The following is a 57273-nucleotide window of genomic DNA, read 5'->3' as shown; positions in this document are numbered from 1 at the left end:
ACGACCACGCGTGGCACTCGGGCCTGGGGATCGCGTTGCCCGACGTCGACGGCGTCAACTGCTGGGGCGGGCCGACGTACGTGCCGGGTGCGGGCTACCGCTGGCAGGACGACCACGGCGTCGCCACGGTCGAGTCCGGGTTCGGGTCCGTCGCGTCCGGGTCCGGGTCCGTCGCGTCCGGGTCCGGGTCCGTCGCGTCCGGGTCCGGGTCCGTCGCGTCCGGGTCTGGGTCCGTCGCGTCCGGGTCCGTCGCGTCTGCGTCCGGGTCCGTCGCGTCTGCGTCCGTGGAGTGCGGCGCGTCGGACCGGTCCCGGCTGCGGGTGGGGATCGTCTGGCGCGGCCCGGGCGGTGACCCGCTGCTCCACGAGGACCGCACCCTCGCCTGGGGTCCGGCGCTCGAGGGGTGGCAGGTCACGTGGACCTCGTCGTTCCGCGCAGCCGGTGGCCGACGGGTGGTGCTCGGCAGTCCGGGCAGCCACGGCCGCACCGGGGCCGGGTACGGCGGCTGGTTCCTGCGCTTCGCGCGCTGTACGGACGTCGTGGTCCGGACACCCGACGGCTCGGGCGAGGACCAGGTGCATGGGTCGATCACGCCCTGGGTGTCGTGGACCGGGTCCTTCGACGGCGGACGGGCGCACGTGCTCGTCGAGGCGCTGGACCACCGCGACCCGTGGTTCGTCCGGGTCGCCGAGTACCCGGCCGTCGGATCGGCCCTGGCCTGGGACTTCCCCACCGTCGTCGCACCGGACGAGCCGCTCGTGCGGTCCTTCCGCGTGACGGTGTCGGACGCCTGACGGTCTGCGGCTGTCCTTCGCGTAGCCTCGCGGTGTGTTCCTGATCTTCGGTACCCGTGGCACCGACACCCTGCTCACCGTGGTCCGCTTCGTCTGCGGGGTGTGCGGGGTCCTGGCGGCGCAGCGGGTGGTGCGGCGGACGACGAAGCTCAGCCTGTTCTTCGTGCCGCTGATCCCGCTCTCGCGGTCCCACCGCAACGAGTGCGTCAACTGCGGTGCCGTGACCAGCATCACCGCGGAGCAGGCCGACCGCGCCGTGGCCTGGTCGGGCGACCAGCCGCGCGCCTGACGTCGGCGGGCTGTCGTCCGTGCCGGTCCGCGGTGCAGCTCAGCGGGCGCCGTCGAGCGGGAGCGCGTCGCTCGTCGTCCGCAGCCCCTCCTGCCGGAGCTCGAGCTGGGTGACGGCCAGGGCGGCGAGGTCGCGGAGGTTCGCCAGGTCGGCCTCGGACGCCTCGCGCGCGCGGACGTCGAGCACGGCGAGCGTCCCCACCGCGGTGCCGTCGTGCCGGAGCAGGGGGACGCTCACGTAGAACCGGATGCCGAGCGGCCCGGTGACGAGCGGACTCTGCCGCATCTCCGGGTGCACCGAACCGTCCGGGATCACCACGGGCACCGGCACCGGCGCGAAGCCGCTGCGGAAGCTGATGTTCCGAGCCGCCTCGTCGACGCCCTCGGCGATCCACGACTGCGACCACTCGCGGTCCTCGTCGAGCACGTCGACCAGGGCGATCGGGGCGTCGAAGAGCCGCGCAGCCATCGCGACCGTGCGCTGCAGCGACTCCTCGGGCAGCGCGTCGAGGGTGGCCGGACGGGACCCAGCCGGGGCCGCGTCGCCCGGGGCGGCGGTCGACGGTGCAGCGGTCGCAGCGGTGTCGGTCCTGGTGCCCGGGGTCGCGGCGTCGCCTTCCGCGCTCTCGGTGATCACGACGTCCCGCAGCATCGCGACGAGCTGCGCGCCGAGGGGCCGGTCCGCCGGGTCCTGAGCCGTCATGGCGCGGAGCAGGTGCTTCCAGTGCTCCGGGAGCGGCTCGGGGACGACGGGGTCCCGCGACAACCGGGCGATGGCGGACTCGACGAGCGAACCCGGGAACTCGCGACGCCGTGTGAAGCACTGGAGCAGCACGAGGCCGAGCGAGTACACGTCGCTGGCGGGTCCGACGTCGCCGCCGCGGGCCTGCTCCGGGCTGAGGTACGCGGCGGTGCCGGTCGTGACGCCGTCCGCGGTGAGCCGTTCGACCCCGGCGGCGAGGGCGATCCCGAAGTCGGTCAGCCGGGCCCGAGCCCGCTCGGAGCCGGTGCCGTAGTCCACGAGCAGGATGTTCGAGGGCTTGATGTCGCGGTGCACGACGCCGTGCGGGTGGATGTACTCGAGCGCCTCGGCCATGTCGTAGCCGATCTCGGCGATGTGCTTCGCGGAGAGCGGCCCGACCTCGAGCCGGGCCTCCAGGTCCTGGCCGACGACGAGCGACATCACGAGGAAGCGTCGCGGACCGCTCCCGACGACGTCGACCACTCCCGCGTCGAGCAGTCCGACCAGACCGTGGTGCTCGAGCGCCGCGAGGACGCCGAGCTCGGCCTCCTGCCGTGCCAGGTCGACGGAGCCCGGGTGGAAGAGCTTCACCGCGACCGGACGGTGCAGCACCTCGTCGGTCGCGCGGTACACGACGGACATCCCGCCCCGCCCGATCTCCTGCTCGAGCCGGTAGCGCCCGTCGAGGAGCGGCGCCGCGTCGTCGTGTCCCATGGGTTCCTCGTCGTCCTGTCGGTGGGCAACGATGCATCTTCGCATCCCGTCGCGCGTGCGTGCGGGAAGGCACGTTCCCCGGATGCTCGACCATGTCGGACCCGCGCTACGGTGACATCGTGACCGACTCCACGACCCCGCAGAACCGACCGTCCGACGCCGAGTGGGAGGACCGGGTCGCCGCGCTCTGGGCGGACGAGAGCATGGACGACCAGGTCCGGATCGACCGGATGCAGGAGCTCGCCGCCGAGGCGCCCCACCCGGCCCTCGGCGCCTTCGAGCTCGGCGGAGCGCACGACTCCGGCGGTCGCGAGGCCGAGGCGCACGAGCACTACGCGGCGGCGACGGCCTCCGGGTTGGCGGACGTCGACCCGGACCGCGCCGCGCAGCTCGTGGTGCAGCACGCGTCGACGCTCCGGAACCTCGGTCGCACGGACGACGCGATCGCGATGCTGCGGGACGCTCCCCTGCACCCCGCGACGGGCGCGGCACCGCGCGTCTTCCTCGCACTCGCGCTGCACAGCGCGGGCCGGGTGGACGAGGCGCTGCGGGTCGCGATCGAGGCCGTCGAGCCGACGCTCCCCCGGTACAACCGGTCGGTCCGTGCGTACGCCGCCGCGCTCACCGATCCCGACCGGTCGCAGTAGCAGCGAGACCGAGACGGACGGGAGGCGCGGTGCCAGCTGGCACCGCGCCTCCCGTCCGTCAGGCCGTCGGTCCGCGCTCAGCGCGAGGCGGCCTTCTCGATCTTCTTGCGGAGCTTCGCGCGCTGCTTCCGCGCGTGCGGGTCGTTCCAGGCCTTGCGGATGGTCTCGGCGGTGGTCGTCTTCTTGACGACCGGACGGTTCGACCGGGAGCCGATCCAGATGCCGACCAGGGCGATGAGCCCGATGACGATGATGCGGTTGCGCATGCTGTTCTCCTTCTCGCGGTGTGGCGTGGCCCGGCAGGGTCAGCCGGTGATGCGCCGACGGCCGCCGACGCGGACGATCAGGCCGGCGACGAGTGCGCCGACGATCGGCGCCACGATGAACACCCAGAGCTGCGCGAGCGGCGTGGCCCCACCGTAGACCGCGGCCGCGATGGAGCGTGCGGGGTTCACCGAGGTGTTGCTCACCGGGATGCTCACCAGGTGGATGAGGGTCAGGGTCAGGCCGATGCCGATGGGGGCGAGGGCCTGGTACTCCTGCTTGGCGGTGATCGACAGGATCACGGCGAGGAACACCCCGGTGAGCACCGCCTCGGTCAGGAAGACCGAGCCGAGGCCGTAGCCGCCCGGGCTGGCGCTGCCGTACCCGTTCGACGCGAAGCCGGCGTCGTGTGCAGCCTGGAACGCGCCGGTCTTGCCGGACAGCACGAGCGCGATGATGCTCGTCGCGGCGAGACCGCCGAGGACCTGGGAGACGATGTACCCGGGGACGTGCTTCAGGTCGGTGCGTCCGGCGGCGAGGAGGCCGAGGGTGACGGCCGGGTTGAAGTGTCCACCGGAGATGTGCCCGACGGCGGCGATGCCGGCGACCAGCGTCAGACCGAACGCGAGGGCGACGCCGAGGAACCCGACGCCGGACTGGTTGTCGGTGTCGCTCGGGAAGTTCGCGGCGAAGAGTGCCGTCCCGACGCCGCCGAGCACCAGCAGGAACGTACCGAAGAACTCGGACAGGTAGCGGGCGAGCGGCGACCAGTCGGCAGCGTCTTCACGACGCTGCTCCGAGGTCGACGCGCTGACGGGTTCGTGGTTCCGTGCCATGGGGTGCCTCCTTCAGGCGTCTGCGGACGGGAGGCTCGGGTCGCCTCCCGGGATCGTCTGCGGCCGTGCAGGCGGCCGCTTCCGGGCATGGGACGGCCGGGGGACGTCGGGCGTCCCCCGGCCGGTGGTGGTGCTGGTGGTGCGGTGGTGTTGGTGGTCCCGTTACTGGACGCGGGTGGTGCGTGCCAGTGCGGTGCGGGTGCCGCCGGTGAGGTGGACCAGGACCGGGATCTGCCGGCCGAGGGTGTGGTCCAGGGTGGTCAGGGCGTGGTCGACGGCGTCGAGGACGGTGACCGCGTCCCCGCCGCGGCGGACGTGGACCTTGATCCGTGCCGCGCGGGTCTTCTTCACCAGGTACGTGTCGACCTTCGAGGTGACGATGTCGTGGACACCGGTGAGTTCGTGGTCGATGACGTCCCGGACGAGGGCGACGTTCACGGTGACCTGGTCGTCGCCGGAGCGTTCCCGGACGGCGACGCTGGTGCCGCCGCCGCCGCGGGTGAAGACCACGATCACCGCCAGGACGATGACCACCGCGCAGACGGCGGCGATGATCCACAGGGCGGTGTCGGGGACGGCGACCTTCGTCGGCAGGGTCACGACCTGCCCGAGGGCGTCGCGGACGGGTTGCAGGACACCGGCGCCGATGACCGCACCGACGATGATGCTGATCAGGCCGATCAGGAACAGCAGCACCCGGTTGAAACCGCGGTTGGTGGTGGTCATGCCAGGGTTCCCTTCTGTTCCACGGTGACCTTCACGGACCGGCCGTGCTTGCCGCCGAGCCGGCCGAGCCGGTCCTGCACGGCCTGCTCGACCCGGGTGCGGTCGACGGGGATGCCGGACAGGGGCACCACGTGCACCTCGGTGTGGTGGCCGCGGGCGGACGCGGAGGTGTTGGACTCCGGGACGCCTGCTGCCAGGGCGGCGGCGTTCGCTGCGGTGGAGGCCAGGATGCGGGTGTCTATCACGACCGCGCCGCGGTCCCGGTCGATCCCGGACCGGGGCTGCCGGCCCGGCTTCACCGCCAACACGATCAGGATGATGCCGAGGATCACCAGGACGACGGCGATGACCTCGGCGATGGTCGTGAACGCCGCGTCGGGCTGCAGGGCGGTGTCGGCGACGGTCTGCGGGTCCGCCAGCAGCGGGCGCTGCCCGATGGCCTTGAGGACCGCTTCGGTGCCGATCCACGCCGCGACCAACACGACGATGATCAGGGTGATGGCCAGGGCGGTGGACCGGGACCGGTGGATGCTGCGACGACGCAGCCGCTTCTCGAGCTGTTCAGTGCTCATGATGGCTCCTCCTACCGGACCCGGCCCTCGTGCTCACGCACGATCCCGGTCAGTTCGATGTGGGTCCGACCCACGTGACGTCCCGACAACTCGCCCACCCTGCGTCCCACGGCGTCGGCGGCCGCAGTGGCCGCCCCGACGATGTCGGCCTGTTCGCGCACGGGTCCCGTGACGTCGAGGGCGATGGACCCCCGGTCGTCGTCGAGTCCCACGCGCAGGCGCTTCGCGGGCACGCCGAGCTGTTCGGCTGCGGCGGCCCGCGCCAGCGCCGTGAGCGCTCGTGAGGTGATCTCGACGCGGCCCGGGACGGCAGTCGCGTCGACTCCTACCGGGCCGGCGCTCACCGGGAGCTCCGGCGTCCGGTCAGCACGTCGGTCAGGGCGCCACGGTCGATCTTGCCCGTCGTGATCGCGGCCACGAGGGCACCGATCAGACCGAACACGATCACCAGGACGAAGCCCCAGAACCCGAACTGCAGTGCCACGACGGCGAGGATGGCGCCGATCAGCGCGCCGACGAGTGTGTTACTCAACGCGGGACTCCTTCTTGTCGTCGTCGTTGTCGTCGTCGCCCTCGATGTGGACGTCCTGGACGGTCACGTTGACCTCGGTGACCTCCATGCCGACGATCTGCTGGAGCGACCGCGTCACGGCCTGGCGGACGCCGTCGGCGACCTGCTGCAGCGGAGCCGGGTACTCGGCGACGATCGTGATGTCCGCGGCGACCTGCTTCTCGCCGACCTCGACCTTGACGCCCTGGCCGTGGTCGCGCTGGCCGATGGCGTCGCGGATCGCGCCGATGGCACGGGCGGCGCCGTTGCCGAGCGAGTAGACGCCGTTGACCTCGCGGGCGGCGATGCCTGCGACCTTCGAGACGACGGTGTCGTCGATCGTGGTCTTGCCCGAGGTCGAGCCGGACGCGTGGGTGCCGGTCGAGCGGGTCGCGGCCGAGGTGGTCGCGGGGGTGGTCGTGGTGGTGTCAGCCATTGGTTGCTCCCTTCGAGTGCCCGCCGGGACTCGTTCCCAGCGGTTGCTGTTCACGGATGAGACGGGCTGCCACCGAGGTTCGTCACGTCCCCCGTTCCACATCGGGCGTTTCCCCAGGAAACGGGCGTCAGGGGCCGTTCTTGTACCCCGATCGGCGCTCCGGAAGCGCGTTGTGGTGCGCAACCGGACAGCGGCGGTGCGCTCCGGTCGGTTGACGCACACCGACGACGGACGGGAGGCGTGGCACCGGACCGGTGCCGTGCCTCCCGTCCGTCAGGATCGCGTCGTGCGTCGTGCGTCGTGCTTCGTGCTTCGTGCTTCGTTCGCCGGTCAGTGGATGCGGAGCTGCGCGACCATCGGGCAGAAGAAGGGGTCGCGGGCGCTGAGACCCACGCGGTTCAGGTAGCGCACGACGATGCCGTACGAGCGCAGCAGCGTGGTCTCGGTGTACGGCACGTCGAGGGTGTCGCAGTGGTCCCGCACCAGCAGACGGGCCTGCTTCAGGGCCGGACGCGGCATCGAGGGGAACAGGTGGTGCTCGACCTGGTAGTTGAGGCCGCCCATCAGGAACGACACCCACCACCCGCCGCGGATGTTGCGCGAGGTCCGGACCTGGCGCGAGAAGAAGTCGACCTTCGCGTCGTGCGCGATCGTCGGCATGCCCTTGTGGTTCGGGGCGAACGAGGCGCCCATCATCACGCCGAAGACGGCGAGCTGCACCCCGAGGAACGCGCATGCCATGCCGAACGGCAGGAACCAGAAGACCACCGTGAGGTAGATGCCGAAGCGGGCGAGGAGCAGGACGCCCTCGAGCCAGCGGTGCCGGACGTCCGCCTTCGTGCCGGTGCCCGTCAGGATCGAGGTCACGGCGTACCGGTGCAGGTTGACGCCCTCGAGCGTCAGCAGCGGGAAGAACAGCCACCCCTGGAAGCGCAGGAACGTCCGCATCAGCGGGCCCTTCGCCGCCGCAGCGTCCTCGGGCAGGAACCGGATGCCGTCGGGGGCGATGTCCGGGTCCTTCCCGACGGTGTTCGGGTTGCCGTGGTGGCGGGTGTGCTTGTTCATCCACCACGAGTAGCTCAGGCCGACCAGGAACGTGCCGAGCCACCGCCCGGCGTGGTCGTTCCACTTCTGCGAAGCGAACACCTGACGGTGCGCGGCCTCGTGCGACAGGAACGCGAACTGTGTGAAGATGACGCCGAGCGCCCCGGCCACGATCAACTGGAACCACGAGTCACCGAGGAACGCGAACGCGACCCAGGCCAGCGCGAGTCCCGCGACCAGGCTGCCGAACAGGGACCAGTAGAAGCCGGTGCGGCGGCGGAGCAGGCCGCGCTCCTTCACCTGCGCCAGCAGGGCGGAGTAGGTCGACGTGCCGTTGCGGCTGCCCGGACCGGGACGGGTCCGCGTGAAACCGGGGGCGAGCGGGGTGGTCGTCATCGAGGACCGACCTTCTGTGGTGAGCGATCCTTCGACCGGTCCGGAGAGTTCACGCATCCGCGCTTCCGAGGACCGTAGGTCACGGAACCGGGAGAACGCCTGGACGGCGCGTGACCATCCGGGGAACGCACGGCCTGGCGGACGGGAGGCGCGGGGCGGCCCCGCCACGGACCTCGCGTCCGCTGGACCCAGACCGCGGCGTCAGGTGCGCGCTTCGGTCCGGACCGGCTTCAGGCGGTCCGGCGCGTCGGTGGCGGGTGTCCACTCGCAGGTGAAGGTCCCGCGGTAGCCGAACAGGAACCCGAACACGCGGTTGTGCACCTCGAGGTCGACGTGGAACGCCTGGTCCTCGTCCGACCACCACTCGTGCAGGGTGGCGCGTCCGCTCAGGAGCATCGGGAACCGGAACGAGACCGGTCCCTCGTGGAACCGCTGCGCATCGGAGGTCAGCACGAGACCGCCACGCTCGTCCACCGCGAGGTCGAGGTCGACCGCCAGGTGCTGGTGCGACCCGAGGTAGTCGAGCACCCGGCCGTCGACGAGCACCATCGTCGCGTCGAAGCGCGCGGTCCGGCCGGGCCTGGTCGTGTACGTCCGGACGAACGTCACGGTCTCGCGGCCGAGTGCGTCGCGGTACGGGTAGTTCTCGATCGTGAACGGGACGTCCTCGCCCACGTCGGGCACGAGGATGTTCCGGAGCCGTCCGATCTGCAGGAAGGGCACGGTCCACCACGGACCGCGCCGGATCGAGGACATGACCCCGCGTCCGGTGCAGGCCTCGCCGGCGTCGAGACCCACGCCGAAGCGTCGCCGCATCATCGGGTGGAGTCGTTGGAAGTCGGCGCCGAGCGCCTCCTCGAACACGGACGTCATCGGTCGCCCCTCGGGTCGGGCAGCGTCGCCAGCGTGGCCGGGGCGTCGTGCAGGTGGTCGGTCCGCCGGGTACCGCCGGCGGGTGCGCGGAGCGTCCTGGAGGCTCGTGGCCGGTCCCGACGCCACGGCTGCAGGACCGAGGTGAGCGGCCAGGCCTCCGGTGCGGGTCCGCCTTCGAGCCAGATCCGGAGGCGGTCGAAGCTCCACGCGGTCGCCCAGCCGAGGAGCGGTCGGACCACCACGTCCAGCGGCCCCCACCCGCTGTCGTAGTCGTAGCCGGTGATGAACCGGGTTCGTCCGTCGTCGGTCGGGACGTAGCGCCAGTAGCCGCGGCCGGCGCGGATCGGCGAGAGGCGGTCGACGGTGCCGAAGCGGAGCGCCGACGTCCGGGACCCGTCCGGGCGTCGGCGCTCCCCGATGCTCACGCCGGTGCCGTGCACGTCGTGCAGCGGCGAGCGTCGGACGTAGCGGAAGTGGGTCGGTGCGCCGTCCTCGGCACCCTCGGGCACGATCTCCGAGAACCGGACGTCCCAGCGGACGTGCTGCTCGGGGTCCTGCGTCGCGGCCCAGACGCGCTCGAGGTCGGCGTCGATGACGATCTCGACGTAGATGCCCCTGGTCCCCATGTGCCGACAGTAGCGCCTGCGCGGCGGCGACCGGCGTCGTTCCGCCGACGCGCTGTCGCGGCTGCGCCGGGGCGGGACGATCAGCTGTTCCAGGCGTCCAGCAGCGCGCGCTCCAGGTCGGTGCGGTCCGCTCCTCGCTCCTCCCCGTCGCGGAGCGGCTCGGCCGTCAGCTGCCCGTCGTGGAGCGTCAGGTCCGTCGTGCCGCCGGTGCCGCGGTCGGCGAGACGGACGTGCAGCCCGCTGCCCTCCGGCAGGACCGGTCGCACGGCCGCGACGAACGCCGGGACCTGGCCCGCGTCGGACAGCGTCGCCGCGACGGACTGGTTCGTGCTGAACTGCTCCGACGACGCCGGGAGGAACGCCCGCAGCGCCGTGCCGATCTGGATCGAGGCACTGAGCATCGCCGGGGAACCGTTCACCGACAGCCGGTTCGTGTCGTCCGCAGCGTCCCGGTCAGCGCCGTCGGCCCCGTTCGTGGTGTCGGCCTTCGGTCCGACCCGGATCGACGTCACCGGGTCGGCCGGAGCAGCGGCGGCGAGCGCCGTCGCCGTCGCGAGGACCGCGTCCGGGTCGGCGACCGTCACATCGACCCGGGTCGGCGTGAGCGACACCGCGGTGACGCCCGGCCGGACGGCGACCGCCGCGAGTCGGTCCGCCTCGGCGTAGTCGTCGGCGTCGGGCAGGTCGTCGTCACCCCGGGGCTCGTCCTTCGTGACGATGCCGCCGTCCACGATGACCTGCGCGTCCGGCGCTGCCTGCTGCGCGATCGCGGTCGCGTCCCTGACGTCGTCGAGGTCCGCCAGGTGCATCAGGAGCCGGCCCGGCGTGACGGAGGCACGGGTCACCTCGTGCGCGGCGCGCACCCGCTCGTACGCTGCGATCTCCGGCGTCGGGTCGCCGACGGTGTCGTCGGTGCCGGCGACGTCGTTCGCGATCCGCAGGTCCGGCGTCTGGTACGAGGGGAGGTCGTCCGGCTGGTCCGCCGACCAGGACGCCGTCGTCGAGGCCGTGTCCCAGCCCGGGATCGACGAAGCGGCTCCCCGGACGGCATCCCAGGCTGACACCAGGTCGTCGGCATCGCGGGCGGTGAGCGCGATGCGGCCTCCACCGGTGCCGGAGGCGGACGGGGCGTCCACGTCGCCACCGAGCCAGCGGTCGTCGCCGCGGAGCCGATCGACGACGGCGAGCAGTCGGTCGTTCTCGGACGCGCGTGCCCTGAGGGAGAACCGGAACCCGTCGGCCTCCATCGAGCCGCTGTAGGTCGTGCCGGGACCGGACTCGTCGTGGATCCACCGTCCGACCTCGTGGGTCACACGCCGGAGGTCGGCGTCGGACAGGTCGTCGTCGGCGGTCACCCTGACGGACACCTCTCCGGCGAAGGGCAGGTTGTTCGTACCCGAGCCGCGCACGGACTGCACGCCGTCGAGCACCGACAGCTCGCGCTCTGCCTTCTCGGCGCCCGCACTGCCCGCGTTGACGTGCGCCGAGCAGCCGGTCAGCAGCAGGACCGCGGTCAGCGTGGTGGCCGTGAGCGCGGTCGACCGCGTGCGTCGTCTCCCCCAGAGCATGGCGGGAGCGTAACGCAGCAACCTGCACCACCTGAGGCTGAACGCGACGAAGCCCCGACGAGGCAATGGCTTCGTCGGGGCTCCGTTCGGTTCGGTCGGGCTGACAGGATTTGAACCTGCGACCCCTTGACCCCCAGTCAAGTGCGCTACCAAGCTGCGCCACAGCCCGCGAGCTCCGAGGAGCTCGGAACCCCACCGGGGCTCCACCACCCGCGTCCGACCGGAGCGCGAGCAGCCCGTCAAGCATAGCGGACGCCGGACCCTGCTCGCGCCACGGCGCGTCGCCGCCGCGACCGGAGAGCGGTGGACCCGGTCGGTAGGCCCAGTCGGTCAGCCCCGCGGCGAGTGCGCCGGCGGCTGCACCACGTCCCGCTCCGCCGCCAACCACGGCAGCACGAGCCCCACCAGCAACCCGCCGAGGCCGTCCGCCGCCAGGTCACCGATCGTGTCGTCGTAGCCGACGTAGATCTTCGAGTCGACGAAGTTGTGCCCGAGCCACTCGCACATCTCCCACACCGCCCCGATGGCGAGCCCGAGGGTGAACACCAGCAGCGACACAGATATCCGCCCTGCATCCGGGGCGTGTGGTACGAGCCGCAGGTCCGCGGCGATCACGGCGAGCAGCGCCGCGAGCAGCCCGGTGAGCACGACGTGGACGAGCTTGTCCCAGAGGAACACCGACGTGTACCACTCGAGTGCGCTCGACCACCCGGCGACGAGCACGAGCACGCAGACCGCCAGGTCGAACGCCGGACGGAGCCCGAGCATCCGCGGAAGCACCACCCCGAACAGCGCGAGCGACATCACCGCGAACGACGTGCTCCCCCACCCGATCGTGGCGACGGGGATGCTGAGGAGCGTCAGGACCCGCACCACGTCGGCGGGCAGGAAGCGCCGGCGCAGGAACGTCAGCCCGAGTGAGCGCATCACGAGTCCCACCGCACGACCGCGTGCACGGCCGCGTGGTCGGACGGCCACACCCCGCCCGGCCGCCGCACGTTCACGGCGACCCGCTCGACGACGGCGTCCTCGGTCACGAGCACCCCGTCGATCCGCCGGCCGCCGACATGCGGCGCCCGGTAGTGCGGGTACGTCCCGTACGCCTCCCCCACCTGCCTGGAGGCGCTCCCCCAGCTGTCGACGACCCCCGCCTCCGCCAGGGCTCGCCAGGGCGCCGACCCGGCCGGGCAGTTCCAGTCGGCCATCACGACGGCCGGCAGCCCGCGCTCGCGGACGATGCGTCCGAGCAGCTGGGCTCCGCGCAGCCGCGCCCACGGCGAGACGACGTCGAGGTGCGTCGCGACGGCCAGGAACTGCTGCCCCGTGCCGCGGTCCGCGACGACGGCCCCGACCGCGTGCCGCGGGAAGGCCGTCGCCCACGCCCGCGAGCCCGGACGTGACGGCGTGCGGGACAACGCCCAGGTGCGCCGTTCGACGACGTCGAGGCGCTCGCGGTCGAGGAAGAGCCCGGTCGCCTCGCCACCGCCACGTGCTCCGCGACCGACGACCACGGGTTCCCAGCGCGACCCGAGACGGGCGGTGAGATCCGCGGTCTGGGTGGGGAGTGCCTCCTGGACGGCCAGCACCGTCGGTTCCTCGCTGGTGACGAGCGCGACGACGGCGTCGCGGCGGCGTTCCCACGCGTCGGGGTGACCGGCTGCGTGCGGCACCCGGCGTCTGAGGTTGAGGGTCGCGCAGTGCACCTCCGGGGCGACCACCGCCCCGATCGTCGGGTGGTCGTCCGGCGCAGCTGGCATGCACCCTGTCTACGAGACGACACCTGTTGCGCTCACAGGGTGTCGTGACGACCCCTCGTAGGGTGGCTCGGATGCGTTCCGCCCGTCCCATCCGTGTCCTGCTCGCGCTGTCGGTCTCCGGGCTCCTGCTCGGTGCCGCCGGCTGCACCACCCACGACGACGCGCCGACGGTCGCGCAACTGACGCGGTCCTCCGCCGACTCGGTCGCCGTGGCGGCCCAGCGGGACCCCTCGGCACGCTCCGTCGCCGTCAGCCGAGCACTGTTCGCGTCCGCTCCCGGTGCGGTCGTGGTGTCGGCGTCCGACGCGGACGCGCTACGTGACGCGGCGAGCGCCGCTCGAGCCGCCCACGTGCCGCTGCTGCTGGCGGACGACGACGGCGCTCCGACGGCGTCACCGACCGGCGGGACGAGCGGCGGCGGCGACCGGGTGGCCGCCGAGCTCCGTCGGCTCGGCGCCGACTGGTACCAGGCCGAGGGCGACGTGTCGGTCGACACCGACGTCCCCGAGCGGCACGCGCCGGAGCGGGGCGACGCACCCGAGGCGAGCGGGGCCTCCCGGACGGCGACCGTGGTCGTGGCGGACCGTCGGGCGGACGCCGCGGCCGTGGCGACGGCGGAGGCCGCCGGTGCCCGTGTGGTCACGATGCCGGACGGCGTGACCGACCCAGCTGCCGCCCCGGACGTCGTGTCCGCACTGCACGACCGCGCGGAGCACCCGACCGTGCTCGTCGGGTCGGCGTTCGGTGACCTGCCCGACCCCGACTGGACGGTGCGGGCGGCGGCGAGCGGGTGGCAGCTGCCGCACGGTGGACAGCGGCCGTTCGACGGGCACCGGTACGTCGCGCTGTACGGGGCGCCCGGTGCGCCCGTGCTCGGGGTGCTCGGCGAGCAGGACCCGGCGGCGACCGTGCGCCGGGCCGAGGGGATGGCGGCGGAGTACGACGGGCTCGGCGACGAGCCGGTGACGCCCGCGATGGAGGTCATCGCGACCGTCGCCGCCGGTGACGCCGGAGCCGACGGCGACTACTCGACCGAGCTGCCGGTGTCGACGCTCGAGCCCTACGTCGACGCGGCGACCGATGCCGGGATGCCGGTCGTCCTCGACCTGCAGCCGGGGCGGTCGGACTTCCTGTCGCAGGCGAAGCGGTACGAGTCGCTGCTGGCGAAGCCGAACGTGTGGCTCGCGCTCGACCCGGAGTGGCGGCTGACCGCGGACCAGGTGCCCCTGAAGCAGATCGGGAGCGTCTCGGCGTCCGAGGTGAACCAGGTCTCGTCGTGGCTCGCCGACCTGGTGCGGACGAAGGGGCTGCCGCCGAAGGCGTTCGTGCTGCACCAGTTCCGGCTGTCGATGATCCAGGACCGCTCGTCGCTCGAGTCGCACCCGGAGCTCGACGTGCTCATCCACGTCGACGGGCAGGGCTCGCAGCCGGACAAGCAGGCGACGTGGAAGGCGCTGCACCAGGGCGCATCGGAGGGGGTGCACTGGGGCTGGAAGAACTTCTTCGACGAGGACACGCCGATGCTGTCGCCGGAGCAGACCATGGCGGACGTGCAGCCGACGCCGTCGTTGATCACGTACCAGTAGGGGCGTCGGGTCGGGTCCTGTCGCGTCGCGTCGCGTCGCGGGTTCTCCACAGCCTGGAGGGGCGGGGCGCGTTCCGTCGGCGGCTGCTGACAGCATGGGGGCATGTCTGGTCTCGGTGTCGGTTCGTCCGTCGGCTCGCCTGCCCCCGCGGCGGCTCCGCCGTCCGCCGAGATCGCTGCGGAGGCACAGGCGGCCCTGGCCGCCCTGACCGGCCGTCCAGACGCGGTCTTCCACCCCGGCCAGCTCGAGGCGATCTCGGCCCTCGTCGAGCACCGGCAGCGCGCCCTCGTGGTGCAGCGCACCGGGTGGGGCAAGTCGGCCGTGTACTTCCTCGCGACCCTGCTGCTGCGCCGTCGCGGGGGCGGCCCGACCGTGCTCGTGTCGCCCTTGCTCGCCCTGATGCGCGACCAGGTCGCCGCGGCTGCACGGGCCGGGGTCCGCGCGGTGTCGATCAACTCGGCGAACGCGCACGAGTGGGCGGACACGCAGGCGGCCCTGGCGCGGGACGAGGTCGACGTGCTCCTCGTCTCCCCCGAGCGCCTCAACAACCCGCGGTTCCGCGACGAGCAGCTGCCGACGCTGATCGCCCGGATGGGCATGCTCGTGGTGGACGAGGCACACTGCATCTCCGACTGGGGGCACGACTTCCGCCCGGACTACCGACGGCTCGCCGAGCTCATCCGCTCGCTCCCCCAGGGCGTCCCCGTGCTCGCGACGACCGCGACCGCGAACGAGCGCGTGGTGAAGGACGTCGCCGAGCAGCTCACCGCCGGCCCGGACGCCCCGGTCTTCACCATCCGCGGGTCCCTGGCGCGGGCGTCGCTCCGGCTCGGTGTCCTGACCCTGCCGGACGCCCGGCAGCGCCTCGGCTGGTTGCTCGCCCACCTGGGCGACCTGCCCGGCAGCGGCATCATCTACACGCTGACCGTGTCCGGGGCCGAGGACATCGCCCGACTCCTGCGCGAGAACGGGTACGCCGTGCGCGCCTACACCGGGCGGACCGACACCGAGGAGCGCGAGCAGCTCGAGCAGCAGCTCAAGGGCAACGAACTCAAGGCGCTCGTGGCGACGAGCGCGCTCGGAATGGGGTTCGACAAGCCGGACCTCGGGTTCGTCGTGCACGTCGGTGCCCCCTCGTCGCCCGTCGCCTACTACCAGCAGATCGGCCGCGCCGGGCGTGCGACCGACAACGCCGACGTCCTGCTGCTGCCCGGGCGCGAGGACCGCGAGATCTGGCAGTACTTCGCGAGCGCGTCGATGCCGACCGAGGCCCGCGCCTCCGCCGTGCTCGGTGCGCTCTCCACCGACTCCGCGATGTCCACCGTGGCACTCGAGGGGCTCGTCGACATCAAGCGCTCGACCCTCGAGCTGCTGCTCAAGGTGCTCGACGTCGACGGCGCCGTCCGTCGGGTCGCCGGCGGCTGGGTGTCGACCGGGCAGCCGTGGCAGTACGACGCCGCGCGGTACGAGCGGGTCGCCGCGGCGCGCGAGGCCGAGGCCGCGTCGATGCTCGCCTACGAGTCCACCTCGGCGTGCCGCATGCAGCTGCTGCAGCAGGACCTCGACGACCCGTCCGCGGAGCCCTGCGGGCGCTGCGACAACTGCGCGGGCGTCTGGTACCCGACGTCGGTGTCGGACTCGGACGCCTCGGGTGCCGCCGCCGCGCTCGACAAGGTGGGCGTCGAGATCGCCCCACGCGCACAGTGGCCGTCCGGCATGAGCGCGCTCGGTGTGCCCGTGAAGGGGAAGATCCCGGCCGGGGAGCTCGTCGAGCCGGGTCGGGCCGTCGCCCGACTCACCGACCTCGGCTGGGGTGGGCCGCTCCGCGCGCTCTTCTCGACCACGACGCCGGACGGCCCCGTCTCACGCGAACTGGTCGACGGGTGCATCCGTGCTTTGAAGGACTGGCCCTGGGCCGAGCGTCCGACCGGGGTCGTGGCGATGTCGTCGCGGTCGCGACCGGAGCTCGTCGGCTCGTTGGCACAGGCGCTGGCGTCGATCGGGCGGCTGCAGTTCCTCGGGACGCTCGGGCGGAGCGGCGGGGAGCCTCGCGGGGACGGTGCGACGAACAGCGCCTACCGGCTGTCAGGGGTGTGGGACACCTTCGTGGTGGATCCGGCGCTCGCTACGGCGCTGGAGTCGCAGCAGGGCCCGGTGCTGCTCGTGGACGACCTGGTGGACAGCCGGTGGACGATGACCGTCGCCGGACGGGAGCTCCGGCGTGCGGGGGTTTCGGCCGTGCTGCCGTTCGCGCTCGCGACGGTGGCCTGACGACGGCGGTCGGTCGGGCCCTGGTCCGGAGGGTTCGGCGGGTCCGGCTCGTGGTTCGGGGTGCTCCCGCACAACCGGAAGCACGTGGCGCCAGAGACTTCCGTGGTGCGACGTGTTCCCGGTTGTGCGGGCGACGGAGCGTGCCGACTCCGACGTGAGACCGACCCGCGTGCTCCGCTCGGCTCAGGCGGCGCCGATCGCGTCCAACTCGCGGATCGCCTCGGCCGGCAGGGTGATGCCCGCTCCCTCGACGTTCTGCCGCAGGTGCTCGACGGACGACGTGCCGGGGATGAGCAGGATGTTGTCCGAGCGCTGGAGCAGCCACGCGAGGGCGACCGACAGGCGCGACTCCCCCAGCCGCTCCGCCACCTCGTCGAGCGCCTCCGACTGGATGGGCGAGAACCCGCCGAGCGGGAAGTACGGCACGTACGCGATGCCCTCGGCTGCCGTGAGGTCGACGAGGTCGTCGTCCCCACGCTGCGCCACGTTGTACATGTTCTGCACGCACACCACAGGCGCGATCCGGAGGGCCTCGACGAGCTGCGCGCCCGTCACCGTCGACAGTCCGAGGTGCCGGATCTTGCCCTGCTGCTGCAGTTCGGCGAGCGCCTCGAACTGCGGGGCGATGCTGCCCGGTTCGGGGGCATCGAAGCCGCCGACACGGAGGTTGACGACGTCGAGCTGCTCGAGACCGAGCCGGTCGAGGTTCGCGTGCACGTCCTCGACGAGCTGCTCGGGCTTCCGCGCAGGCGGCCACTGCCCCTTGTCGTTCCGGCGCGACCCGACCTTCGTGACGATGTGGACCTGCTCCGGGTACGGGTGCAAGGCTTCGCGGATGATCTCGTTCGTGACGTGCGGGCCGTAGAAGTCCGCCGTGTCGATGTGGGTGATGCCGAGCTCGACCGCCGTGCGCAGCACTCGGACGGCCTCGTCACGATCGGCCGGTGGACCGAAGACGTGCGGACCGGCGAGCTGCATCGCGCCGTAGCCGAAGCGGGTGACCTCGAGGTCGCCGAGGTCGTAGGTGCCACCGGGGAGGCTGTTCGTCGTCATGGTTCGACCTTGCTCCCGATCACTGCGGTGTGCCTGGCCCTGGTTGTCCCCTGGTCCGCGAGCCCCCGGTCGGTGTGCCTCGCGGCGCGTCGACGGGCCAGGTTCCGATCTGTTCGTCGAGGGATCGGCGGCCGAAGGTTGCCTGGTAGCCGATCTTCTCGCTGAGCTGCGGGTTCGACGGGAAGCCGACGTCCCGCCATCCCGAGTCCCGGGCGATGCGACCGATCTCGAGTTGCGGCTCGGTCCTGATCCGCAGGACGACGCCTGCGTCGGGCGTGTGTCCGCGGGTGGACCAGGCCAGGGGAAGGACCGCGTCGATCAGCTCTGCCACGTCCTCCTCCGAGCGCCCTGCTGCGGGGGCCGAAATGTCCACGGCGATCCGGTAGTGCGCCGAGAGGCCGTCCGTGGTCTTCTCCTCGTCGACCGTCGCAGTCGACACGTTGGGCAGGGCGTTGATGTTGGCTGCGACCGCCTCGCGCGAAGCAACCACTTCAGCGTCCGGGCCAGACGCCGAGCACCCGCTGACCGCGGGGATGAGCGACAGCAGGACGCCCGCCGCGATTAGCCTCCGCACAAGCTCACCCTGCACTGCATCGCCGTCGGTGCGGCAGCGCCCGGAGGACTCCGGTCATTGCCGACTCGCTGATCGTTGCGTTCGTGGACTCCGCTTCAAGGGTCAACATGACCGAACCGTGTTCGATTTCGTCATGTCGAGCCCACGCTGCCATCGCGCGATGGCTCTTCGAAGTCAGCAATTTGAACGGGTACTCAATCCGGCGGCCTTCCTGGCCATTCGCCCAGCGTCCGGCTCGCATCCCGAAAACTCAAGACAAATAGAGCCGGGTTCGGCTTACCTACGGTAACGAAATCCCAGCCCTTCTTTTTGAGAGCGAGTCCGTAGTTGACCTGCGGATATGTCTCGATGGTCACAGAGATGCCGCCCTCAGGCTTCTTGGAACCGACTGCCCAGGCGACTCGCGCTACTTGTTCCGCAAGGTGAGTGGGACTCCCGTTACCCGGTTCAGCTTCTACACGCACCCGCAGCACAGTCTGAGATGAAAGCGTCTGCTGCAATTCCGTGTACGTAAAAGCGGCGGATTGCACGCCAGGAATGGCTCGAAGGCGATCTTCACCCGCCTGAAAACTCGCGCCCTGCACTGCGCTGATGCAGCCCGCCATCGAGAGCAAAACGACCCCCGCAAGCGCGAGACTAGCGCCTAGTCGCATGATAATTCCGAACAGTGATTGGCGCACCTAGTGCCTGCCTGAGGCCTCGTCCCGCCGAGGGCAGTGTGGACGCACCGCTCAAAGCACCAGCCGCGCGATCCTCGATATCGCCGGCACCCCCCCCCTTCACACCAGACCGTGTATACAACGCACTTGGATGGATATGAACGGCAACACTCAAGTTGACGACAGATCAATACTCACGAGGAACGCCGAAGCTGTCGGGCAAGGCGAAGCACGGCGAGCCGGAATCGATGTCAATGACGGTACCGCCCTCCTGGGCGGTGACAAGGAGTTGCACGCCTTCAGCGTCGAGCAATTGATTGCGAGTCTTTCCAGTCGACGTTTTGTCCGTCGAAACGTCGAAACCTTCAGACGCTGCACTGCGCGCCAACAGTTCCCTCGCGTCGTCGCCAACTACGTTCGGCTTGAGCTGGACGCGAACATTGCCCGACCACTGGTACTCGCCCCCACCACATCGCAGAAAGGTGCCTGTGTCGAGTTGGCGCACTCCTTCCACGTCACCCTCCGGCAGGAGCCTTACGGCACGATTCTCCGCATCTTGCGTCAAGGCTTTCACCGCCTCAAGACGTTGTTGAGGGTCTTCCGGCAGGTCACTTTTCATTGCACATCCACTCAGGAGAACAGCCAAGGCGAGAAGGGAAAAGGTCTTGCCGATCATCGGGGAGCACCGGCTTCATTGATGAAGTCACGCATATCGTTCAGCAACGTCAGATTCCCCGGGGCGGTCGATGCGGCCAAGTTGTGCGACTCGATACCGCCGGCCGCTGCAAGAAGTGGATTCACGAGACCGTTACCTGGGAAGCTCTTCCAAGTGAGCGGGGCATCATAGTAATCTTCATGCGCAAAGCCCACTTCGCGCGGGTTACGGCCGCTCCAAACAGCCCCATGCTCACCAACTCGGATGTCTTGAGCAAATTGCAGTATGTCATCGTAGGAAAAATCTCGGTATTCCGTGGTCGGTGAGGGCGTCCAGTCTGCGGGAGCGCCTGCACCCGACAGTGAAACGACCTTGTCGTAGTGCGCACCTAATGCTTCAGACACCGTTATGTTCGCTACTCCCCAACTATGGCCGATTGCCACGGATTGCCGACCTTCGAGCAGAGGATCAGTGAACGCCGCCTGTTCGAAATCGGCGAGGTTCTGCGCGATACCTCGCGCGTACTGCTGATCGTTGGCTTCAGTCAATGGATTCTGGGGATATCGACCGTCCTTCACTACGAACGCCACCATCCCGTCCTCGTCACGCTTGTGCAACCAGTCTGCGATACTCTGCGTGTCTCCGCTGTAGAAGCCGTCGAGATTCGCCAGCGTCCCTGGCGTGTAGGTTACGACGCGCTTCGTCTCCGGCGACGGCGTGCCGATCATCTCGATGATCCGGTCGGCGTCCTTGTCGTAGAGGTAGAGCTGAACCGTGGGTGGTTCACTGACTGCGCCGCGCAAGTACTTGATCTCGTCCTCGAGGGCTGAGATCTGACTGGTGGCGTTGGTGAAGCTGCCAGGCTGAGCCGCTTGCCGCTTCCAATCCGCGAGCGTCCGTTCGATTGCTTCCAGACGATTCGCGGCATTGATTCGGTTCGCAGCCACACGCCCGAGCGCGGATACACCATTGAGCGATCCGATGATGTTTGGTAAACCCACGATGAACGTCTGTTGATGCTCCGCGTCGAGGGCGTTCCACCACGTCGCCACGTCCTGCGTCGACGCTGCCTGTAACTTCTCGGCGAGTTCCGGATGCGCGGCGAGGAGCACCTGGAGGTCGATTGCACTCAGTACTGACAGACGGTCGAGCAGGTCCCCAGGAGACGCCGCGCTGACAGCAGAACCGGAGAACGAAGAAACTGCACCGAGGATGTCTGCAGCTTCCAGCGCAGTCGAACAGCTCTGGTCAACACGCCGGCGATCAGCAACGAGAGCATCCCACTCGGACTCGATCGCGCGAAGGTCGGCCTGCGCAGCAGCAATCTTCGACTCAGCTGCTGCCCGTTGGCGAGCCTCTTCCTCAGCCTTGGCCTCGGCGGTGCTGTCCTCTTCTCCAGCGAGCACGAACGGGGCAGGCGTCGGCTCTGAGAACAAGCCACCAGGCATCATCGCGTTCGCCCTTGCCAGCGAGCTCTTCGCGCTCGCTCGACGCTGTTCGAGGATCCGCTGCCGATCCTTCAACTGCGAAAGCTGCCCTGCGTACTGCGTGAGCACTGCCGCTTGCTTCTCCATACCAACGGCGAGGAGTTCGACGTCTCCCGCTGTCTTCTGCACCTCGGCGGCGAAGGCGGTCTGGCTCTGTGCCTGCCACCCGACGCCGGCGTCTCCGCTCGCGGTCGTGAGAGTGTCCTGCGCCCGGCGGATCTCCTGGGCACGAGCCGTGCGGAGCTTGGCCAGGCCGAGGATCGCCGGAGGTTCGCCCTGACCAGGGTCGTCATCGGTCCATGTCACTTGGCCAGCGCTCCCGCTGCTCGCGAATCCGCGTCGGTGTACGCCTGACGGACTGCCAGCGGAAAGTTGCCGGCGGCGCGGAGTGCGTCAGCGGTGAGTTCGGCCCGCTGCACCTGCTGCCTCGTCGCGCGGCTCAGCGCCTGCGTGACGACGTCGCTCGCAAGATCAGTCGCCCCTTGCCCGGCGAAGATCTCGTTACCCGGCTCCACCTTGGTCGCCGCCCCCTTGATACGCGACGACAGCGATTCCAAGGCCGCGTAGGAAATCTCGAGCTTTCCACTCATCTATATCCCCCAAGAACTGAGTCGGCCCGCACGAGATGTGCTGGCCGACCCACGATCACAATGTCCGTCCGATCAGCGCCCGAGTCGCGACGCGAGCTGCTGGTCGACGTCGCCCAGCGTCTGCGCGGTCGTGCGGAGGAACTGCGCGAGGTCGTTCAGGCCACCGATGGTGTTCTGCGCGCCGCTCGTGAAGCGGTTGTAGGCCTCGTTGTACGCACCGGAGGAACGGTCCGTCTGGAACCCGGCCTGGGTGAGCGACGCGATCTGCGCCTGCAGCTTCGACAGGGTCGCGTTGATCTCGTCCCGCCCTGCGAGCAGACGGTCGGCGTTGCTGTTGAGCTCCTGGTAGGAGACGTTGATGTTGGCCACGTTGCACCCCTTCACGGTGGTCTGGATCGCCAGCCCCTCCGGCGACCGCGACAACGGTAACACCGGTCCAGAACAAATCACCCATGCGATGTCCACACCCCCGTTCGAGGGGGACGGGTGGGTCCCCGATCAGGAGGACACGGGGTCCAGAGCGACCTGCACGCGGGTGGTCGGCCTGGAGTCGACCGTGGTGCCGCGGCCGACGAGGAAGTCGGTCCTGGTCACGCGCGGCAGGCCCGTTGCGCTCAGTAGTTCAACGGCACGTCGAAGTCGCTCGGCAGGTCGAAACAGGGCGATCCCGAGTCGACGTTGAGGGCACTCCCGTCATTCCACACCGTGACGATCAGTTGGACGCGGTTGTCGTCGAACATCTCGTAACGGACGTCTCCGGACAACATCTCGTCCTTCGAGACCGAGAATCCGTGGTCCGACGCAGCGCGCGCAAGCGCATCACGTGCCTCGGTGGCTCGTGTGCCGGGCGCGAGTCCGATCCGGACGTTGCCGGACCACTGGTACTTGCTCCCGCACTGCAGGACGGCGCCGTCGTCGGGCTGCCGCACACTCTCGACCTCGTTCGCCGGGACGAGATCGAGCAGGGAACGTTCTGCCGCCCGCGTCGTGTCTTTCGCGGAGAGCAAGCGACGCTCGGGCGGGTCGTGACCTTCGGAACTCACAGCACATGCCGTCAACAGGAAGGCGGCCAGGACCGCGATCACGGTGCCGATCTTCTTCACTGCGTCAACCTCTCCGGAAGACCGCTCACAACGGGGATCGTCTCGTGGTCCCCTTCGTCCGTCGACGCAGCGATCTCGCGCAACTCGAGCACCCCAGGTCAGTACTCACCGGGAACGTCGAAGTCCCGCGGGAGAGCGAAGCAAGGCGAGGCAGAGTCGATGTCGATCGCGTTGCCCTCGACCCACTTCGTGAGCAGGAGTTGGACGCCTCGAGCGTCGACGAGTTCGAAACGCTTGCTCCCCGTGATCGTCTCGTCCTCATCGACCGTGAAGCCTCGACCTGCAGCGTCTCGGGCGATGTCATCTCTCACCTCTCCCGCGCGAACGCCGGCCGACAACTCCACACGCACGTTCCCCGTCCACCGGTACCCACCCCCGCAGCGGAGGATCGTCCCTTCCTCGAGTTGACGAACGTTCTCGACGGCGGACTCCGGAAGGAGTTCGATGATCGTGTCCTCAGCCCCCTGGGTCATGGTCTTCGCCGACGCGAGTCGGTCTTCCGGAGCGTCCGGCAACGCACTCTCCGTTGCGCATCCACTCAGCAGGACGACCGCGCACAGCACAGGCAGGATCTTCGAGAACATCATTCCTCTCCCCGATCACGAGGACCCGAGGTCCCGAGCGACCTGCACGCGGGTGATCCGCCCGGAGTCGACCATGATGCCGCGACCCACGGGGAAGTCGCTCCGGGTCACGCGCGGGAAGGCCGTCCGGAAGAGCGTCAGCCCGTCGGTCTCCTCCGGCTGCAGGGCGATCCCGGCACGTGCGGTCTTCAGCTCGGCGAAGAGCTGCCACGCGTTCGGCGCCGTCACCGTGTCGGCCTCGGCGAGCACGAACACCCCCGCACGGCGCGCAGCCTTGATGAGCCTGGCCACCTGGCTCTCGGCCGGCAGGCCCTCGAAGTCGCCGACGTTCTCGATCACGATCACCGGGTCCGGTCCGCTCGACACCCCGCTCTCGAGCGCGGTCGCGAGCTGTGACGCGATCGCCTCGGCATCGGTGGCGTCCTGCGCTGCGGACGCCCAGTCGGTCGCGTCCCGCAGCGTCGACCGGCGCCCGACCACCAGGTGCGCCGGCCGTTCCGGCCACGTCGCCCGCACGGACCGCAGCACGGTGCGCATGGTCGTCGAGCGACCGGACCCGAACGGCCCGGTGACAACGAACAGCCCGTCGGTCGGGACGCCCACCGGGCCGAGGGTGTCGTCCGCCAGCCCGATCGTCGGGCGCCCACCCACGGCGAGCGGCAGTGCAGCACGGTCGACGTCCTCGGGCAGACGGCGGATCGGCGGGGCGGCTGCGACCCCGCGGCGCACGAGGTCCGCTGCGAGCTCCTCGACCGCCGCGGCCTGCGCGACGAGGTCGGCGCTGCCGCCGGGCACCGCGACCTGGACCTCGTGCTCGTCGACGAGTCCCCTGCCGGGCACGGCGTCCTCGAGTACGTCTGCCGGCACGTCGGCGGCGTGGTACTCCATCTCGGTCGCCAGGCGGAGCACGATGCGCTCCCCGATCGCGGCCTGCAGGTTCGACGGGAAGGCCGCGGTGCGGTCCGCACTCATCACCAGGTGCACGCCCAGCGCACGTCCGGTCGCCGCGATCGCGACGAGCTGGTCGAAGACCGGCTGGGTACCGAGACGGAACTCGTACTCGTTGCGGAACGCTCCCATGCCGTCGACCAGGACGAGGATGCGCGGTTCGGCGGTGCCGGTCACGTCGCGGTACTCGGTGAGGTTCGCCGCCCGGGCGGCCGCGAACCGTGCGGAGCGGTCGGCGACGGTCGCCTCGAGGTCGGCCAGGAGGCGCGTGATCCGTTCGTCGTCCGGCCCGCTGATGACGGTGCCCACCGTCGGCAGCGCCTCGAGCATGCGCAGACCGCCACCGCCGAAGTCGAGCCCGGTGATCCGGACCGGGAACCGGTCCGCGACGGCGGAGGCCGCGACCGCTACGGCGCGGAGCGCCGCGGACTTGCCGGCTCCGCCGGCGCCGAGCACGGCCACGTTGCCGACCGCGTCGAGGTCGAGACGGAACGGGGTCTGCTGCTGCGACTCGGGCAGGTCGACCGTCCCGATGACGAGTGCCGACCCGTCGGAGGTGGGCAGGGCCTCCAGGCCGACGGCGTCAGGGAGCTGGTCGAGCCACGGCTTGCGCGGGACCTCGAGGCCCTGCCGGTCCGCGGCATGGACGATGGTGGCGGCGAGCCGCTCGATGTCGCGGGCCCGCGTGGAGTCCCGCGGCGCGCGCGGAGGACTCGGCCAGGTGCTGCCGGGGCCGAAGGGGAAGTCCTGCACGTCGACGTCCGGCTCGTGCACGACGTCGTCCGAACGGCCGCCGAGGTAGGCGGTCTGGAAGTCGAGCACGCGCCCCGGGCCGATCTTCGCGGCCGCACGACCGGGCGTACCCGGGTCGAAGAAGGCGGCGTCGGCCACGCCGAGGACGTCCTCGCTGTCGACCGGGTCGGCGACGCGAAGGGCGATGCGGAGGTTCGTGTTGGCGCGCAGGGAGTCCTTGATGACCCCGCTCGGGCGCTGGGTCGCCATCACGAGGTGCAGGCCGAGGGACCGACCGCGCTGGGCGACGTCGATGACGCCGTCGATGAACTCCGGGATCTCGGTGGCGAGGGCGGCGAACTCGTCGATCACGATGACGAGGACGGGCGGTGCCGCGGGGTCGCCGCGCTGTTCGAGGGTGACGAGGTCCTTCGCGCCGCGGTCGTTGAGCAGGTGCTCGCGGTACCGGAGCTCCGCCCGCAGCGAGGTCAGCGCGCGACGGACGAGGTGCGGGTTGAGGTCGGTGACGAGGCCGACGGTGTGCGGCAGGCCGACGCACTCGGCGAACGCGGCACCGCCCTTGTAGTCGACGAGCAGGAACGTGAGGCGGTCGGGCGCGTACTCCGTCGCCATGCCCATGATCCACGTCTGCAGGAACTCGCTCTTGCCGGCGCCCGTGGTCCCGCCGACGAGTGCGTGCGGTCCGTGGGCGCGCAGGTCGAGGGCCAGCGGCTCGCTCGGTCCCTGGCCGACGACGGCGCGCACCCCGCCGCTCTCACGCCCGGACCCCGGCTGCCACGCCGCGGTCAGGCTGTCGTTCTTCGACCACCGCTGGACGATCGCGGACGGGTCACCGGCGACGTCGCCCTCGTACAGGTCGACGAACGCCACGCTGTGCGGCAGGTCGGTCTCGTCGAGGACCCGCGCGCCGGAGTCCTGGATCGGCGCGATCGCCCGGGCGACCGTCGCCGCCTCGATGCTGTCCACACGGTCGAGCTCGTCGAGCACCACCGACTGCCCGGACCGGACGAAGCCGACCGTGGCGGTGCCGCTCGCCCGGTCGAGCACGATGTGCGTGCGGCACACCACGGGCAGCGCCTGCAGCGTGGGCGCGAGCCAGAGGACGTGCACGCCGAGGTCGGGTCCCTCCTCGGCCAAGGCGACGAGCCGGGCGCGGTCGGCGGGCGCCTCGGCGGTGACGAGTACCACGACGGCCGGCGTCGCCGGCAGGCGGTCCACCGACTCGCCGTGGTCCTCGTCGAGGGCGCGGGACTCGTCGATGCGCGACCGGACCTGCTCGCCGCGGCCCGAGCCGGCTGCACGACGGGTCGCCACGAGGCCCTCGAGCTCGGCCAGCAGTGTCGAGGCGCCGGCGAAGTCGTGCACGAGTCCTGTGGAGCGCAAGGGGCTGTAGGGCGAGTCCACGTGCGGCAGCCACTTGAGCCACGACCACTGGTCGGTGGTGGTGCCCCCGGCGAAGGCGGTGAGCACGAGGTCCGCCGGGCTGTGCAGCCCCGCGAGCTGCACCACGAGCGACCGGGCGACGTCGTCCGCCGCCAACCCGGTGCCGGCGACACCGATCGCGCCGGCGCGTTCGAACGTCTCGACCACGGGCACCGGCCCGACCGTGGCGTACTCGTCGGCGAGCGCCTCGGCGCGGTTCCAGTCGTCGACGCTGCCCGAGTTCTTCGACGGCAGGGTGACGGTGGAGCGCGACGGTTGCGTGCCGGCCCCGAAGCGGACCTCGAGGAAGGTGGTGTGCTCGGGCTTCCGGGTCCAGAGCAGCGCCGAGCGGTCGCGCATCGCCGCCGTCACGACCGCCGGGGCGGGTGACTCGGCCGTCCGCGCCTCGATCTCCGCGGCACGGGCGGCTGCGAGTCGTTCGCGGGAGTCGGCGAGCGACTCCTCGAAGCGCTGGCGTTCGTCGCGACGCCTCCGCCGGGCCTGCACACGCTGGTCGATCCACGTGCCGATCATGATGACCGGCGACAGCGCGATGAAGATCAGCGTGTACGGCTGCTTCGTGACGAGGAACAGGACCGCGCCGAGGATGATCGGCGCGATGATCGCGATCATCGGCAGCCGGGGCTTCTCGCCCGGCACCGGGATCTCGGGCAGGGTGAACTGACGGCCGCGGTGCGCCGGTTCGACGCGGGGCGAACGGCTGAAGTCCACCTCGGGGACCGCCGACGCGGAGGCGTCCGCGACCAGCGCGGACGGCGCGGTGGGCAGCGATCGGATGCGCAGCGTCGTGTCACCGATCCGGATCGTGGTGTCGGGATCGACGAAGGCACGCGCCACGAGCCGCCCGTCCACCTCGACCCCGTTCGCGGAGTTGAGGTCGACGACCTCGACGGTCTCGCCGACCGTCACGGTGGCGTGGCGTCGGGAGACCAGGTCGTCGCCCGCGAGCCAGACCTGTGCCATCGCGTCGCGACCGACGAGGTTGACCCCCTGGGACAGCGTGTACTCATTGCCGGCGTCCGGGCCGGAGAGCACCTGCGCGACCGCCGCCGGGGCGTCCTCGACGTCGTCGCCGCGCCGTCGGTCCGTCGCCGCGACGACCTCGACCCGGCAGCCGGACCGGAGCGACGACTCGTGCACCGTGGCCGACGGGTTGAGCAGGCGTGGCTGCGGTCGGTCGGGGAACCACACGCGCAGCGTCAGCGGCACGCCGTCGGCCGCGGTCCGCCCACGGGACAACCGGTCGGCAAGCGAGCCGATGGTCGCCGTCACGTCCGCCGTCACCACGACGTCGCGGTCTGCCCGCGGCCCCGCGATGGTCACCTTGAGTTTCACACACCACCCCCGTGCCCACCATCGTACGGGCGTCCTCCGACCACGGACGGCTCGGAGGTCACCCGGCGGACCGCTCCCGCCGTGGAGGCCGCGCCGGCTTCGGGAACGTGGTGCGCATGTGGTCGCTCGTCAGCACGTCGCCGATGCCGATCATCAGGAGCGAGAAGAGGATCTGCTCGATGACCATCCAGAACGGGTAGAGCCCGGGGATCGCTGCGACGACGAGGGTCACGACCGGGAAGATCCGGCTGAACAGCCGCAGGCGCTGGTAGGCCCAGTAGTAGCCGAGCTGTGCCCGCCACGCGAACACGTAGAGCGTCAGGGTGATGAGGAGCACCACGGTCGCCCGGAACCAGACGGCCCACGCGACGGTCTCCCCCGCGCGGGTGAGCAGCACCGCGACGACGATCGCCGCGAGTCCGACCGCGGTCTCGGCGACGAGCAGCCACCGTATCCACCGGAACGACCGCACGGTGTCGGGGTGGGCGAGCATGTCCTCGCGGATCACGTAGTCGGCCTGCCGACCGCCGGCCAGGCGGTCCAGGTGCAGCCGGCACCAGAGACGGTCGGCGAGGACGGGGAGACGCACGAGTCAATGGTGCCGCATCCGGCGCCCGTCGGAGGGCCGTGCCGCTCCGGTCCCGCTCAGTCCGCGGGGACGAGCAGCGCGACGCCGAGCACCGCGTCGGTCTCGTCGTCGACCAGGGCGGCGGAGCGGGTGTCGGCCTGGAGCGCCGAGGCACCGATGACGAGCGCGAAGCCCCCGGAAGTACTCCCGTCGATCGGGGCCGACACGATGGACGCGGCGTGCGCGAGGGCCTCGACGTCGGGCAGCGCGTCCGGTGCGAGGACGAGTCGGACCGATTGGGTCCCTGGCGGCAGGGACAGCCCGTCGACCCGGACCGTGACGGTGGACTCGTCGGACTCGTCGGACTCGTCGGCGCGTTCGATGCGGATGGTCGCCGCGAACCCGTCGACCAGCGGCGTCGCGGTGCCGGCGACGGGCAGGACCCGGTCGACCCAGTCCTCGACGCTCCGCGGGACGCCCTGTCGGACGCCGGCACCCGGGATCGGGGCACCGAGGGCGTTCGACACCGCGAGCGGACCGGACCGGTCGACGGGTCCGGACCGGTCGACGGGTCCGGATGCGTCCGCGGGCACAGACCCCTCCCTGGGGACGGTCTCACCCGCGCGCCCGGCTCCGTCGTCTCGCTCGGCCGTCCCGGCCACGTTCGGCCGGTCGCTGGGACGCCCGGCCCGGTCCCCGTCGTCGTCCCCGGTGACGAGCCATGCGGCGCCGAGCCCGGACACGACGACGGCGAGCGCCAGCAGGCCCGCCAGGGGTCCTCGCCGTGCTCGCCGTCCCACGTCGTCGTCCGACCGCTACGTGCGCTTGCGGCGCTCGCGCACCCGCATGTTGACGTTGATCGGGGTGCCCTCGAAGCCCCACACCTCGCGCAGACGACGCGTGATGAAGCGGCGGTACTGCGGGTCGAGGAACGCCGAGGTGAAGAGCACGAACGTCGGCGGCTGGCTCGACGCCTGCGTCCCGAACAGGATGCGGGGCTGCTTGCCACCGCGAACCGGGTGCGGGTGCTCCTGCACGAGCTCGGCGATGAAGGCGTTGACCTTGCCGGTCGGGATGCGGGTGTCCCACGACTCGAGCGCGGTCTCGAGCGCCGGCACGAGCTTCTCGAGGTGACGGCCCGTCCGGGCGGAGATGTTGACGCGCGGGGCCCAGGCGACGTGCGCCAGGTCCTGCTCGATCTCGCGCTCGAGGTAGCGACGTCGGTCGTCGTCGAGCAGGTCCCACTTGTTGTAGGCGAGGACGAGCGCGCGACCGGACTCGAGCACCAGGTCGATGATGCGGAGGTCCTGCGTCGAGATCGGCTCGGTCACGTCGAGCACGACGACGGCGACCTCGGCCTTCTCGAGCGCCGCGGTGGTGCGGAGCGAGGCGTAGAAGTCCGCGCCCTGCTGCAGGTGCACGCGCTTCCGGATGCCGGCGGTGTCGACGAAGCGCCACACGCGGCCGCCGAGCTCGATCTGCTCGTCCACCGGGTCACGGGTGGTCCCCGCGAGGTCGTTGACGACGACGCGCTCCTCGCCCGCGGCCTTGTTGAGCAGCGAGCTCTTGCCGACGTTCGGGCGGCCGAGGATCGCGACGCGACGGGGTCCGCCGACCTCCTGCTTGGCGACGGCCGACGTGTCGGGGAGCGTCTTGATGATGAGGTCCATCAGGTCCGCGACGCCGCGGCCGTGCAGCGCGGAGACCGGGTGCGGCTCGCCGAGCCCGAGGTTCCACAGCTCGTAGGCGTCCAGGTCACGGCGGTCGTCGTCGGCCTTGTTCGCGACGACGATGACCGGGCGGTCGGTCCCGCGGAGCATCTTCACGACGTGCTCGTCGGTGGCGGTGATGCCGACCGTGACGTCGACGACGAAGAGCACGGCGTCGGCGAGGTCGACCGCGACCTCGGCCTGGGCGGCGACCGAGGCGTTGATGCCGCGGGCGTCGGGCTCCCACCCGCCGGTGTCGACGAGCGTGAAGCGCTTGTCGTTCCACTCGGCCTTGTAGCTCACGCGGTCGCGGGTGACGCCGGGGACGTCCTGCACGACGGCCTCGCGACGGCCGATGATGCGGTTGACGAGCGCCGACTTGCCGACGTTCGGACGCCCGACGATCGCGAGCACCGGGTACGCGGGCAGGTAGTGGACGCCGTCCTCGCCGAGCTCACCGGCGTCGAGGAGCGCGACGTCCTCGTCGTCGAGCTCGTACTCGTCGAGTCCGGCGCGGAGCGCGTTCGCACGCTGGTCCGCCTCGGCGTCGTCGAGTCCGGCGAGCCGTTCGCCGAGCGCGTCGTCGTACTCCGGGAAGTCGTCGTTGTCGTGGCTGTCCTGCTGGGCCATGGTGGGTTTCCTCGTGTGCGACCGGGGTCGCGGTGTCGGTGGCCGGTGCCGGCCGGGCCGGTTCCCCGGCCGTGGTGACCGGGCGACCCGGTCGTGGTGACCGGACGGCGCCCGGTCGTGCGTCAGTGCGTGGCCGCTCGGGCCAGGTCGACGACCGCCTGGACGGTCTGGTCGAAGTCGAGGTCGGTGGAGTCGAGCGTCGTGACACCGTCCGCGGCGTTCATGAAGTCGACGACCTTCGCGTCCGCCGCGTCTCGGCGGGCGAGTGCGGCGGAGGTCTCGGCGGCCGACTGCGTGGTGACCTCTGCCGAGCGCCGAGCCATCCTAACCGACTCGTCGGCGGTCAGCAGGATGCGGACCTCGGCGTCGGGTGCGACGACCGTGGTGATGTCGCGACCCTCGGTGATGATGCCCTGCGCGTCGGCCTTCCGCATGACCTGCCGGAACAGCTGCACGAGCTTCTCGCGGACCCCGGGGAGCTTGGCGATGTGCGCGACCGCCGCGGTCACCTCGGGGGTGCGGATCGCTTCGGTCACGTCGGTGTCGCCGACGCGGACGAAGTAGTCGTCGGGGTCGGTGCCGATGGAGTAGTCGAAGGTGTCCCAGCTCGCCACGACCGCGGCGGCGTCGTCGAGGTCGACGCCCTGCTGCAGGGCATGCCATGCGAGTGCACGGTAGGCGGCGCCGGTGTCCTGGTACCCGAAGCCCAGGGCACGGGCGGCCGCGCGCGAGACGCTGGACTTGCCGCTGCCGGCGGGGCCGTCGACCGCGATGACGGTCTTCGCGACGAACGCGCCCTGCGGCAGGCCGGACGGCACGGGGGCGCTGGTCGACCCGGGCTCGCCGCCCGGGGTGCCGAGCCCACCTGCGGGCCCACCGAGCGCACCACCGTCGGCGCCGCCGGCCGCACCGTCGCCCGGGGTCGGGGTGGGCAGACCGGAGTCGGGCCCCTCGGGACCCCCGGTGACGCCGGAGTCGTCCGGCGTGACGTGCGTGTCGTCGTTCAGGCCCATGCTGCTGCGATCCTCCATCCGCGCCCCTCGAGTTCCTCGACGAGTCGCTGTTCCTGCTCGGGCACGACCGACACCTCGACGATGCCGATCGGTGCGCCCGGTGAGTGCTCGAGGCGCATGTCCTCGAGGTTGATGCCGATCTCCCCGATGAACTGCAGGAGCGCGGCGATCTGTCCCGGGGTGTCGTCGACGAGGACGACCACCTGGGCGAAGCGCTTGGTGGTGCCGTGCTTGCCGGGGAGCCGCTCGACCCCGCGGTTGCCTGCGGCGATGGTCTCCGCGATCGTCCGCGGCGATCCTTGCCCGTCGGGGTCGTCGAGCGCGGCGAGCACCCGGTCGAGGTCGTCGCGCAGGTCGGCGAGCACCGGCCGGATGTTGACCGCGTTCGCCCCGATGATCTGCACCCACAGGCCGGGGTCGCTCGCGGCGATGCGGGTCACGTCGCGCACGCCGCCACCGGCGAGGCCGAGCGACCCGTCAGGCGCTTCCTGCAGCCGCGCGGCCATCAGGGTCGACACGAGCTGCGGCGCGTGCGAGACGTACGCGACGGCGAGGTCGTGCGAGTCCGGCTCCATCGGCACCACGGTCGCGCCGACGTCGAGCGCCAGGTCCTCGACCACCGCGGCACGCTGGTACGAGATCGCGTCGTGCCCGGCGATGACCCAGGGGCGACCGACGAACAGGTCGGCCCGCGCTGCGGTCGGTCCGCTGCGCTCACGACCCGCCATCGGGTGCGAGCCGATGTACCGGCTGACGTCGGCACCGGATGCGCGCAGCCGGTCGAGCGGACCCGCCTTGACGCTCGCGACGTCGGTGACGACCGCGCGCGGGAAGGCAGTGAGCTCACGCTCGACGACCGTCGCGACCACGTCCGGCGGGACCGCCACCACGACGAGCTCCGGGTCGTCGCCGTCCGCCGGTCGCCGGCCCGCACCGTAGTCGACGGCGAGCGCCAGTGCGGCCGGCGAGACGTCGTCGAGCACGACGTCGACGCCCTTCTCGCGCAGGGCGAGTCCGATCGACGCGCCCAGCAGCCCGGCACCGACGACCCGCACGGGTCCGCGCAGCCGCCGGTCGATGTCCGGTTCGGCGAGCGGGGCGGGGGCGTCGGTCACGGGCCTCAGCCTACCGAGCGTCAGTCGGCAGTCTCCTCGTCGGTGTCGCCCTGTGCAGAGCCCTTCGCCTCGCGGGCGATGCGCAGGAGTGCACCGAGCTCGACGGTCGAGAGCTCACGTACCCTGCCGATCGGCAACGATCCGAGCTGCAGCGGCCCGAACGACCGCCGCACGAGCTCGAGCACCGGGTGGTCGACCGCGTCGAGCATGCGTCGCACGATCCGGTTGCGCCCCGAGTGCAGGGTGATCTCGACCAGGGACTCACCGCGGGCGGACTCGAGCAGGCGCACCTTGTCCGCGGCGATCGGTCCGTCCTCGAGCTCCACGCCGTCGAGCAGCCGCTGTACCGTCGCCGGGTTCACGTTGCCCGCGACCTTCGCGATGTAGGTCTTCGTCACGCCGAACGACGGGTGGGCCAGCACGTGCGCAAGGTCGCCGTCGTTCGTCAGGAGGAGCAGCCCGGACGTCTCGGCGTCGAGTCGACCGACGTTGAACAGGCGCTCCTCGTACCGGTCCACGAACTCCGACAGGTCCCGTCGACCGCGCTCGTCCTGCAGGCTCGACACGATCCCGACCGGCTTGTTGAGCAGCACGTACCGCCGCGAGGTGTCCACCTGCACCGGCACACCGTCCACCGCGATCTCATCCGACTCGGGGTCGACGCGGCGGCCGAGGGCCTCGACGACCTCGCCGTTCACCGTGACGCGCCCCTCGACGATCAGGTTCTCCGCGACCCGCCGGGACGCCACGCCCGCAGCGGCGATGACCTTCTGCAGCCGCTCACCGTCGGCCTGGAGGCTCGCCGCACCCCCGGCGGGCGACCCCGCCTCGTCCGCGTCCCAGTCCGGGATGATCGGCCGCTCGGGCGTGCCCTCCACCGGGATGCCGTGGTCGTCACGCGCACCCTCCGGGCGCGGCGTCGTCCCACGCTCGGCGCCGCTCGGGATGCGTCCGCGTCCGCCCGCACCCGGCCGATCGCCGTTGCGTGCAGTGGTCGTCCCGCCGACGTAGCGGCGACCGTTGTGCCAGACGGTGCTCGGTCGACCGTCGGGGGTGCGGCGGTCCTCGCGGGCGGGGTCGCGGCGGTCGTCACGGCGGTCGTCACGGCGCTCCGGTCGGCGCCCGGCGTCGCGGCGGTCGGTGCCGCGACGCTCGTCGTCGCGGCCGCGGTACCCACCACGGTCGCCGGCCGGACGCTCGTCACGCCCGCGGTAACCACCACGGTCACCACCCGGACGCTCGTCACGCCCGCGGTACCCACCACGGTCACCACCCGGACGCTCGTCACGCCCGCGGTACCCACCAAGACGCTCGCCGCCGCGGTCGTCGCGCCCGCGGTACCCACCACGGTCGCCGCCCTGCCGGTCGTCACGCCCGCGGTACCCGCCGGAGCGGTCGTCCTCGCGGCCGACGAACCCGCCGCGGTCGGTGCTGCGGCGGTCGGCGTCGCGGCTCACGAAGCGGCCGCGGTCCCCACCGGAGCGGTCGTCGCGCCCACGGTACCCACCACGGTCACCGCCGCGGTCGTCGCGCCCGCGGTACCCGCCCTGGTCAGGACCGGCGCGGTACCCACCACGGTCGCCACCCCGCTGGTCGTCACGTCCGCGGTACCCGCCCTGGTCCGACCCGCCGCGGTACCCGCCGCGCTCGCCACCGGACCGGTCGTCGCGGCCGCGGTACCCACCACGCTCACCGCCGCGGTCGTCCTGTCCGCGGTACCCACCACGCTCACCGCCGCGGTCGTCCTGTCCGCGGTACCCACCACGGTCGCCACCCCGTCGATCGTCACGCCCGCGGTACCCGCCCTGGTCCGACCCGCCGCGGTACCCACCACGCTCACCACCGGACCGATCGTCACGCCCGCGGTACCCACCACGGTCACCACCACCTGTCGGGCGCTCGTCGCGCCCGCGGTACCCGCCACGGTCCGCACCAGGCCGACCACCCGCGCGGCCGGAGCCGGCGGTGCGGTCGCGGGACGCGCCTCCAGGCCGATCGGAGCCGGACCGATCAGCACCGGACCGGTCAGCACCGGAGCGGTCGGAGCCGCGACCGTACCCACCGGAACGGCCGTCCGATCCCCCTCGGGACCCACCTCGTCGTTCGTTCTCATACGCGGCCATCGGGGATCCCTTCGTTGTGCCCGAAGCCGTCCGCGCCGTCCTCCAGCAGAGGCGAGATCAGCGGCAGTTCGTCGAGCGAGTTGATGCCGAGCTGCTGGAGCAGCAGGTCGGACGTGACGTAGTTGATGGCGCCGGTCTCGGCGTCGGTGAACGACTCTTCGATGAGGCCGCGCGCGACGAGCGTGCGGACGACGCCGTCGACGTTCACCGCCCGGATCGAGGCGATCTGCGAGCGGGTGATCGGCTGCTTGTAGGCGACCACCGCTAGGGTCTCGAGCGCGGCCTGCGACAGGCGCGCAGGCCGCTCGGCCTCGACGAACTGCTCGACGACGTCGTCGAGCTCGCGCCGCACGTAGAAGCGCCAGCCGCCGCCGACCTCGCGGAGTTCGAAGCCGCGGCGTACCGTGCCGTCGACACCGTCGAAGTCGGCGACGAGCCGCTCGATCGCCTGACGGACGGCGGGCACCGGCGCGCCCACCGCGGCACCGAGCGAGACGAGCGACTGCGGCTCGTCGGCGATCATCAGGATGGCCTCGAGCTGCCGGTCGACGGGCAGGTCCGGGTGCGCGGCCTGGCGGGCGTGCAGCTCGTGCTCGATCGCTCGGGCGTCGGCGACCTCGTCCGCTCCCCCGGGTTCGGCGCTCGATGCGGCGGCGCGTGCGTCATCCGTCATAGTCGGCTCCCAGGTTCGCGAGGCTCTCGTCGGACCAGTCCTCGGCGGTCCAGCGGAGTGTCAGCTCCCCCAGCGGTTCGAGCTGCTCGAACGAGATCGATGCGTTCCGGTACAGCTCCAGGATCGCCAGGAAGCGAGCCACAACGATACCCGTCTCCGAGACCCCGGCGACCAGCTCGCGGAACGACACGTCCTCGTCCGCCCGGGTGCGGAGGATCGACACCACGATCGCGGCCTGCTCGCGGATGCTCACGAGCGGGGCGTGCAGGTGGTCGAGCCCCACGGTCGGGATCTCCCGCGGCGCGAACGCCAGCGTCGCGATCGCGGCGAAGTCCTGCACCGAGAGGGTCCACACGAGCTCCGGGGTGCGGGCGCGGAAGCGCTCCTCGAGCCGGACCCGGCGGACGTGGCGGCGCGACTCCTGCTGCCACCGCTCCCCGAACCACTCGGCGGCCTGCTTGAACGCCCGGTACTGCAGGAGTCGTGCGAAGAGCAGGTCCCGGGCCTCGAGCAGGGCGACGTCCTCGGCGTCCACGAGTTCGCCCTGCGGGAGGAGTCCGGCGATCTTCAGGTCGAGCAGGGTGGCGGCGACCACGAGGAACTCGCTGGCCTCGTCGAGCTCGTCGGCGGACTCGGCCTGGCGGACGTACTGGATGAACTCGCCCGTGACCGCGCCGAGCGAGACCTCGGTGATGTCGAGCTCGTGCTTCGTGATGAGCGAGAGCAGGAGGTCGAACGGGCCGTCGAAGTTGCGCAGCCGGACCCGGAAGCCGGGCGCGGTCGTGGTCCCCGCCGGCGCGGACCCGGCGACGCCGTCGTCGTCGACCGGCGCTGTCGGGCCGGAGGAGGATGCGGACGGGTCAGGCGACGGCGCCACGCTCGACGAGCTCCCTGGCGAGCGCCCGGTAGGCGTGCGCCGCGGCGTGCTCCGGCGCCGTCTGCGTGATCGGCCGCGCCGACACCGTGGCGTCCGGGAACTTCACGGTCCGGCTGATCACCGTGTCGAGCACGTTCTCGTCGAACGTCTCCACGACGCGCTCCATGACCTCGCGCGAGTGCAGCGTCCGCGAGTCGTACATCGTCGCCAGGATGCCGTCGAGCCGCAGTGCCGGGTTGAGCCGGTCCCGCACCTTGTCGATCGTCTCGATCAGCAGCGCGACACCGCGCAGCGCGAAGAACTCGCACTCGAGCGGGATGAGCACGCCGTGCGCCGCGGTCAGGGCGTTGACCGTCAGCAGACCGAGGGACGGCTGGCAGTCGACCAGGATCAGGTCGTAGTCGTTCGACACCTTGCGCAGCACGCTCGCCAGGATCTGCTCGCGGGCGACCTCGTTGACGAGGTGGACCTCGGCGGCGGACAGGTCGATGTTCGCCGGGATGACGTCGAGCATCGGCACGTTCGTCTGGCGGATGACCTCGCGCGGGTCCTTCACGGAGCCCATCAGCAGGTCGTAGACGGTGGGGACGTCGTGCGTGCGGACCCCGAGCCCGGCGGACAGGGCGCCCTGCGGGTCGAAGTCGACGGCGAGGACCCGACGGCCGTACTCGGCGAGCGCGGCACCGAGGTTGATCGACGTCGTGGTCTTGCCGACGCCGCCCTTCTGGTTGCAGAGCGCGATGATGCGAGCGGGGCCGTGGCCGTCGAGCGGCGCGGGCACCGGGAACTGCCGGACGGGCCGACCGGTGGGGCCGACCGGGGTCTGCTCGGTGCCGGGGGTGGTCGTCGGGTTCGTGCTCACTCGGTCATCGTACCGGCGTGCCGCCAGGGGCCCCGGTCGCACCGCCGCGGCGGGCCGCAGCGCACGGGGCGGAGCTGCACCGTACCTCCCGGCCGTGTCACCCGTCCGCGAGTCGTGCGGCAGAGCGACAGTGTCCCCGCAACCGTCGGGCGGACACTGTCGCCTTCGCGGACCACTCGCACCACGCGCGACCGCACCGACGGCGTCAGGCGGGCCGCAGCGCGACGCGCATGCTGTCCACCCGGTCCGCGATGACCGCGTCCGCCGTCCACCGCTGCTGCAGCCGACCGACGAGCGCCTGGACGGCCGCCTGGTCGAGTCCCGGGTGCAGCGCCAGGCCGACCGTCAGCTCGGCGCCGGCGAACCGGCCGAGCGGGTCGCCCGGCGACAGCTCGACGCGTGCCACGGCAGGCTCGTCGGCGACCGAGGCGGCGAACGCCTGCCCGACCTCCGGGTCCTCGAAGCACGGGCTCCACGGCAGGTCCTGCCCGATCGCCCACACGGCGGGCCGACGGAGCACGAACTCGGTCGGAGCCGTCGGGTCGAGGACGACGAGCTGCGTCTCCTCGCTCGCCGCGGCCATCGCGACCCGACGCGAGTCCGCCGGCACCGGACGCGCGGTGGCGTCCCACGACCGCATCGCCTCGGCCGAGGTGAAGGCGGGCATCACGCTGCGCCCGTCCGGCCCCGCGACCGTGACGATCGACAGCTCCTGGGTCTTGTCGACGAGCTTGCCCTCGGCGGTGTGCCCGACGTCACCGGCCTCGGCGACGAGCGGGATGAGCAGCCGTGCGCCGCGCAGGGCATCGACGACCGCACGCTGCGACCCGCCCTGCTGCAGGGCCGTGATCGCCGCGACGAGCGTCGGGTCCGCCAGGCCGTCGTCGTCGGCGTAGGCGTCGTCGTGGGCGTCGAACGTCCGTCCGGCCCACGGGTTGCCCGCCGAGTCCGCGGCACCGCCCGGGGTGTGGGCGTCGTCGTGCGCGCCCGGCTCCGGAGCGTCGGGTCCGGTGCCGCGGCCGTTCGAGATGCCCGCCACGGGGCTACTCGGAGGCGATGTCGAGGGCGGCCGGCAGCGTGAAGGCGCCGGAGTACAGGGCCTTGCCGATGATCGCGCCTTCGAGGCCGTGCGGCACGAGCTCTCGGAGCGCACGGAGGTCGTCGAGCGTCGAGATCCCGCCGGAGGCCACGACGGGCTGGTCGGTGCGGTCGCAGACGGCGCGGAGCAGGTCGACGTTCGGCCCCTGCAGCGTGCCGTCCTTCGTCACGTCGGTGACCACGTAGCGGGCGCACCCGGCGGCCTCGAGCCGGTCGAGCACCTCCCACAGGTCACCGGCGTCCTCGGTCCACCCGCGGCTCGCCAGGGTCGTCCCGCGCACGTCGAGGCCGACCGCGATCTGCTCGCCGTACTCCCCGATCACCCGGGCGGCCCAGTCGGGCTTCTCGAGCGCGGCCGTGCCGAGGTTCACGCGGGCGGCGCCCGTGGCGAGCGCCGCTTCGAGGGACGCATCGTCGCGGATGCCGCCGGAGAGCTCGACGGACACGCCCTCGACCTCACGGATCGCCTTCGCGATCACCTCGCGGTTGTCCCCGCGCCCGAACGCCGCGTCGAGGTCGACGAGGTGGATCCACTCCGCGCCCTGGTCCCGCCAGGTGCGGGCCGCGGCGACCGGGTCGCCGTACGAGGTCTCGCTGCCGGCCTCGCCCTGGGTGAGGCGGACGGCCTGTCCGTCGACGACGTCGACGGCGGGCAGCAGGACGAGGGGCGGGGTCGCGGTGAGGTCGGTCATGGTCCTGTCGGTTCTCGGTGGGAGGTGGTGCGGTCGGTCCGGTGGCCGTCGTGGCCCGTGGCGGTCGCGGCTGGTGTGGCGGCAGCCGGTCGGGTTGCGGCTGGTCGGGTGTCGGCCGGTGCGGGGGCGGCTGGGGAGCGGCTGATCGGGTGGCGACCGATCTGGTGTCGGCCGGTGCGATGGCGGCCGGGAGGCGCGGCGCGCGTCCGTCCGCCCAGCCTGCGTCCGGTGGACGGCCGGGTCAGAGCGAGTCGACCCAGTTCCGCAGCAGCCGGATCCCCGGCTCCCCCGACTTCTCCGGGTGGAACTGCGTCGCCGTCAGCGGCCCGTTCTCGACCGCGGCGACGAACCGCTGCCCGTGCTCCGCCCAGGTCAGGCGCGGGGCACGGAACGGGCCGTAGGCGTCGAGCGGGAAGTCCGTCACGCCGTACGAGTGGACGAAGTAGAACCGCTCGTCGTGCAGGCCATCGAAGAGCACGGAGTCCTCGGGCGCCTCGACCCGGTTCCAGCCCATGTGCGGCAGGACCTCGGCCTGGATCTCCTCGACGACGCCCGGCCACTGGCCGAGACCCTCGACGTCGGCGCCGCGCTCGACGCCCCGGGCGAACATGACCTGCATGCCGACGCAGATGCCGAGCACCGGTCGTCCACCCGCCAGGCGGTGGTCGACGATCTCACCGCCGCGGACGCCCTCGAGCTGGTCGACGACCGCTGCGAACGCGCCGACGCCCGGGACGAGCAGTCCGTCCGCACGGAGCGCAGCCTGCTTGTCGGCGGTCAGGGTGACCTCGGCGCCCGCGCGCTCGAGGGCCTTGGCCGCCGAGTGGACGTTGCCCGATCCGTAGTCGAGGACGACGACGTTCGGCTTCGCGGTCACAGCTTCCCCTTCGTCGACGGGATGCCGTCGACCCGGGGGTCGAGCTCGACGGCGCGGCGCATCGCGCGGGCGAGGGCCTTGAACTCGGCCTCCGCGATGTGGTGCGGGTCACGGCCACCGAGCACGCGGACGTGCACGGTGATGCCGGCGTTGAACGTGACCGCCTCGAACACGTGGCGGACCATCGACCCGGTGAAGTGCCCGCCGATCCGGTGGAACGCGAAGCCCTCGGGCTCGCCGGAGTGCACGAGGTACGGACGACCGGACACGTCGACCACGGCCTGCGCCAGGGCTTCGTCGAGCGGCACGAGGGCGTCGCCGTAGCGGCCGATCCCCGCCCGGTCGCCGAGGGCCTGCCGCAGCGCCTGCCCGAGCACGATGCCGGTGTCCTCGACGGTGTGGTGCACGTCGATGTCGGTGTCGCCCGTCGAGCGCACGCGCAGGTCGATGAGCGAGTGCTTGCTGAAGGCCGTCAGCATGTGGTCGAAGAACGGCACGCTCGTCGAGATGTCGGACGAACCGGTGCCGTCCAGGTCGAGCGAGAGCTCGATGCTCGACTCGCTCGTGCTCCGGCTGATCGAGGCGGTGCGGGCGGTCATGCGTCAACCCTAACCGGCGGCTGGTCGGCGGCCACGCGGCGCATGGCATCGAGGAACGCGGTCGTCTCCTCCGCGGTCCCCGCGCTCACCCGCAGGTGGTTCGGGATGCCGAGGTCGCGGACGATGACGTCCTGGTCGAGCAGGGCCTCGAACGCGGCGTGCGGGTCGGCCACCCCGCCGAACAGCACGAAGTTCGACCAGGTCTCGTAGGTGCGGTACCCCATCGCCTGCAGCTCGGTGACCATGCGGTCGCGTTGCTGCTTGATGTCGTCGACCATCGCCAGCATGGCGGGGGCGTGCCGGAGCGCGGCGACGGCTGCCGCCTGGGTGAGGGCCGACAGGTGGTACGGCAGGCGCACCAGACGGAGCGCGTCGACGACGGCCGTATCCGCCGCCAGGTACCCGACGCGGGCGCCGGCGAAGGCGAAGGCCTTGCTCATGGTGCGGGACACCACGAGTCGCGGGCGGCCGGGCAGCAGGGTGATCGCACTCGGGGCGTCGGCCGGCATGAACTCCGCGTAGGCCTCGTCCACCATCACGATGCCGTCGGTCGCGTCGTAGGCGGCGCGGATGGTCTCGATGTCGAGCGGGGTGCCCGTCGGGTTGTTCGGACCGCACAGGAACACGATGTCGGGGCGGTGCTCCTCGATCGCCGCGACCACGGTCTCCGGCTCGATGCGGAACTCGTCGTCGCGCTGCGCCGGGATCCACCGTGTGCCGGTGCCGGACGCGAGGATCGAGTGCATCGAGTACGTGGGCGGGAACCCGAGCACCGACCGGCCCGGCCCACCGAAGGCCTGGAGCAGTTGCTGCAGGACCTCGTTCGACCCGTTCGCGGCCCAGAGCTGGGCGGGGGTGAGCTGCTGCTCGGCGGACAGTCCACCGTTGAGGTAGCCGGCGAGAGACTCGCGGAGTTCGGTGAACTCCCGGTCGGGGTAGCGGTTCACGGTCGTCAGGGCCTGCCGGATCGAGGCCACGATGTCCTCGGCGACGTCCGCGGGAACGGGATGCGTGTTCTCGTTGACGTTGAGCTGCACGCGCACGTGCTTCTGCGGGGCGCCGTACGGGCTCTGCCCGCGGAGGTCGTCACGGATCGGGAGGTCTTCGAGCGTGGTGTCCACCGATCCATCGTAGGCCGCGGCCCGCAAGGGACGACCGGCCGTCCGGACGGTGGCACGGCGGGCGGACGACCGGCCCGTGCCCCGGGAGCCACCCGGCGACCGTTGACCGCCGATCAGGTCAGTTGCCGGCGGTGTACTTGGCCGGGATGGCGATCTGCTCGCCGGCCTGCAGCGTCGAACCGTCGAGCGCGTTGAGGCTCACGACGTCCTGCACGAAGTCGCGGGGGTCGGCCTGCGGTGCGGTCTCCTCCGCCAGCTGCCACAGGGTCTCGCCCGGCTGCACCGTGACGGTCTCGAAGTGCACGGGTGCACCGGCACGCGAGGAGTCGCCGGCCGAGGCCTGTCCGCCGTTCAGCACGGAGAGGGCGACGACCAGGAAGACGGGGAGGGCCGCGAGCGTCGTCAGGACGATGCGGCCGCGACGCGTGATGCGCAGGCGCGTACGGACGGCGGGCGTCGCGGTGCGCTGGTCAGCGATGGCGATGGTGCTCATGTCGTTCTTGCCTTCCCGTTCGGAGGAACCGAAGTCGTGTACCGAACATAGTTTCGAATACCGCCCCGCACAAGTCCCAGGAAGGGATTCCTGCGGGATTTCTTGCCGACACGCTCGAACAGGTGTTTGTCCGGCCGGATGCGGTCGGATACTGTTTCGATCGACTGGGACGAGTCAAGCGGGGACCACCGACATTCCTGCCCGACCGCCCGGCACCGACGAAGGGCGGTACGACGTGGCGGACGATCTGCGGGTCCAGAAGCCGTTGACGGCGAAGCAGCAGGCGATCCTCGACGCGATCCGTGCGTCGATCGCCAGCCGGGGCTACCCGCCGAGCATGCGCGAGATCGGCGACGCCGCCGGACTCTCCTCGCTCTCCAGCGTCTCCCACCAACTCGGCCAGCTCGAGCTCGGCGGGTGGATCCGTCGCGACCCGAACCGCCCGCGGGCGCTCGAGGTCCTGGTCGACGAGCCGACCCCCGACGTCGAGACGCCGGACGTCGACGCCACGACCCTCGTCCCGCTCGTCGGACGCATCGCCGCCGGTGTCCCCATCACGGCCGAGCAGCACGTCGACGAGATCGTCCCGCTCCCCCGTCAGCTGGTCGGCACGGGCGACCTCTTCATGCTCAAGGTCGTCGGTGAGTCGATGATCGACGCGGCGATCTGCGACGGCGACTGGGTGGTCGTCCGGTCGCAGCAGACCGCGGACAACGGGGACATCGTCGCCGCGATGCTCGACGAAGAAGCGACGGTCAAGGTGTTCCGCCAGCGCGACGGCCACACGTGGCTGCTCCCCCGGAACTCGGCGTTCGAGCCGATCCTCGGCGACGCGGCCACCGTGCTCGGCAAGGTCGTCGCGGTGCTCCGCTCGATCTGACCCCTCCCGGGACCGCACGCCCGGTCCGCCGCCGTCCGGATCGGGAGGCATCCGAGGACGGCACCGACAGCACCGACGACACCGTCGACGGACGGGAGGCGCGGTGCCAGCCGGCACCGCGCCTCCCGTCCGTCCCGGTGCGGGTCCGGGGCCTAGACCGTCGCGACCGGCGCGACCACGTACGGGTCGAGCTCCGCGACCTGGCGCTGGAAGACGCGCACCCGCAGGCGCGTGCCGTCCTCGACGTAGTCGGTCGTCTCGACCGCGCCGGCGTCGTGCAGCGACGACACCAGGTCGCCGCGGTCGTACGGGATCACCACGGTGAGCTCGACGTCCGGCTCGGGCAGTCGGGCCTCGATCGCCGCGAGGAGCTCCGGGACGCCCTCGCCCGTGCGGGCGGACACGAAGACCGCGTCGGGGACGAGTCCGACCAGGACGAGCCGCTGTGCCTCGTCGATCAGGTCCGCCTTGTTGAACGCGACGACCTCGGGGATGTCGCGCGCGCCGACGTCGCCCATCACGTCGCGGACGGTCGCGAGCTGCGCAGCCGGGTCGGGGTGCGAGCCGTCGACCACGTGCACGATGACGTCGGCCTCACCGACCTCCTCGAGGGTGGAGCGGAAGGCCTCGACCAGCTGGTGCGGCAGGTTCCGCACGAACCCGACCGTGTCGACGAAGGTGAACTCGCGCCCGGCGCTGCTCTCGGTTCGGCGCACGGTGGCGTCGAGGGTGGCGAACAGCTGGTTCTGCACCAGGACGCCCGCGCTCGTCAGCCGGTTCAGCAGCGAGGACTTGCCGGCGTTCGTGTAGCCGGCGATCGCGACGCTCGGCACCTCGTTGCGGTGCCGGTCGGCGCGCTTGGCCTCGCGGGCCGGGCGGAACCCGGCGATCTGGCGACGGAGCTTCGACATCCGCGTGTTGATGCGACGACGGTCGAGCTCGATCTTCGTCTCACCGGGACCACGGGAACCCATGCCCGCACCGCCGGAGACCTGACCACCGGCCTGACGGGACATCGACTCACCCCAGCCACGCAGACGCGGCAGCAGGTACTGCAGCTGCGCGAGCTCGACCTGGGCCTTGCCCTCGCGGGTGGTGGCGTGCTGGCTGAAGATGTCGAGGATCACCGCGGTGCGGTCGATCACCTTCACCTTCACGACGTCCTCGAGCGCACGTCGCTGCGACGGGGCGAGCTCGGTGTCCGCGACGACCGTGTCGGCGCCGGTCGCCTTGACGACCATGGCGAGCTCCTCGGCCTTGCCCTTGCCGAGGTAGGTCGCCGGGTCGGGGGTGGGCCGACGCTGCAGGAGCCCGTCGAGCACCACGGCGCCCGCGGTCTCGGCCAGGGCGGCGAGCTCCCGTAGGGAGTTCTCGGCGTCCTGCGCGTCGCCCTGGGGGTACACGCCGATCAGGACGACCCGCTCGAGCCGGAGCTGCCGGTACTCGACCTCGGTGACGTCCTCGAGCTCGGTGGAGAGGCCGGTGACGCGGCGCAGCGCGGCGCGGTCCTCGCGCTCGTACTGGTCGCCGTCGCCGGACCAGCCGTGCTCGTCGACCGATCGTGTCTGGATGGCCTGGGCGGGAGCGAAGATCGCCGACGAGGCCCGGGTCTCGGCATTGCGGAGGACGCGCTCCACGACACCCTCGGCGCTGTCGTCGGATCGTCCGTCGTTCATGGTGGTTTCCGTCATCTTCTCCACAGGGTACCGCCGCCACGCCCGGGACACACGGGCTCCCCGCTACGGTTCTTCCATGGCGAACGAGCACTACTTCTCCGCGAACCCGTCCTCGGAGATCCGTGAGCGCCAGGTGCACGTCACGCTCGCCGGGCAACCGCTCACCCTGTCCACCGCGGCCGGGGTCTTCAGCCCGGACGGCGTCGACCGCGGCACGAAGGTGCTCCTCGGCTCGGTGCCGCCGCCCGCGTCCGACGGCGCGCTGCTCGACGTCGGGTGCGGATGGGGCCCGATCGCGATCACGATGGCGCTCGAGTCCCCGGACGCACAGGTGTGGGGCGTGGACGTGAACGAACGCGTCCTCGGGCTCGCGGCACGCAACGCCGTCGCGGCTGGGCTGTCGAACGTCACGGTCGGCCTGCCGGACGAGGTCCCCGCCGACCTGCGCTTCCGGACGATCTGGTCGAACCCGCCGATCCGGGTGGGCAAGGACGAGCTGCACACGATCCTGCTCACGTGGCTGCCCCGGCTCGAGGTCGGCGGCGACGCCTGGCTCGTGGTGTCGAAGGACCTCGGCGGGGACTCCCTGCAGCGGTGGCTCGCCGATGCGCTCGGCGACGGGTTCCAGGTCGCGCGGGCCTCGACGGACAAGGGCTTCCGGGTGATCCGGGTACGGCGGACCGCGGAGTAGGGGCCCTGCGGCGTCAGACCGTCAGGTCCCCTGAGAACACGAGCTCCGCAGGCCCGGCCAGCGCGACGTGCTCGCCGTCCTCGGCCGCGAACATCCGCACCGTGACGACCCCGCCCGGCACCCGCACCCGCCAGGTGTCCGGCGCCGAGGGGCCCGCCCAGTACCGCGTCGCAAGCGCTGCGGCGACCGCACCGGTGCCGCAGGACAGCGTCTCGCCGCTCCCCCGCTCGTGCACGCGCATGGTGATCTCCCCCACGCCGTCCTTGACGAGCGGGTCGCCGGGCAGGACGAACTCGACGTTCGCGCCCGCCTCCGGAGCCGGGTCGAGCACGGGGACGTACGTCAGGTCGACCTCGGCGAGCTCGTCCTCCGTCGCGACGGCCACGACGACGTGCGGGTTGCCGACGTCGATGCCGAGCCCCGGCCGCGCGCCGTCGAGCTCCTTCGCCCGGACGGTCACGTCGTTCGCCCCGCCACCCTCGATGCCGAGCCCCCAGCGCCCGAGGTCTGCTGAGAAGCCGTTCGTGGTGCGCTGCACGTCGACGAGTCCCTTGCGGCTACCGACCGTGAGCGTCTCGCCCGGTGCCAGGTCGACGAGCCCGGACTCGGTCAGGTAGCGGGCGAACACGCGGATGCCGTTGCCGCACATCTCCGCGACCGACCCGTCGGCGTTGTGGTAGTCCATGAACCACGTCGCCGCGGGTTCGACCGCCACGAGCGGACGTCCCTCGGGCAGCGCGTCCGAGCGCACGGCCCGGATGACCCCGTCGGCCCCGACACCGAAGCGTCGGTCGGCGATCGCGCGGATGCGCTCGGGGGTCAGGTCGACCGTGGCGTCCGGGTCGGCGAACAGGACGAAGTCGTTGCCCGTCCCCTGGCCCTTCGTGAAGTGCAGCTCGGTCACGGCACGATCCTACGGGCCTCGGCCTGCAGCCCAGCGACGTCGGCACCGCTGACGTCAACGACCTCGGCGTCGTACCGCTTGAACCACGACACCTGCCGCCTGGCGTACTTGCGGGTCGCGACCGCCGTGGCCTCGACCGCCTCAGCCGTCGACGCGCGGCCGTGCAGCACGTCGAGCGCCTGCGAGTACCCGATCGCCGCGCGCGCGGTGCGTCCCTGTTCGAGACCTTCGGCCCGGAGCGCCGCCACCTCGTCCACGAGCCCGTCGCGGAACATCCGCTCGGCCCGAGCGTGCAGCGCCGCGACGAGTCCGCTGCGCTCGCGGTGCAGGTGCAGCACCCGAGCGGGTCGCCACGCGCGGGGCGCGGACGGGAGGCGCGGGGTCACGACCTCGGACCGGCTCGCGATCTCCACGGCGCGGATCAGGCGACGGGGGTTGCGGGCGTCGACGTCGGCCGCGGCTGCCGGGTCCAGGGCGCGGAGGCGAGCGAGGAGGGCGTTCGGGCCCTGCTCGGCGTGCTCCCGCTCGAGTTCGGCGCGGAGCTCCGGGTCGGTCCCCGGGAACGCGAGGTCGAACAGGACGGCGGACACGTACAGCCCGCTGCCGCCGACGAGCACCGCGGTGCCGCCGTCCGCCGTGATCCGTTCGACGTCGGCGCGGGCGTCGCGCTGGTAGGCCGCGACGCTCGCCTCGTCGGTGACGGTGAGGACGTCGAGCTGGTGGTGCGGGATGCCCCGTCGTTCCTCGACCGAGAGCTTCGCGGTCCCGATGTCCATGCCGCGGTAGAGCTGCATGGCGTCGGCGTTCACGACCTCGGCGGGGCGACCGGACGCGCGCAGTCGTTCGGCCACGGCGAGACCGACCTCGGACTTCCCGGTGCCGGTCGCACCGACGACCGCGATCAGGTCCGGGATCGCGTCGGCGTCGCGCCCGGCTGCGGGGACCGCCGGGTCAGTTCCCGACACGGAGGCTCGGCAGTCCGAGCGAGACCGGACGCGGGCCCGCTCCACCGGCCGACGGCGTCGGCACGCCGCAGCTCTCGGCCTGCGCGCGGTCCCAGGCGTCGCCGGCGCGGGTCCGCCGGATGCGCAGGGGGCCCTCGTTGTCGGCGATCAGGAAGTGCGGGGCCGCGCGGGTGACCACGACCGTGACGACGTCGCCCGGACGCGGGACCTCGGAGCCGGCGGGCACGGCGAAGTGCACGAGGCGCGAGTCCTCGGCACGCCCGGACAGGCGGTGCGTGCTGTCGTCCTTCTTGCCCTCGCCGGTCGCGACGAGCACCTCGACGCTCCGACCGACCTGCTTCGCGTGCTCCTCCGCGGTGATGCGGTCCTGCAGCGCGATGAGCCGGTCGTACCGCTCCTGCACGACCGCCTTCGGCAGCTGGTCCGGCATCGTCGCAGCGGGCGTGCCGGGGCGGATCGAGTACTGGAACGTGAAGGCCGAGGCGAAGCGGGACTGCTCGACGACGCGCAGCGTGTCCTCGAAGTCCTCGTCGGTCTCGCCGGGGAACCCGACGATGATGTCGGTCGAGATCGCCGCGTGCGGGATCTTCGCCCGCACGCGGTCGAGGATGCCGAGGAAGCGCTCGCTGCGGTAGCTCCGGCGCATCGCCTTGAGCACCCGGTCCGAGCCGGACTGCAGCGGCATGTGCAGCTGCGGCATCACGTTCGGCGTCTCGGCCATCGCGTCGATGACGTCGTCGGTGAACGCGGCCGGGTGCGGGCTCGTGAAGCGGATGCGCTCGAGGCCCTCGATCTGCCCGGCAGCGCGGAGCAGCTTGCCGAACGCCTGGCGGTCGCCGAACTCGACCCCGTACGAGTTGACGTTCTGCCCGAGGAGCGTGACCTCGATCGCACCGTCGTCGACGAGCGCCTGGATCTCGGCGAGGACGTCGCCGGGGCGGCGGTCCTTCTCCTTGCCGCGGAGCGACGGCACGATGCAGAACGTGCAGGTGTTGTTGCACCCGACGGAGATCGACACCCAGCCGCTGTGCGTCGAGTCCCGCTTGGTGGGCAGGGTCGACGGGAAGACGTCGAGCGCCTCGAGGATCTCGATCTGCGCCTCGTCGTTGTGCCGCGCCCGCTCGAGCAGGGTCGGCAGTGACCCCATGTTGTGCGTGCCGAACACGACGTCCACCCACGGTGCCTTCTCGAGGATGACGTTCTTGTCCTTCTGCGCCAGGCACCCGCCGACGGCGATCTGCATGCCCGGGTGCTCGCGCTTGATCCCCCCGAGCTGCCCGAGGTTGCCGTAGAGCCGGTTGTCCGCGTTCTCGCGCACGGCGCAGGTGTTGATGACGACCACGTCGGCCTGGCCGCCGTCGGCTGCGACGTACCCGGCGGCCTGGAGCGATCCGCTCAGGCGCTCCGAGTCGTGGACGTTCATCTGACACCCGTGGGTGCGGACCTCGTAGGTTCTGGGGCGGTCTTCGACGGTGGCCATGATCGTCCCAGTGTAGGTCGACCGCGGCCCCCACGAGAGCGTCTGAGCAGACGCCTGGTCGGGACGCAGGACCGCGCGGCATGGGCCCCGGGCCGATGCTCGAACGGCACGGTGCGCGTGGCGCCCCGCTACTCGAACCGGACGGTCCCGCCGCCCGACGGCGAGCGACGCGGCGGCCCGTCGAGCGCCCGTTCCACGGCGACGCGGACGACGCCCGCGCCGTAGCCCTTGCGCATCAGGAAGCCGCTGAGGCGCCGTTCGGCAGTCACACGGTCGAGGCCGCGGAGCTGTCGTGCGCGCTTCTCGGCGAGTTCGTTCGCGCGGACGAACTCGTCGTCTGCGTCGTCCGCCGAAGCCTCGAGCGCGGCGTCGATCGCGGCCTGGTCGATCCCGCGCCGCCGCAGTTCGGCGACCACGCCCTGACGGCCGAGGCCCTTGCGCTCGTGCAGCCGGTCGACCAGGTCGGTCGCGAGGGCCACGTCGTCGAGCAGACCCACCCGCACCAACCGGGCGACCTCGTGCTCCACGACCTCGGTGTCGAGGTCCTGCTTCGTCAACAGCTGCCGCATCTCGGACTCGCTGACCCCCTTGCGACCGAGCGCCCGCATGCTGACGCGCTCGGCGTCGGCGCGCTGCTCGTCGAGCGGTCGCGGGGCGTCGGCCGGGTCGATCTCGTCACCGCTCGCGATGGCGAAGACGGAAGCCGTCGCGGCGTCCGCGGTGTCGTCGTCGTACCCGCGCTGCTCGGCACGGGCGCTCCGGCCCGAACCGTCGCCGACCACCGGGGACACCCACTCGGCGTCGGGCTGCTGCCCGCGGAGCGGGATCGCTGCGGGGCTGTCGTCCTCTGCCGGAGCACGGGTGGGCACGGGCCCGAAGCGCCGCTCGTCGTCACCGAGCAGCATCGAGTCGGGCGCCCAGTCGTCGTCGGACGGTCGGGACCGATCCCCTGCCACGTCAGGCTCGGTGACGGCGTCCGGGCCGATCGGATCCGGATCCCGGTCCGCCGGCGTCGTGCGTCGACCACGACGGGACCGCGCACCGAACAGGTCGGTGACCGGAGCGAGGCCCCCGTCGTGGTCGTCAGCGCCGGTCACGCGCCCTTGCGCTCCGCCAGCTTCGGTGCGATCGACTCGACCGGAGCCGCGTCGGCCTTGGCGCCACCGACGCCGAGCTTGGCGAGGATCTTGCCCTCGATCTCGGCCGCGATGTCCGGGTTCTGGATCAGGAAGGACCGCGAGTTCTCCTTGCCCTGCCCGAGCTGGTCCCCGTCGTAGGTGTACCAGGCACCTGACTTCTTCACGATGCCGTGGTCGACACCGAAGTCCAGCAGCGAGCCCTCTCGCGAGATGCCCGTGCCGTACAGGATGTCGAACTCGGCCTGCTTGAAGGGCGGCGCCATCTTGTTCTTGACGACCTTGACGCGGGTGCGGTTGCCGACGGCGTCGGTCCCGCTCTTCAGCGTCTCGATGCGACGGATGTCGAGGCGCACCGACGCGTAGAACTTCAGCGCCTTACCACCGGCGGTGGTCTCCGGGCTGCCGAAGAACACGCCGATCTTCTCGCGCAGCTGGTTGATGAAGATCATCGTGGTCTGCGTCTGGTTCAGCCCACCGGCGAGCTTGCGCAGGGCCTGGGACATGAGGCGCGCCTGGAGACCCACGTGCGAGTCACCCATCTCGCCCTCGATCTCGGCGCGGGGCACCAGGGCGGCGACCGAGTCGACGATGATCAGGTCGATCGAGCCCGAGCGGACGAGCATGTCGGCGATCTCGAGCGCCTGCTCACCGGTGTCGGGCTGCGAGACGAGCAGCGCGTCGATGTCGACGCCGAGCTTCTTCGCGTACTCGGGGTCGAGTGCGTGCTCCGCGTCGATGAACGCCGCGATGCCGCCGGCACGCTGGGCGTTGGCGATGGCGTGCAGGGTCAGCGTCGTCTTACCCGACGACTCCGGCCCGTAGATCTCGATGATGCGACCCCGCGGGAGCCCGCCGATGCCGAGTGCGACGTCGAGTGCGACGGACCCGGTCGGGATGGTGGCGACCGGTGCGCGCTCGTCCGAGCCGAGACGCATGACCGTCCCCTTGCCGAACTGCCGGTCGATCTGGGCGAGTGCGGTCTCGAGGGCCTTCTCGCGGTCTGCGGGTGATGGCATGGGGTGCTCCTTCGTGCTCGGTGTCGGCCGCCTGTAGGCTGTCGCGTCCACCCCAGCCGGTGGTGCAGGGCTGGTGTTCGGCGACAAGGCTTCGGGCTGTTCCCGATGACCTCGAACCTAGGGCGGGCCACCGACATCACTGCCTGCAGCCGCGCGATCTGTGGACGAGGATCCGGGACAGCGCCGTTGTGCAGGAACCTAGCACCGATCGAACACGCGTTCGAGCAACACGCCGAACACAGTTTCGGACGAGGATCTCAGTCGCGCGGCTCCGCCAGGCCCTTGCCGTGCCGCTTGTCGAGCGGCACGTCCTGCGAGTCGCACAGGGCCTCCCAGACCCGCCGCGCGTCGATGCCGGCGTCGATCGCGTCCGCCGCCGATCGCCCACCGAGCTCCTCGAGCACGACGTCGCGGGCCACCACGGCTCCGTAGGCCTCGCCGAACACCTGGTCGACGGCTCGCCAGAACTCACTCACGCGCATCAGACCAGCGTAACGACGAACGCCCCCGCCGGAGTCCGGCGAGGGCGTTCGAGGGGTGGTGCGTCAGCGCACCGCGAGGTCGTTGTCGAACTCGGCGACGAGCTCGTCGGGCAGCGTGTCGGGGACCGGGGTGAGTCCTTCGACGACTGCGAGACGGTCGCCGACCTCGCGCATGATGGTCGAGATCGGGGTGTCGAGGGCGTCGGCCACCGAAGCGAGGATCTCGGAGCTGGCTTCCTTCTGGCCGCGCTCCACCTCGCTCAGGTACCCGAGCGCCACACTGGCCTTGGACGCGACCTGACGGAGGGTCCGGCCCTTCTGCAAGCGGAAGTCTCGCAGGACATCGCCGATCTCCTGACGAACGAGAACCATGGGGACTCCTCCTCTCTGTCGTCTCCGCGCCCGCCTGGTCCGGGTGACCGGGGTCGGGTTCAGCAACAGTAGCGTTGCCGTTCGCAGCATGCTAACCACGTCGGCTGCCGCTCTGCTGGAGATTGCGTGGGATGTAACCCAGTGGCAACAGGGGCTATTCCCCGCTGTCGATCTCGATCGTCATCCGTGTCAGGAGTTCGGAGACGGTGGCGGACCGGATTGCTGCCCGGTCCCCCTCGAGGTGCAGCTCCGCGGCCACGCTGCGCTCCGCGGACGCGATGCCGACGAAGACGGTCCCCACCGGCTTGCCGTCCTGCGGGTCCGGTCCGGCGACACCGGTCGTGCTGATCCCCCACGTGGCGGGGCGACCGTCGACCGCCAGCGCGGTCCGGACGCCCGTGGCCATCTGGCGGGCGACCTCGGGGTCCACGGCGCCGTTCGCGGCGAGCAGGTCGGCGTCCACCCCGAGCACGGACGCCTTGACAGGGGTGGCGTACGCGACGACCCCGCCGTGCACCACGGCGCTCGCGCCCGGGACGCCGACGAGGGTCGACACCACGAGTCCGCCGGTCAGCGACTCGGCCACCGCGACCGTCTCCCCCCGGGCGGTGAGGGTGTGCACGACCCGCTGTGCGAGCTCCTCGACGGAGGACGACCTCGCCGGGTCGGGGCCAGCGGGCGTCACGCTGCGCTGCGGTTGTGCTTCCATGCCTGCCACAGGTAGTCCGCGCCGCTGAGCACCGTCGCCAGGAGTGCCGCCGTCATCAGGATGCCGTTCACCCAGTGCGCCAGGTCACCGACGACGTTCCACCACGGGAAGAGCGCGAGTGTGATCGCGACGGCTTGCAGCACGGTCTTGATCTTGCCGCCGCGGCTGGCCGGGATCACCCGGTCGGACAGCACGGCGAAGCGGAAGACGGTGATGCCGATCTCGCGGAGCATGATCAGCACGGTCACGATCCACGGCAGCTCCCCCAGGATCGACAGCGCCACGAGGGCACCGCCGATCAGGACCTTGTCCGCGATCGGGTCGACGAGCTTGCCGAAGTCCGTCACCAGGTTCTGGCGACGGGCGATGATGCCGTCCGCGCTGTCCGTCACGATCGCCACGACGAACACCACGGCTGCCCAGACACGCAGCGAGGTGTCCTGGCCGCCGTCGGCGAGCAGCATCACGAAGAACAGCGGTGCCATGAGGATGCGCACCACGGTGATGACGTTGGCGACGTTGGCGGTCGATGCCGGGCCGTCGCCCTTGCGCAGCAGCCGTCCGCGCCACGGGAACCGTGCCCCGTGTGTGGTCTCCGAGCTGGTCACGTCGCTCACTCCCTGCCCGTCAGTCCCCACGCGTCCTCGTCCGGTCCGTCGTCCTCGACCTCAGGGTACCCGCGGGTCATGTCCGCCACCGGGTCGGCGCCGTACCGGTCGTCGTCCTGCCCGCCCGAGCCGGACGCCGCGGGTGCGGCAGGAGCCCCGGAGCCGACCGCGGTCGGAGCCGGACCGGTCCCGTCGGCGGGTGCAGGGCCTCCTGGCCGGGACGGCGATGCGGCGTCGGCCGGCGGTTCCTCACCGCGGAGCTTCGCGAGCACGCCGGGGAGCTGGTCGGGCGTGACGAGCACGTCGCGGGCCTTCGAGCCCTCGGACGGACCGACGATGTCCCGCGACTCCATGAGGTCCATCAGGCGACCCGCCTTGGCGAAGCCGACGCGGAGCTTGCGCTGCAGCATCGACGTCGAGCCGAACTGGGTCGAGACGACCTGCTCGACGGCGGCGAGCAGCAGTTCGAGGTCGTCGCCGATGTCGGCGTCGATCTCCTTGCGCTCGACCACCGCCTGGACGTCCTGCCGGTACTCGGGCCGGGCCTGGCGCGTGACGTGCGCGACGACCTCGGCGACCTCGCTCTCCTGCACCCACGCACCCTGCACCCGGACGGCCTTCGACGACCCCATCGGCAGGAAGAGCCCGTCGCCCTGACCGATGAGCTTGTCCGCGCCCGGTTGGTCGAGGATGACGCGGGAGTCCGTGACGCTCGTCACCGCGAAGGCGACGCGCGACGGGACGTTGGCCTTGATGAGACCGGTGATGACGTCGACCGACGGACGCTGCGTGGCGAGCACGAGGTGGATGCCGGCGGCACGGGCGAGCTGGGTGATGCGGACGATCGACTCCTCGACGTCGCGCGGGGCGACGAGCATGAGGTCCGCGAGCTCGTCGACGACGACGAGCAGGTACGGGTACGGCTTGAGCTTCCGCTCGCTGCCGGCGGGCAGGACGATCTCGTCGTTCTGCACCGCCTTGTTGAAGTCGTCGACGTGCCGGAAGCCGAACGACGCCAGGTCGTCGTACCGCATGTCCATCTCCTTCACGACCCACTGCAGCGCTTCGGCGGCCTTCTTGGGGTTCGTGATGATGGGCGTGATGAGGTGCGGGACCCCGGCGTAGATCGACAGCTCGACGCGCTTCGGGTCGACGAGGACCATGCGGACCTCGGACGGCTTCGCGCGCATGAGCAGCGAGGTGATCATCGAGTTGATGAAGACCGACTTGCCGGAGCCCGTGGAGCCCGCGACGAGCAGGTGCGGCATCTTCGCCAGGTTGGCGACGACGAACCCGCCCTCGACGTCCTTGCCGACACCGATGGTCATCGGGTGCTTCGACTTGGTGGCCGCGCCGGAGCGCAGGACGTCGCCGAGGGAGACGATCTCGCGGTCCGTGTTCGGGATCTCGACGCCGATCGCGCTCTTGCCGGGGATCGGCGACAGGATGCGGACCTCGTTCGACGCGACGGCGTACGACAGGTTCTTCGACAGCGCGGTGACCCGCTCGACCTTGACGCCGGGGCCGAGCTCGATCTCGTACCGCGTGACGGTCGGTCCGCGGGAGAAGCCGGTGACCTTCGCGTCCACCTTGAACTCGGTGAGCACGCCGGTGATCGCCGCGACGATGTCGTCGTTCGCCTGGCTGCGGGCGACCGACGGGGTACCTGCGCTGAGGGTGGTCGCCGCGGGCAGCCGGTACGGGGCCGAGGGGTCCTCGTCCGCGGCGGTGGCGGCGGGCAGGCCGTCGCCGGCGGACTCGGACGCGGCCTCGGGCTCGGGCGCGGTCGGCGAGACGACCGGTGACACCCCGGCGTCGGGACGAGCGTCCGGACGTGCGACGGCCTCGGGCTGCTCCGGCACCGGGGTGCCGAAGTCGCGGAGGGCCTGCTCGGCCACGGCGAGGTCCTGCTCGACCTGCTGCTCGCCGTGCACGTCGTCGTGCTCGACCGAGTCGTTGAGGTTGACCGACGCCGGCACGGCGGGTGTGTGGTCCACGAGCCCGGCGGCTGCGCCGGCGTTCGGGCTCGCCGCGGGAGCACCCGGAGCCGCCTGGGTCGCCGACGCAGGCAGCACGGGGCTGTCGTACGCCGGGTCTTCTTCTCGTCCGGACTTGTTCCGCCGCCACCACGGGACGGTGCTCTCGGCCGCGTCGCCGTCGTCCGCGCGCTGCTCGTCCTCGAACCCGAGGTCCTCGAAGAGCGGGAAGTCGGTCTGGTCCTTCGTGCGGCGCTTGGACGTGCGTGCCCGCGGCGCGGCCGGCGGGGCGGCGGCCTCGGCGGCGACGTCGTCCTCGGCCGCCGGGGCCGGTGCCCCGAACAGGTACGCGTAGAGCTCGTGCAGGCGACGACCGGTCTTGTTCGGCGGGGTCTTCGTGATGATGAAGAGCGACAGCACGAGCAGCACCACCGCGACCGGTACCGCGACCCACACCGTGGCGACCGCGACGAGCCAGCTGATCACGACCCAACCGAGGACACCGCCCGCGGCAGCCAGGGCGACCATGCCGTCGGACGCGCTCGGCTGCCCGCCGAACACGTGGCAGAGCGATGCGATGGACACGAGCATCAGTCCGAGGCCGATGCCGATCCGGGTGTTGTCGTGCACCGACGCGGGGTGCCGGAAGAGCCAGCCGGCGAACACGATCATGATGACGGGGAGTGCGACCGCCAGCCGCCCGAACAGACCGCCGAACGTGTAGGCGTCGAGCGTGACGGACACCGGGTTCGTGGGGTTGAGCCACTCGACGACCCCGCCCGCGAGCGCGAGGACGAAGAGCAGGAACGGGAAGCCGTCGCGGCGTTCGTCCTTGGCGAGGGTCTCCTTGCCGAGCAGGCGGAACAGTGCGCCGACGCCGTGCGCCATCGCGAGCCAGGCGGTCACGACCGGGTTCTGCTCGCGGAACACCGGCGTGGGTGCGGCCTGCGGCAGCTTCTTCGTGGTGGCCTGCGTGCGCGACGTGCCGCGCGACCCGCTCCCGCGGGACGACGTGGACGCGCGCGAGCGCGTGGTCGACTTGGTGCCTCCGGCCATGCGACGGAGCCTAATCCCCGCTCGGGACATTCCGTGGATGCCCCGCCGCGACCCGGCGCCCGCCTGCTCAGTACCGGATCGCGTCGATGACCTTTACCCGCACCGCCACGATCGCCGGCAGGAACCCGGCGAGCGCCCCGACGAGCAGCGCCGAACCGACCCCGATCAGCGCTGCCTCGACCGGGAAGGGCGCTCCCCCGACGTCGACCCCGTTCGTGATCAGCCCGCGGACCGTCCCGTTGCCGAGCACCGCCGCGCCGATCATCACGCCGACACCACCGGCGACGAGCGTCCCGAGCACGTTCTCGAGCAGCACGGCCACGAAGATCCGTCCGGCGGTCGCACCCACGCCGCGACGGATGCCGATCTCGCGGATCCGCTGGCGCACGCTCACGAGCGACACGTTGAGGAGTCCGAGGCCACCGAGCACGAGGACCAGGACCGCGACGCCCGCGATCACCCACCGCAGTGCCCCGAGCGGGTCGCCGTCGACCGAGCCGGCCGCGTCGGAGCGCGTCGCGTCCACGGTCCACCCGGGACCGAGGGCACGCTCCGCATCCGAGGCGATCCGCTGCGCCACCGCCTTGCCGTCGTGCTCGGGCACCCAGACCTCGAAGAGCCGCTGCGACCCGTCGTCGGGCGAGGCCACGGCGTTCGCCGTCGCGACGGAGTCGGCGAGCTGGTAGAACATCGGCTCGGTGTCGTACTCCGATGACGCGTACCGGCCGATCACGACGGCGGTCACGTCCGGCGTCCCCGGCAGGCGCACGACCGGGTGGGTGACGACGTCCGGGCTGCCCAGGCGGTCCAGGAACGCCTGGTTGACGACGAGCGCCGGCGCGAGGCGCTCCCGGTCGTCCTCGGTGAACCACGAGCCGTCGTCGATCCGCACGCGGTGCATCTCGGCGTACGCGGGGTCGACGGTGACGCCCTGCGCCAGGGTGACCCCGTCCGGGAACTGCACCGGGCGCTGGGTGAAGGAGGCCTCGGTGGCG

The 57273-nt window shown here is 71.6% G+C and carries 59 protein-coding genes and 1 tRNA gene (2 of these 60 running past the window's edge); 7 read left to right on the top strand and 53 right to left on the bottom strand.

The window, feature by feature from the left end; all coding sequences use genetic code 11:
* Together LCG91_RS05700 and LCG91_RS05695 are read left to right on the top strand one after the other, a co-directional pair.
* Positions 1–794: the 3' portion of a DUF6807 family protein gene (locus LCG91_RS05700; RefSeq protein ID WP_224442776.1), read on the top strand. It extends 184 nt beyond the left edge of the window; only the last 794 of its 978 coding nucleotides appear in the window; the start codon falls outside the window, past its left edge; its stop codon occupies positions 792–794.
* Positions 795–828: 34 nt separating this feature from the next.
* Positions 829–1083 (top strand): hypothetical protein, encoded by a 255-nt coding sequence (locus tag LCG91_RS05695; RefSeq protein ID WP_058750438.1) that lies wholly within the window; start codon positions 829–831, stop codon positions 1081–1083.
* A gap of 39 nt (positions 1084–1122) precedes the next feature.
* Here the strand turns inward: LCG91_RS05695 and LCG91_RS05690 are convergent, their stop codons facing one another.
* On the bottom strand, positions 1123–2538 hold the full coding sequence (locus LCG91_RS05690) for a protein kinase domain-containing protein (protein ID WP_224442775.1): 1416 nt from the start codon (positions 2536–2538) through the stop codon (positions 1123–1125).
* A gap of 119 nt (positions 2539–2657) precedes the next feature.
* Between LCG91_RS05690 and LCG91_RS05685 the strand changes: the two genes are divergently transcribed.
* Positions 2658–3185: a tetratricopeptide repeat protein gene (locus LCG91_RS05685; RefSeq protein WP_224442774.1), complete on the top strand. Its 528-nt coding sequence runs from the start codon at positions 2658–2660 to the stop codon at positions 3183–3185.
* Between the two features lie 77 nt (positions 3186–3262).
* Here the strand turns inward: LCG91_RS05685 and LCG91_RS05680 are convergent, their stop codons facing one another.
* The 14 genes from LCG91_RS05680 to LCG91_RS05615 form a co-directional block, all read right to left on the bottom strand.
* Positions 3263–3451: a hypothetical protein gene (locus tag LCG91_RS05680; RefSeq protein WP_058750437.1), complete on the bottom strand. Its 189-nt coding sequence runs from the start codon at positions 3449–3451 to the stop codon at positions 3263–3265.
* 39 nt (positions 3452–3490) lie between these two features.
* Positions 3491–4285 (bottom strand): aquaporin Z, encoded by a 795-nt coding sequence (gene aqpZ / locus LCG91_RS05675; protein WP_224442773.1) that lies wholly within the window; start codon positions 4283–4285, stop codon positions 3491–3493.
* A gap of 162 nt (positions 4286–4447) precedes the next feature.
* Positions 4448–5011 carry a hypothetical protein gene (locus tag LCG91_RS05670; protein WP_224442772.1) on the bottom strand — a complete coding sequence of 188 codons (564 nt, stop codon included), beginning with the start codon at positions 5009–5011 and terminating at the stop codon, positions 4448–4450.
* A complete protein-coding gene (locus LCG91_RS05665) occupies positions 5008–5583 on the bottom strand; it encodes a DUF6286 domain-containing protein (RefSeq protein WP_224442771.1) in 576 nt (191 codons plus the stop codon). The genes LCG91_RS05670 and LCG91_RS05665 overlap by 4 nt, the downstream gene beginning before the upstream one ends.
* An 11-nt stretch (positions 5584–5594) precedes the next feature.
* Positions 5595–5927 carry a hypothetical protein gene (locus tag LCG91_RS05660; protein WP_224442770.1) on the bottom strand — a complete coding sequence of 111 codons (333 nt, stop codon included), beginning with the start codon at positions 5925–5927 and terminating at the stop codon, positions 5595–5597.
* Positions 5924–6115 (bottom strand): DUF2273 domain-containing protein, encoded by a 192-nt coding sequence (locus LCG91_RS05655; RefSeq protein ID WP_058728059.1) that lies wholly within the window; start codon positions 6113–6115, stop codon positions 5924–5926. The genes LCG91_RS05660 and LCG91_RS05655 overlap by 4 nt, the downstream gene beginning before the upstream one ends.
* Positions 6108–6569: an Asp23/Gls24 family envelope stress response protein gene (locus LCG91_RS05650; protein ID WP_058728058.1), complete on the bottom strand. Its 462-nt coding sequence runs from the start codon at positions 6567–6569 to the stop codon at positions 6108–6110. Before LCG91_RS05650 ends, LCG91_RS05655 begins: the two co-directional genes overlap by 8 nt.
* Before the next feature lie 330 nt (positions 6570–6899).
* On the bottom strand, positions 6900–8009 hold the full coding sequence (locus tag LCG91_RS05645; protein ID WP_224442769.1) for a fatty acid desaturase family protein: 1110 nt from the start codon (positions 8007–8009) through the stop codon (positions 6900–6902).
* Between the two features lie 201 nt (positions 8010–8210).
* A complete protein-coding gene (locus LCG91_RS05640) occupies positions 8211–8882 on the bottom strand; it encodes a DUF4166 domain-containing protein (RefSeq protein WP_137766936.1) in 672 nt (223 codons plus the stop codon).
* Complete coding sequence (locus LCG91_RS05635) at positions 8879–9508, bottom strand: SRPBCC family protein (RefSeq protein ID WP_224442768.1); 630 nt, start codon at positions 9506–9508, stop codon at positions 8879–8881. Before LCG91_RS05635 ends, LCG91_RS05640 begins: the two co-directional genes overlap by 4 nt.
* Positions 9509–9588: 80 nt before the next feature.
* Complete coding sequence (locus tag LCG91_RS05630) at positions 9589–11076, bottom strand: hypothetical protein (protein ID WP_224442767.1); 1488 nt, start codon at positions 11074–11076, stop codon at positions 9589–9591.
* A 95-nt stretch (positions 11077–11171) separates the two neighbouring features.
* Positions 11172–11245: transfer RNA gene (locus LCG91_RS05625), tRNA-Pro, on the bottom strand.
* Positions 11246–11406: 161 nt separating this feature from the next.
* Positions 11407–12006: a hypothetical protein gene (locus tag LCG91_RS05620; RefSeq protein WP_224442766.1), complete on the bottom strand. Its 600-nt coding sequence runs from the start codon at positions 12004–12006 to the stop codon at positions 11407–11409.
* Complete coding sequence (locus tag LCG91_RS05615; RefSeq protein WP_224442765.1) at positions 12003–12833, bottom strand: endonuclease/exonuclease/phosphatase family protein; 831 nt, start codon at positions 12831–12833, stop codon at positions 12003–12005. Before LCG91_RS05615 ends, LCG91_RS05620 begins: the two co-directional genes overlap by 4 nt.
* A 71-nt stretch (positions 12834–12904) precedes the next feature.
* On the opposite strand from LCG91_RS05615, the gene LCG91_RS05610 reads away from it, so the two are divergent.
* Together LCG91_RS05610 and LCG91_RS05605 are read left to right on the top strand one after the other, a co-directional pair.
* Positions 12905–14419, top strand: coding sequence for a hypothetical protein (locus tag LCG91_RS05610; protein ID WP_224442764.1), 1515 nt, complete (start codon positions 12905–12907; stop codon positions 14417–14419).
* 102 nt (positions 14420–14521) lie between these two features.
* Positions 14522–16690 carry a RecQ family ATP-dependent DNA helicase gene (locus LCG91_RS05605; protein WP_224442763.1) on the top strand — a complete coding sequence of 723 codons (2169 nt, stop codon included), beginning with the start codon at positions 14522–14524 and terminating at the stop codon, positions 16688–16690.
* A gap of 183 nt (positions 16691–16873) precedes the next feature.
* Here the strand turns inward: LCG91_RS05605 and LCG91_RS05600 are convergent, their stop codons facing one another.
* The 26 genes from LCG91_RS05600 to LCG91_RS05475 all read right to left on the bottom strand — a co-directional run bounded on the left by LCG91_RS05600 (position 16874) and on the right by LCG91_RS05475 (position 42324).
* On the bottom strand, positions 16874–17743 hold the full coding sequence (locus tag LCG91_RS05600; RefSeq protein ID WP_224442762.1) for an oxidoreductase: 870 nt from the start codon (positions 17741–17743) through the stop codon (positions 16874–16876).
* Between the two features lie 19 nt (positions 17744–17762).
* A complete protein-coding gene (locus tag LCG91_RS05595) occupies positions 17763–18233 on the bottom strand; it encodes a hypothetical protein (protein WP_224442761.1) in 471 nt (156 codons plus the stop codon).
* A gap of 278 nt (positions 18234–18511) precedes the next feature.
* Positions 18512–18997: a hypothetical protein gene (locus tag LCG91_RS05590; RefSeq protein WP_224442760.1), complete on the bottom strand. Its 486-nt coding sequence runs from the start codon at positions 18995–18997 to the stop codon at positions 18512–18514.
* Between the two features lie 166 nt (positions 18998–19163).
* Positions 19164–19652 carry a hypothetical protein gene (locus LCG91_RS05585; RefSeq protein ID WP_152998969.1) on the bottom strand — a complete coding sequence of 163 codons (489 nt, stop codon included), beginning with the start codon at positions 19650–19652 and terminating at the stop codon, positions 19164–19166.
* Complete coding sequence (locus tag LCG91_RS05580; RefSeq protein ID WP_224442759.1) at positions 19649–21424, bottom strand: hypothetical protein; 1776 nt, start codon at positions 21422–21424, stop codon at positions 19649–19651. The genes LCG91_RS05585 and LCG91_RS05580 overlap by 4 nt, the downstream gene beginning before the upstream one ends.
* The gene (locus LCG91_RS05575; protein ID WP_224442758.1) at positions 21421–21708 is read right to left on the bottom strand and encodes a hypothetical protein; all 288 of its coding nucleotides are present in this window, start codon (positions 21706–21708) and stop codon (positions 21421–21423) included. The genes LCG91_RS05580 and LCG91_RS05575 overlap by 4 nt, the downstream gene beginning before the upstream one ends.
* 72 nt (positions 21709–21780) lie before the next feature.
* A complete protein-coding gene (locus tag LCG91_RS05570; protein WP_058728075.1) occupies positions 21781–22077 on the bottom strand; it encodes a WXG100 family type VII secretion target in 297 nt (98 codons plus the stop codon).
* 245 nt (positions 22078–22322) lie between these two features.
* The gene (locus LCG91_RS05565; protein WP_224442757.1) at positions 22323–22811 is read right to left on the bottom strand and encodes a hypothetical protein; all 489 of its coding nucleotides are present in this window, start codon (positions 22809–22811) and stop codon (positions 22323–22325) included.
* A gap of 98 nt (positions 22812–22909) precedes the next feature.
* On the bottom strand, positions 22910–23398 hold the full coding sequence (locus LCG91_RS05560; RefSeq protein ID WP_224442756.1) for a hypothetical protein: 489 nt from the start codon (positions 23396–23398) through the stop codon (positions 22910–22912).
* Between the two features lie 12 nt (positions 23399–23410).
* Complete coding sequence (locus tag LCG91_RS05555) at positions 23411–27874, bottom strand: FtsK/SpoIIIE domain-containing protein (RefSeq protein ID WP_224442755.1); 4464 nt, start codon at positions 27872–27874, stop codon at positions 23411–23413.
* A gap of 58 nt (positions 27875–27932) precedes the next feature.
* Positions 27933–28463, bottom strand: a complete 531-nt coding sequence (locus LCG91_RS05550) for a hypothetical protein (RefSeq protein ID WP_224442754.1) — start codon at positions 28461–28463, stop codon at positions 27933–27935.
* 56 nt (positions 28464–28519) lie between these two features.
* Positions 28520–29035, bottom strand: coding sequence for a hypothetical protein (locus tag LCG91_RS05545; RefSeq protein ID WP_224442753.1), 516 nt, complete (start codon positions 29033–29035; stop codon positions 28520–28522).
* 222 nt (positions 29036–29257) lie between these two features.
* Positions 29258–30781, bottom strand: coding sequence for a ribosome biogenesis GTPase Der (gene der, locus LCG91_RS05540; RefSeq protein WP_058728042.1), 1524 nt, complete (start codon positions 30779–30781; stop codon positions 29258–29260).
* A gap of 122 nt (positions 30782–30903) precedes the next feature.
* Complete coding sequence (gene cmk, locus LCG91_RS05535) at positions 30904–31599, bottom strand: (d)CMP kinase (protein WP_224443103.1); 696 nt, start codon at positions 31597–31599, stop codon at positions 30904–30906.
* A gap of 185 nt (positions 31600–31784) precedes the next feature.
* Entirely contained in the window at positions 31785–32909 is a 1125-nt protein-coding gene (locus LCG91_RS05530) for a prephenate dehydrogenase (protein WP_224442752.1), read from the bottom strand.
* A 20-nt stretch (positions 32910–32929) separates the two neighbouring features.
* Positions 32930–33763 (bottom strand): pseudouridine synthase, encoded by an 834-nt coding sequence (locus tag LCG91_RS05525; RefSeq protein ID WP_411955834.1) that lies wholly within the window; start codon positions 33761–33763, stop codon positions 32930–32932.
* Between the two features lie 599 nt (positions 33764–34362).
* Entirely contained in the window at positions 34363–34971 is a 609-nt protein-coding gene (locus tag LCG91_RS05520) for a hypothetical protein (RefSeq protein ID WP_224442751.1), read from the bottom strand.
* Positions 34972–35018: 47 nt separating this feature from the next.
* The gene (gene scpB / locus LCG91_RS05515) at positions 35019–35555 is read right to left on the bottom strand and encodes an SMC-Scp complex subunit ScpB (RefSeq protein WP_233422397.1); all 537 of its coding nucleotides are present in this window, start codon (positions 35553–35555) and stop codon (positions 35019–35021) included.
* A 139-nt stretch (positions 35556–35694) separates the two neighbouring features.
* Positions 35695–36582 (bottom strand): segregation and condensation protein A, encoded by an 888-nt coding sequence (locus LCG91_RS05510; RefSeq protein ID WP_058728406.1) that lies wholly within the window; start codon positions 36580–36582, stop codon positions 35695–35697.
* Positions 36566–37444, bottom strand: a complete 879-nt coding sequence (locus tag LCG91_RS05505; RefSeq protein WP_058728405.1) for a ParA family protein — start codon at positions 37442–37444, stop codon at positions 36566–36568. The genes LCG91_RS05510 and LCG91_RS05505 overlap by 17 nt, the downstream gene beginning before the upstream one ends.
* A gap of 205 nt (positions 37445–37649) precedes the next feature.
* Entirely contained in the window at positions 37650–38483 is an 834-nt protein-coding gene (locus LCG91_RS05500) for an SseB family protein (RefSeq protein WP_224442749.1), read from the bottom strand.
* Positions 38484–38487: 4 nt separating this feature from the next.
* Complete coding sequence (gene priA, locus LCG91_RS05495) at positions 38488–39234, bottom strand: bifunctional 1-(5-phosphoribosyl)-5-((5-phosphoribosylamino)methylideneamino)imidazole-4-carboxamide isomerase/phosphoribosylanthranilate isomerase PriA (protein WP_058728404.1); 747 nt, start codon at positions 39232–39234, stop codon at positions 38488–38490.
* Between the two features lie 241 nt (positions 39235–39475).
* Positions 39476–40111: an imidazole glycerol phosphate synthase subunit HisH gene (hisH, locus tag LCG91_RS05490; RefSeq protein ID WP_058728403.1), complete on the bottom strand. Its 636-nt coding sequence runs from the start codon at positions 40109–40111 to the stop codon at positions 39476–39478.
* On the bottom strand, positions 40108–40710 hold the full coding sequence (hisB, locus tag LCG91_RS05485; RefSeq protein WP_224442748.1) for an imidazoleglycerol-phosphate dehydratase HisB: 603 nt from the start codon (positions 40708–40710) through the stop codon (positions 40108–40110). The genes hisH and hisB overlap by 4 nt, the downstream gene beginning before the upstream one ends.
* On the bottom strand, positions 40707–41831 hold the full coding sequence (locus tag LCG91_RS05480; RefSeq protein ID WP_224442747.1) for a histidinol-phosphate transaminase: 1125 nt from the start codon (positions 41829–41831) through the stop codon (positions 40707–40709). The genes hisB and LCG91_RS05480 overlap by 4 nt, the downstream gene beginning before the upstream one ends.
* A gap of 118 nt (positions 41832–41949) precedes the next feature.
* Positions 41950–42324: a LysM peptidoglycan-binding domain-containing protein gene (locus LCG91_RS05475; protein ID WP_058728400.1), complete on the bottom strand. Its 375-nt coding sequence runs from the start codon at positions 42322–42324 to the stop codon at positions 41950–41952.
* Positions 42325–42559: 235 nt separating this feature from the next.
* Here LCG91_RS05475 and lexA point away from each other — a divergent pair, with 235 nt between their 5' ends.
* Entirely contained in the window at positions 42560–43204 is a 645-nt protein-coding gene (gene lexA / locus LCG91_RS05470) for a transcriptional repressor LexA (protein WP_082687623.1), read from the top strand.
* Between the two features lie 152 nt (positions 43205–43356).
* Here lexA and hflX read toward each other — a convergent pair whose 3' ends face one another.
* On the bottom strand, positions 43357–44895 hold the full coding sequence (gene hflX, locus LCG91_RS05465; protein WP_058728408.1) for a GTPase HflX: 1539 nt from the start codon (positions 44893–44895) through the stop codon (positions 43357–43359).
* 61 nt (positions 44896–44956) lie between these two features.
* Between hflX and LCG91_RS05460 the strand changes: the two genes are divergently transcribed.
* Positions 44957–45571, top strand: coding sequence for a class I SAM-dependent methyltransferase (locus tag LCG91_RS05460; RefSeq protein WP_058750057.1), 615 nt, complete (start codon positions 44957–44959; stop codon positions 45569–45571).
* 13 nt (positions 45572–45584) lie between these two features.
* Here the strand turns inward: LCG91_RS05460 and dapF are convergent, their stop codons facing one another.
* From dapF to LCG91_RS05405, 11 genes are all read right to left on the bottom strand, one after another.
* A complete protein-coding gene (gene dapF / locus LCG91_RS05455) occupies positions 45585–46475 on the bottom strand; it encodes a diaminopimelate epimerase (protein WP_058728398.1) in 891 nt (296 codons plus the stop codon).
* On the bottom strand, positions 46472–47440 hold the full coding sequence (gene miaA, locus LCG91_RS05450) for a tRNA (adenosine(37)-N6)-dimethylallyltransferase MiaA (protein WP_224442746.1): 969 nt from the start codon (positions 47438–47440) through the stop codon (positions 46472–46474). The genes dapF and miaA overlap by 4 nt, the downstream gene beginning before the upstream one ends.
* Positions 47427–48920 (bottom strand): tRNA (N6-isopentenyl adenosine(37)-C2)-methylthiotransferase MiaB, encoded by a 1494-nt coding sequence (gene miaB / locus LCG91_RS05445; protein WP_224442745.1) that lies wholly within the window; start codon positions 48918–48920, stop codon positions 47427–47429. The genes miaA and miaB overlap by 14 nt, the downstream gene beginning before the upstream one ends.
* Positions 48921–49048: 128 nt before the next feature.
* On the bottom strand, positions 49049–49876 hold the full coding sequence (locus LCG91_RS05440; protein WP_224442744.1) for a regulatory protein RecX: 828 nt from the start codon (positions 49874–49876) through the stop codon (positions 49049–49051).
* A gap of 137 nt (positions 49877–50013) precedes the next feature.
* Positions 50014–51075, bottom strand: a complete 1062-nt coding sequence (gene recA, locus LCG91_RS05435) for a recombinase RecA (RefSeq protein ID WP_058728394.1) — start codon at positions 51073–51075, stop codon at positions 50014–50016.
* A 257-nt stretch (positions 51076–51332) separates the two neighbouring features.
* Entirely contained in the window at positions 51333–51557 is a 225-nt protein-coding gene (locus tag LCG91_RS05430) for a DUF3046 domain-containing protein (RefSeq protein ID WP_058728393.1), read from the bottom strand.
* A 63-nt stretch (positions 51558–51620) separates the two neighbouring features.
* On the bottom strand, positions 51621–51929 hold the full coding sequence (locus tag LCG91_RS05425; protein WP_058725115.1) for a helix-turn-helix domain-containing protein: 309 nt from the start codon (positions 51927–51929) through the stop codon (positions 51621–51623).
* Between the two features lie 154 nt (positions 51930–52083).
* Positions 52084–52638, bottom strand: a complete 555-nt coding sequence (locus tag LCG91_RS05420) for a CinA family protein (protein ID WP_224442743.1) — start codon at positions 52636–52638, stop codon at positions 52084–52086.
* Positions 52611–53255, bottom strand: a complete 645-nt coding sequence (gene pgsA, locus LCG91_RS05415; protein WP_224442742.1) for a CDP-diacylglycerol--glycerol-3-phosphate 3-phosphatidyltransferase — start codon at positions 53253–53255, stop codon at positions 52611–52613. The genes LCG91_RS05420 and pgsA overlap by 28 nt, the downstream gene beginning before the upstream one ends.
* Positions 53252–56278 (bottom strand): FtsK/SpoIIIE family DNA translocase, encoded by a 3027-nt coding sequence (locus LCG91_RS05410; protein WP_224442741.1) that lies wholly within the window; start codon positions 56276–56278, stop codon positions 53252–53254. Before LCG91_RS05410 ends, pgsA begins: the two co-directional genes overlap by 4 nt.
* Before the next feature lie 67 nt (positions 56279–56345).
* Positions 56346–57273 carry the 3' portion of an ABC transporter permease gene (locus LCG91_RS05405; protein WP_224442740.1) on the bottom strand. The gene runs 320 nt beyond the window's last position, so the window shows 928 of its 1248 coding nt (coding positions 321–1248); its start codon lies off the right edge, out of view; it ends in the stop codon at positions 56346–56348.

The organism is Curtobacterium sp. TXMA1 (assembly GCF_020162095.1).
GTDB lineage: Bacteria > Actinomycetota > Actinomycetes > Actinomycetales > Microbacteriaceae > Curtobacterium.
The sequence above is the reverse complement of the archived record's forward strand: the minus strand, read 5'-3'. Positions and strand labels throughout refer to the sequence as shown.

Coding starts and splice junctions, on each gene's coding strand:
- LCG91_RS05690 (WP_224442775.1), bottom strand. CDS start 2,538: ATGGGACACGACGACGCGGCGCCGCTCCTCGACGGGCGCTACCGGCTC.
- LCG91_RS05680 (WP_058750437.1), bottom strand. CDS start 3,451: ATGCGCAACCGCATCATCGTCATCGGGCTCATCGCCCTGGTCGGCATC.
- aqpZ (WP_224442773.1), bottom strand. CDS start 4,285: ATGGCACGGAACCACGAACCCGTCAGCGCGTCGACCTCGGAGCAGCGT.
- LCG91_RS05670 (WP_224442772.1), bottom strand. CDS start 5,011: ATGACCACCACCAACCGCGGTTTCAACCGGGTGCTGCTGTTCCTGATC.
- LCG91_RS05665 (WP_224442771.1), bottom strand. CDS start 5,583: ATGAGCACTGAACAGCTCGAGAAGCGGCTGCGTCGTCGCAGCATCCAC.
- LCG91_RS05650 (WP_058728058.1), bottom strand. CDS start 6,569: ATGGCTGACACCACCACGACCACCCCCGCGACCACCTCGGCCGCGACC.
- LCG91_RS05645 (WP_224442769.1), bottom strand. CDS start 8,009: ATGACGACCACCCCGCTCGCCCCCGGTTTCACGCGGACCCGTCCCGGT.
- LCG91_RS05640 (WP_137766936.1), bottom strand. CDS start 8,882: ATGACGTCCGTGTTCGAGGAGGCGCTCGGCGCCGACTTCCAACGACTC.
- LCG91_RS05635 (WP_224442768.1), bottom strand. CDS start 9,508: ATGGGGACCAGGGGCATCTACGTCGAGATCGTCATCGACGCCGACCTC.
- LCG91_RS05630 (WP_224442767.1), bottom strand. CDS start 11,076: ATGCTCTGGGGGAGACGACGCACGCGGTCGACCGCGCTCACGGCCACC.
- LCG91_RS05615 (WP_224442765.1), bottom strand. CDS start 12,833: ATGCCAGCTGCGCCGGACGACCACCCGACGATCGGGGCGGTGGTCGCC.
- LCG91_RS05610 (WP_224442764.1), top strand. CDS start 12,905: ATGCGTTCCGCCCGTCCCATCCGTGTCCTGCTCGCGCTGTCGGTCTCC.
- LCG91_RS05605 (WP_224442763.1), top strand. CDS start 14,522: ATGTCTGGTCTCGGTGTCGGTTCGTCCGTCGGCTCGCCTGCCCCCGCG.
- LCG91_RS05600 (WP_224442762.1), bottom strand. CDS start 17,743: ATGACGACGAACAGCCTCCCCGGTGGCACCTACGACCTCGGCGACCTC.
- LCG91_RS05585 (WP_152998969.1), bottom strand. CDS start 19,652: ATGATCGGCAAGACCTTTTCCCTTCTCGCCTTGGCTGTTCTCCTGAGT.
- LCG91_RS05575 (WP_224442758.1), bottom strand. CDS start 21,708: ATGAGTGGAAAGCTCGAGATTTCCTACGCGGCCTTGGAATCGCTGTCG.
- LCG91_RS05560 (WP_224442756.1), bottom strand. CDS start 23,398: ATGATGTTCTCGAAGATCCTGCCTGTGCTGTGCGCGGTCGTCCTGCTG.
- der (WP_058728042.1), bottom strand. CDS start 30,781: ATGGCCCAGCAGGACAGCCACGACAACGACGACTTCCCGGAGTACGAC.
- scpB (WP_233422397.1), bottom strand. CDS start 35,555: ATGATCGCCGACGAGCCGCAGTCGCTCGTCTCGCTCGGTGCCGCGGTG.
- priA (WP_058728404.1), bottom strand. CDS start 39,234: ATGACCGACCTCACCGCGACCCCGCCCCTCGTCCTGCTGCCCGCCGTC.
- hisB (WP_224442748.1), bottom strand. CDS start 40,710: ATGACCGCCCGCACCGCCTCGATCAGCCGGAGCACGAGCGAGTCGAGC.
- LCG91_RS05475 (WP_058728400.1), bottom strand. CDS start 42,324: ATGAGCACCATCGCCATCGCTGACCAGCGCACCGCGACGCCCGCCGTC.
- hflX (WP_058728408.1), bottom strand. CDS start 44,895: ATGACGGAAACCACCATGAACGACGGACGATCCGACGACAGCGCCGAG.
- LCG91_RS05460 (WP_058750057.1), top strand. CDS start 44,957: ATGGCGAACGAGCACTACTTCTCCGCGAACCCGTCCTCGGAGATCCGT.
- miaB (WP_224442745.1), bottom strand. CDS start 48,920: ATGGCCACCGTCGAAGACCGCCCCAGAACCTACGAGGTCCGCACCCAC.
- recA (WP_058728394.1), bottom strand. CDS start 51,075: ATGCCATCACCCGCAGACCGCGAGAAGGCCCTCGAGACCGCACTCGCC.
- LCG91_RS05430 (WP_058728393.1), bottom strand. CDS start 51,557: ATGCGCGTGAGTGAGTTCTGGCGAGCCGTCGACCAGGTGTTCGGCGAG.
- LCG91_RS05425 (WP_058725115.1), bottom strand. CDS start 51,929: ATGGTTCTCGTTCGTCAGGAGATCGGCGATGTCCTGCGAGACTTCCGC.
- LCG91_RS05420 (WP_224442743.1), bottom strand. CDS start 52,638: ATGGAAGCACAACCGCAGCGCAGCGTGACGCCCGCTGGCCCCGACCCG.
- LCG91_RS05410 (WP_224442741.1), bottom strand. CDS start 56,278: ATGGCCGGAGGCACCAAGTCGACCACGCGCTCGCGCGCGTCCACGTCG.